Source organism: Methylohalobius crimeensis 10Ki, from assembly GCF_000421465.1.
Classification (GTDB): Bacteria; Pseudomonadota; Gammaproteobacteria; order Methylococcales; family Methylothermaceae; genus Methylohalobius; species Methylohalobius crimeensis.
The window spans coordinates 1,538,638-1,596,308 of sequence record NZ_ATXB01000001.1 but is presented as its reverse complement, the minus strand read 5'-3'; the positions used below and the strand labels follow the sequence as shown (position 1 = coordinate 1,596,308).

Below are 57,671 nucleotides of genomic sequence, written 5' to 3'. Positions count from 1 at the left end.
CCAGAACTTCCAGGATGCGCGCTTTCCGGTGCAATACGTCAATCGCCCCAATCTGGACTTCCGCGGTTTCAGCGGCACCCTTGCCGCAGGCGTGCTGCATCCCGGCGATGAAATCGTCGTACTGCCTTCCGGACAAAAAAGCCGCGTTCGACAAATCGTGACTTTCGACGGCGATGTAGACAAAGCTTTTCCGCCGATGGCGGTCACCTTGACCTTGGAAGACGAAATCGACGTGAGCCGCGGCGATATGATCGCGCGCACCGACGCTCTGCCCCATGTGGCCGACCGTTGCCAGGCGCACATCGTTTGGATGACCGACAAACCCCTGATTCCGGGGCGCCAATACCTGATCAAGCAAGCCACCCGCACCGTCACTGGATCGGTGTCGCGAATTCTGCATCAGATCGACATCAACACCTTGGACAAAGGCAGCGCCGAAGCGCTCCAAATGAACGAGATCGGCCTGTGCGAGATGGCTTTCAATGCGCCGCTGGCGTTCGATCCTTATAAAAAATGCAAGGGCACCGGCGCGTTCATTCTGATCGACCGGCTGACCAATATCACCGTCGGCGCCGGCATGATCACTTCGATCGCCGAAACCGAAGGCGCTCGCCGCCCGGTGACCCCGGAAGAGCGCGCCACCCGTTTCGGCCAAGCGCCCTCGGTGATCGCCTTAACCGGCATCGGCGCGCCGGATTTGGCCTATCAATTGGAGCGCCGTCTGTTCGATACCGGGCATGCCGCGACCGTCCTGGATGGGCGCAGCCTACCGGAAGTCAGCGAAAACGTCGCTCAAGCCCTCACCCACGCCGGCCTGATCGTGCTCTGGCCCCAAACCGACACCGCTCCGGCAACAGCCGAAGGGCTGACCTTGGATGCGGACAATCTCGACTTGGAACAAGCCTTGAATCTTCTCAAGGCGGAACGGATCCTGCGCTAGCCGGCACGGGTTTCCAAGCCCATAGGGGACGGTGGATTTGCCGCCATCCCCTCACATCAACTCCATTCGCGCCGACTCGAACTTGAAGCGCGCCGTCGGTTGCGGTGTTGAATACGTGGGCATGGATCTTCCGGTAACGGTCCACGATTTCCGGCCGCGGGAAATCGAAGCGATTGCGATAACCGCTCGAAATAAACACATAATCCGGCTGAACCTTCCTCAAAAACGGCCAAGAAGACGAAGTGGTGCTGCCATGGTGAGGAGCGATCATGAGCGGTGACTCAAGGGCGGAACCGTACCGGTTCACCAACGCCGTTTCTCCGGCCTGCTCTATGTCGCCGGGGAGCAGAACACTCCCTCCCCCGGCTTCGATTTTCAGCACACAGGAACGATCATTTTCACTTTCCGCACTGCCTGAGTGCTCCGGCCACAGCATGGTGAATCGTACGCCATTCCAAAGCCACTCCTGGCCGGATCGGCATGGCGCCACATTCGGGAGGGAAAACAACTCCTCCGCGCTGGTCAAGGCACGGGCGGGATAATGGCGGAGCAATCCCGCCAGTCCGCCGCTGTGATCGCTATCGCCGTGGCTAACGATGATCTTATCCAAATGGCGCCGACCACGCTGCTGAAGGAAGGGAGCGATAATGTCGGCGCCGGCATCGAAGCGTTCGCTGAAACGGGGACCGGTATCGAATACCAAGGCGTGATCGGCCGTTTCCACCACCACCGACAACCCTTGACCCACCTCTAGAACGGTCAACCAAAGTTCGCCGGTGTCAGGACGAGGCGCCGACACCCATACCAGGGGGAGCAGGAAAACCCCGCCCAGCCAGCGCCCCGGCAGTCCCCGGGGGGCCAAGAGCCATCCCAGCCCCAGCAAGACCAGCGGCAGACTCCAAAGAGGAGGCGCAACCGTGGACCAAACCACGCCGGGCAATTCGGCCAGCCAAGCGAGCCCCCACCAAAGCCAATCCAATACCCGGGCTCCCAGCGCCAACAAGATGGAACCCACATCCGGCAGCCACATACCTCCGATACCACCCAACAACACCCACGGAACCACGCCGAACGTCATTATCGGAACCGCGAACAGATTCGCCAATGGCGCGGCCCAGCCCACCTGCTTGAAGAAAAAAACCAGGAAAGGCGCCAAACCTACCAACAAATATCCTTGCACCCGCAGCAGCGGCCGGCGCGGTCGCCGCAGGCGTCCCGACAGCGCAAACAGAATCCATCCCACCGCCCCGAAAGACAGCCAGAACCCCGGGGTCAACGGGGCCAAAGGATCGATCAGACATACCGTCAGCAACGCCAGTCCCAAGGGTTGCCAAGGACCTGAACGCCGACGCCAAAGCACCGCGCCAAACCCGACCCCCAGCATAATCAAGGCCCGTTGAGTCGGCACCGAAAACCCGGCCAGTGCCGCATAACCGACTGCGCCGGGCAATGCCAGCAATACCCCCGCTTGATCGCTCCCCAGCCGCCAATGTCCTAAGCGGAGCCAGAAGCTACGCCCCAACCAAAACAGGAGGCCGGCCACCAAACCCACATGCAAACCGGAAATCGCCACCAGATGGGCGGTGCCGGTGCGGCGCAAAACCGCCCATTGCTCCTCGTCGATTCCTTCCCGAACGCCCACCGCCAATGCTTTCACAACCCCACGATACGGCGACCCGCCGAGGGTGTCGTCGATATAATCGGCCAAATGTTGGCGCAGACCGGCCAATCCACCGCTTTCGGTCAACAACCGGTTCGGCCCGCGACTTCGAACATAACCGGTGGCGCCGATATGATGGGTGAACAACCAACGTTCGTAATCGAAGCCGCCCGGATTGGCAAAACCGTGCGGACGCTTTAATCGGACTTGAAGTTGCCAGCTTTGACCGGCCTCGAGCCGGGGCCTTCCATACCAACTCAAACGGAGAAGTTCAGGAAACCCCCTTTCCGCGGCTCGATCGTCCACTTTGAAGTTGAAACGCCAGCCCCATGGCCGCTTGACCGGCAGGCCTTCGATGCGTCCGGTAACGATTGAATCCCGCCCTTCCAGCCCCGGTTCTAAAGGGTGCCAATGCCACTGCACATAGGTTGAAACCCAAACGAAACCCGCCAGGATCCATAGCACCGGCCAATTCCGGCGCCAAACCAAGACCATCCCTAGCGTGATCCCCAACGCCGCCAACCATTCCCAGCCGAGCGGCTCGGAGAGCAGGAATATTCCCGCCTCGCCCAACAAAAAGCCGGGACCGGCCCAATGCATCACCGCTGAGGCGACTTAGATCAGCCCCGGAAACAAGCCCATCAAACCGTCGGCGATGATTTGTATGCCGATGGCCGCCAGCAATAAGCCGACGATTTTCATCAAGATTTTGCCTCCGTTCGCCCCGAGATAATCCCCGATGGACTCTCCTTTCCGGAGCACCCACCAGATCAAGCCCGCCAATGTCGCCACCGCCACGGTCAAAATCATTCGCCCCCCGAAATCTCCCGCTTGGTCGGCATAAATCACACCCAAGCTGATGGCGCCCGGACCCGCCATAATGGGAATCGCCAAGGGGACAAAGGCGACGCTTTCCGAACCGCTCTCCTCCTTGGAATCGGCAAGTGGCATGACGTTGCGCCGCGAGTAAATCATGGCAATCGCGGTCATCAAGATCATAATCCCGCCCCCGACCCGAAAAGCCGGCAAACCCACATCGAACAAACCCAAGACCAATTCGCCCAGCCATATCGCCGCCAACAAGATAACCGTCATGGTCAAAGTTGCGGTCCGGGCGATGGCATGGCGCTCCGCAAGCGGACGATCCACGGTCAACGCGACGAAATTGGCCAATACGTCCAAGGGATTGACGATGATCAAAAAACTAAAAAACGCCTTCAGAAAAAACAACATTCCCGTCTCCTATCCGCTGATATGGGGTAACAAACCCGCTTTTACGGGGAACCTACCCCCGTCAAAATCGAACATATGTTTGTAAGCGTTTCAGGATAAAATTATGCGTATTCACCGCCACGATTAACAATCACACTTAGGTAGAATATCCGTACGTTTGATCGAAAAAAATCCCTATGCCGAAAAAATTCTTTCAACGCCTCATGCCGGAACATCACGTCATCAAGGAACATAAACATTTGCAGTTCCTCGGTGAGCATTTGCATAACCCCAATTTATGGCATCTGAATCGCCGTTCGGCGGCACTTGCCGTCGCCGTGGGATTTTTTTGCATGTATCTGCCGATTCCCGGGCAAATGATCGTGGCGGCGTTTCTCGCCTTCTTGATTGGAGCCAACCTACCCTTGTCGGTGGTATTGGTGTGGATCACCAACCCCCTGACGATGCCCCCCATGTTTTACGCCGCCTACAAGATGGGCGCCTGGATTATGGGCGCTCCAAGACAGGTAGAACAAAATATCGATCCGGAAATCTTCACGCTGGGAAAAGCGCTGCATAACCTGGGAGACATCTGGTGGCCCCTGCTGCTGGGAAGCCTGATTTTCGGGACCATTCTGTCCGCGGTCGGTTATGTGGGGGTGCGGCTCCTATGGCGATGGATGATGATTCAACGGTGGCGCAAGCGTCAGCAACGGAGCTAGGTGTTTAGTCGGCGGGGCATAGGCGGCCTTCCTCCAGACGGAGGATTAGATCCATGCGATCGGCCAAATCCCGGTCGTGGGTGACCACCAGAAAGGCGACTCCGTACTCTCGATTCAATTCCAGCATCAAACGGTAGACCCTATCCGCCGTTTTGCTGTCCAGATTGCCCGTGGGTTCGTCCGCCAGGACACAGCGGGGACGGGTTACCAAGGCCCGGGCCACTGCCGCGCGCTGCCGTTCGCCCCCGGATAATTCGCCCGGTTTGTGATACATTCGTTTATCCAATCCCACCCGGGCGAGAATTTCCACCGCTCGATCCCGCCCTTCGTTGATCGCCGCTCCGCCGATCAAAAGCGGCATGGCGACATTCTCCAGCACCGTGAACTCGGGCAACAGGTGATGAAATTGATAAACGAATCCCAGGGTTTGATTGCGCCTGCGGCTCAACGCGCGTTCCCCCAAGCGGGCAATATCGATATTTTCCCATCGCACCGTCCCGGCACTCGGACGCTCCAATCCACCCAGCAGATGAAGCAGGGTACTTTTGCCGGAACCGGAAGCGCCCATGATGGCGATCCGCTGACCCGGCTCCACTTGCAAATCGACCCCGTTGAGCACCGCCACTTCCAATGGCCCCTGCCGATACTGCTTGACCAGTCCTTGGCAAGATAAAACCGGCACTTTCAGGGCGGAAGTTTTCGATTCACTCATAGCGCAATTCCTCGGCCGGTTTCACCTTGGCCGCATGCCAGGCCGGATACAAGGTCGCCATCAAGGTCAGCAGAAAAGCCATCCCGCTGATCCGCCAAACATCCTCCCAATGAAGCTCCGAGGGCAGTTCGCTGATGTAGTACACGTCCGCGGCCAGAAAATGCACGCCGAAAAGACGCTCTATGGCCGGCACCAGCGTCTCCACATTCAGCGCCAGGGCCACCCCGCCGACCACCCCAGCCAGGGTCCCCACCAATCCGATAATCGAGCCCAGCAGGATGAACACCCCCATCACCGCTCCCGGGGTCATGCCTTGGGTGCGCAAAATGGCGATATCGGCACGTTTGTCGGTCACCACCATCACCAGGGTGGAAACGATATTGAATGCCGCCACCGCCACGATCAGGAGCAAGATGATGAACATGACGGTTTTCTCCATCCGAATGGCCTTGAAAAAATTGCTGTGAAGCCGGGTCCAATCGGTCACGAAATAGTTGCGGTCCAACCGACGGGTCAGGGCTTCGGCGACCTTTGGTGCGGCGAACACGTCGTCCAGTTTCAATCGCAAACCGCTGACCGCGTCCTCCAAGCGCAACAACTTGGCCGCATCGGCCAGATGCACTAAAACCATGTTGCGATCGTACTCGTACATCCCCACTTCAAAGAATCCCATTACGGTAAAGCGTTTCAGCCGAGGCAAAATACCGGCCGGGGTTGTGGTCATTCGGGGGGTGATCACCGTGACTTTGTCGCCTCGGGAAACGCCCAGATAACGGCCGAGTTCGGCTCCCAGGATGATTCCGTATTCCCCCGGCTGCAGCGCTTGCAAATTCCCCTCAGCGATATGCTCCACCACCGCCGATACCTGGTGCTCGCGCCCCGGAAACACGCCTCGCAACAGGGTGCCCGAAACCCGGCGCTGAAAGGTGACCATCACCTGGCCCTCGACGAACGGTGCGGTTCCGGTGAGATCCTCCAGGCCTTGCAATCGCTTGGCCAAGCCTTGCCAGTTCCGGAGTTGACCATCGAACCCCGTGACCGTCACGTGGGCGGTCATTCCCAAAATACGCCGACGCAGTTCGGATTCAAATCCGTTCATCACCGACAAAACCGTAATCAGGGCGGTGACCCCCAGGGTGATGCCCAGTACCGAAGTCAGGGTAATAAAAGAGATAAAATGGGTTCGTTTCTTCGCCCGCGTATAACGCAGGGCGAGGAAAAGGGTCAACGGTTTGAACATGGATTGGAATTATTTTTTTTGGCAGGCGGGACAAAGGCCGTAGAGAATCAGGCTGTGATCCTGGAGCTGATAACCCAATTCCGTGGCGATTTTTTTCTGACGCTGCTCGATTTTCTCGTCCGCAAACTCGTCCACCCGACCGCACTTGAGGCAGACGATATGGTCGTGATGGCAACCGCGGTTGAGTTCAAATACGGAGTTGCCGCCTTCGAAATAATGCCGGCGGACCAGTCCCGCCGCCTCGAATTGGGTCAGGACCCGGTATACCGTGGCCAAGCCAATTTTTTCTCCCTCATCCAGGAGGATTTTATAGACATCTTCCGCACTCAAATGATGCTGGGACTCTTGCTGCCGTTCCAGGATTTCCAGTATCCGCATTCGCGGCAGCGTTACCTTGAGACCGACGTTTCTAAGATCTTGTGATTCCACGCTAGCTCCCCTAACGATTTTCGCGGCCGAAAACCACCATGCAAACCCGATGACGATCAAGTATCATTTGACCCTCGCGGGGCAATGAACACAATTCAATGGGAAAGCATCTCATTCTTATTACCTCCTTTGCAAGTCTGGTTTTAACCGGCTGTGCCTATAAAATCGACGTGCAACAAGGCAACGTCATCACCCAGAAGCAGGTCAACCAATTGCGACCGGGGATGACTCCGGACCAGGTACGCTATGTTCTGGGAACCCCGTTGCTCCGGGATCCATTTCATCCCCGACGCTGGGATTACGTCTATAGTCTCCAAGAAGGCGGCGGCAGCCGCCAAATGCAATATCTGACCCTATTGTTCGACGCCGATCAGACGCTCAAGGGGCTACACGGCGATTTTCGCCCCCACCCCAAGGCGGGACTGGAAGCGTCCGAGGTCACCACGGTGGAGGTTCCTCCACGCAAAATCGAAAAGGGCATTTTCGAACTGCTCGGCGATTTGGTGAAAAACCTGTTCAGTTGATCCGGTAGCGACGCGCTTCCTTGGGATCCATGGTTAACGGCCGGTAAATTTCGACTCGATCCCCCGCCTTCAATTTGCGATCCAAACGGCAAGGGCGTCCGAAAACCCCGACCTTCGCCGCAGTCGGATCGATCTCGGGGAACACCTTGAGAATACCGCTTTCTTCCAGCGCTTCGGCTACGGTCATTCCGGTCGCATAGGGAATCTGAATCAAGCGCTGCGTTTCGGGCAAGGCATAGACCACCTCCACCGTGTCAACCATACAACGATCTCGCTCGCTGGGTGAAAGCATCCACCAATGTCTCGCAAATATGGTTGAATACCGGACCGAAAGCCAACCGCCCCAAGCGGGATGCCATTTCAAACTCGAGATCGAGCGTAATCTTGCTGGCATTCTCGCGCAAGGGCTGGAATCGCCAAACGCCCTCCAGGTGAGTAAACGGCCCGCGCAACAAGGTCATATGGATTTGCCGTCCCGGATCGTTGAAATTGCGGGTGGCAAAGGTCTGTTGAAAGCGTCCGCGGGCGATTTCCAATTCCGCTTCCACCATATTCCCCTCCCGCTTCAAAACCCGACTGGCGCGACACCAGGGTAAAAATTTGGAGTAGGACTCGATATCGTCCACCAAGTCGAACAATAGATCCGCCGAATGACGGACCAAAGCGCTTTTGTGTATTTTCCTCATAGAATTCCCATTGCGTGTAGGTAGCCCTATCATTACCCATCACTCCCGAGCACGAAGCAGGCGCATTCCCTTAATTCGCCGCAAATCCCCATTAAATACGCAAAATACGATAAAATAACAAAATTATGGCACGCAAGAAAAACAAAAAGGACATGGGCGGCAACACCATCGCCCTGAATCGGCAAGCCCGGCACGATTTCTTCATCGAAGAAACCTTCGAGGCGGGTCTCGCACTTGAAGGGTGGGAAGTCAAAAGCCTGCGCGCGGGACGGGCCAACCTGAAGGAAAGCTACGTCCTGATCAAGGATGCCGAGGCTTGGTTGTTCGGCGCCCACATTTCGCCCTTGGCCTCGGCGTCCACCCACATCCATCCGGACCCGACCCGCACCCGCAAGCTCCTCCTGCACAAGAAAGAACTGGCCCGATTGATCGGTCAGGTGGAACGGCGCGGATATACCCTGGTCCCCTTAAAGCTTTATTGGAAAAAAAACCGGATCAAACTGGAAATCGGTCTGGCCAAAGGCAAGAAGCTCTACGACAAACGCGCCACCGAAAAGGAGCGGGATTGGCAGCGGGAGAAACGACGCCTCCTGAAAACAGCGGTCTAGCCTTTTCCGCCCTCCCCCTCCTTCCAGCCTTGCAAACGTATAGGCGCCGCACGTCCGGTTTCCCGAAACCTTCGATAATCGGCCAATACCAGGGCATGATCGAACGCCAAAGCAATCGGCGGTTGGTCGGGGCGAAAGATATCCAGATGCTTGGCATCATCGGCCGCCCGGGGCTCGCCTGCCGCTTCCCCTACATAGACCGCCGTTACCGTGTGGCCGCGAGGATCGCGTCCGGGATCGGAATAGATGCCGAGCAATGCCGCCAAGCGTACGTTCAGACCGGTTTCTTCCCGGGCCTCACGTACCGCGGCGCACTCCACCGTTTCTCCCACATCCACGAAGCCGCCCGGAATCGCCCAGCCGTAAGGGGGATACTTGCGCTCGATCAACACGATGGGCCACTCTGGGCGATCGGATAATTCGATGATCAGATCCGCCGCCAGCAAGGGGGTAATGGGTTTGGTCATATCGCTTTTCTCATTTCACCGATGCACTGTAGAAACAAGCGGTCAAAAACACCCCCCAGCGGCATATGGCGAGGATAAGTGGACGAATGCTGCGCTTTTCTTGGGGCGCAGACGGCTGATATATCAAGTTCCGACGCACCAGCCATTTTTCCGTTTCCACCGCCGCCACGATCACGAGAGGCAAGACAAAGCATATTCCCAACAGCCCTGCCGGAAGGGGACGCGTCTTAAAAATATCATTCAGAAAAGGAAGATAAACCACCGCAAGCTGTAACAAAATACCGATCGCAACCGCCCCCAGAAGGGGAAGGTTTGAAAACAAGCCTTGTCGCCACAGGGACTCTCTTTCCGACCGGATCACCAACGCGTGGGCCAATTGACAAAACACCAACAGAGTGAACACGAGGCTCCGCCATGCGGCGACGTCCTCGAAATAGGCCCAATATAAAGCGAGTAGACACACCAAACCGATCAGAAGCCCCACCCAAACCATGTGATATCCCAACCCATGGGCAAAAATACTTTCGTCGGTCCGGCGGGGCGGACGCGCCATCACCCCTTTTTCTTGCGGCTCGAAAGTAAGCGCCAATCCAGGCAGGCCGTCGGTAACCAAATTGACCCAGAGAATTTGCAAGGGCAGCAAGGGCAAAGGCAATCCCACCAATGGCGCCAGTAGCAAGGTCCAGATTTCGCCTGAATTGGAGGTGAGCGTGTATTTAATGAATTTGCGAATGTTATCGAAAATCCGGCGGCCTTCATGCACGGCCGCCACGATCGTGGCGAAATTGTCATCCAACAGCACCATGTCGGCCGCCTCGCGGGCCACGTCGGTCCCGATTTGCCCCATTGCTACCCCGATGTCGGCTTTCTTCAAAGCCGGTGCATCGTTGACCCCATCCCCGGTCATCGCCACGAATTCCCCCCGGGCTTGCAGGGCCTCGACAATGCGGAGCTTTTGCGCCGGATCCACGCGGGCATAGACACGCAAGTTTCCGACCCCGCTCCGGAAACCTTCATCATCCAAGGCGGTCAAAGCAGGCCCGTCGATCAAACTTTGCTCGGAGGCGGTGAAACCCAGTTGACGGGCATAGGCCAAGGCGGTGGCGGGATGGTCGCCGGTGATCATGACCACCTTGATGCCCGCCGAACGACATTGGTCGATGGCGTCGGACACCTCGGGACGCAGCGGATCGCGCAAGGCCACCAGCCCCAAAAACACCAATTCCTTCTCCAAGTCTTCGTCTCGTGGGGGCGCTTCCTCCACTCGCCGAAAGGCGAAGGCGAGCAAACGGTAACCCTCGGTCGCCTTCGCCTCGATCGCCTGTTCGATCCTCTCCGGTTGCAGTGATATTATTGTGTCGTCTTCCCACCGACCACGGCAAAGAGGGAGAACGGATTCGGGCGCCCCCTTGACGAAGATCAAGCAATCCCCGTCGGAAGTTTGGTGAGCGGTGGCCATCCGTTTGCGTCGGGTATCGAAAGGCAACTCCCCGATTCGGGGCAAGGTCGATTCCAATTCAGCTCTCTCCAACCCGGCTTCCAATGCCAGGCGACACAAGGCCACCTCGGTGGGTTCCCCCTCCTTGCAACCCTCCTTGACGTCATTGTTGAGCGCCACCGCCCGGCCGAACAATGCCGCCTCTCCCGGAAAGTTTTCATGCCAATCGCCGGTCCAGATTGCATCGGCGCGCATCCGATTTTCGGTCAAGGTGCCAGTCTTATCGGTGCAGATATAGGTCACCGATCCCAGGGTTTCCACGGCCGGTAAACGCCGAATCAGGGCATGGCAGCGAACCATGGCGCGGGCCCCCAGCGCCAAGGCGATGGTCACCACCACCGGCAACGCTTCCGGTACCGCGGCCACCGCCAAGCTCACCGAAGTCATAAACATCAACAACAAAGGCTCGCCGCGCCACCATCCCAAAGCGAAAATCAACGCGCATATCCCTATCACCCCGGCAGCCAAACGTCCGCTGAAGCGCGCCAAACGTTTCTGGAGGGGCGTCCTTTCCGCCTGGGTTCGACCCAAGAGCGCAGCGATATGGCCCATTTCGGTGGCCATCCCGGTGGTGACCACGACGCCCTTCGCTCTACCGATGGTGACCGAAGTTCCCCGGTAAACCAGGTTGCGCCGCTCGGCCAAAGGGGCATCTTCCGGCACCGAAGCGGCGGGATCTTTGGCGACCGCTACCGACTCTCCGGTGAGGGGCGCTTCGTCCACCTGCAATCCCGCCCCTTCCAACAGCCGGATATCCGCGGGCACTACATCCCCCGCCTCCAACACCACCACATCTCCCGGCACGAGTTCCCGAGCGCGCAAAGATTTCACCTCGCCCCCCCGCACGCCTTTACAAGAAGGTCTCGCCAATCGTCGCAATGCCGCGACTGCCTTTTCAGCCCGGTACTCCTGAAACGTACCGATCAGCGCGTTGAGGAAAAGAATGGCGGAAATCGCCAAGGCGTCCTCACGCTCCCCCAACCAGAAAGAAATGCCGGCGGCCACGATGAGCACGAGGATCATGAAATCGAGGAATTGATCGAGGAGCATCCGCACCAGCGTACGGCGTTTTCCTTCTTCGATTGCGTTGGGGCCGTAGCGAGTGAGACGCGACGTCGCTTCCTTCTCGCCCAGTCCTTGCTCAAGATCGAAGTTTAGACGGGAGACCAATTCCTCGATCGGCAGAATATGCCAAGGAACCCGTCTTTGTTCGGAAACCGGCCCGCTGGCCTTCCTCTGTCTAGACCGAATGCGCAGATAGATCCCGAAGGCGCCCCCTACCACCCCCAGAAACAACAAAACGGCGGCTAGCCAACCATAAGGCCACCCATCGAAGTAGTGCGGCAATTTCACTCCGGGAAAGCCGAATCCGGAAAGAAAGACCGGCTTCACCACTCCATTAGACTAGGAATCGAGGTGTTTTGGGGCCGCTTCAACCAACCGGAACGAGGCATTGCGCAACTGCTTTAAGACCACCATCTCCACTACCTCTGCCCCCGCTTGAGTGAGCACCTTCTCAAAATCTTCCCAATAAGTCACCTGACCGAAGTGAATGGTCGTGATCCGATGCAACAGCGGCTTGATTTTTTCAACCAAGCGGGAACGCCGTTCCTGGAACGTCTGAGTAAAAAAGACCCTACCATCGGGTCTGAGCTGCTGGAGTACATGGGCGAGCGCACCGACCGGATCGGGGAGCAGCATGAAGCTGCCGCTGAAATAAACCGCGTCATAGGGGCCGCCCTGATGATCGTAAATCGACTCCAGTTGAACCTGGACGTGCTCGCTCAGGCCCGCTCGAAGCAACGCTTTATTGCAACGCTCCAGATAATCGGCATCGATGTCCAACCCCAAAATCTTGAGATCTTTGCGGAGGATCAAATCGGCACTGGCGATCACCGCACCGCCGGTTCCGATGCCCACGTCGAGCACTTCGGCATGGTCGGGCAAACGCTCCAAAACCGCACGATACCAATCGATGGTGAGCTTGGCAAAAGTATGGTCGTAAATCATCCCCCGCAAGACGCTGATCAAATTATGGCGGGGAACGGAAATTTCGGCTTGCGTATTGGCGTTCATAACATTCGTTATTTATCGTTGTAGTTATCGGCATGGACTCGGCGAAGTATACTTGTCCTATGCCGGACTGACAAAGGGATTCAGTCAAACCCTATACTCGACCGTCGAACAATAAGTGAAATATCTCCTCGAATTGGGACTCCACCTCCGCCAGCACCTCGGGCAACAGGTGGGCTTTTAGGCCCAGAAAATCCAGCAACGAAGACAACTCCGGCAAGGTCTCCTCCAGCCGCTCGGGCGACGCGATTTCCGCCAGACTCAACCGGCTGGCCAAAGTCATCAAGGCGGTTTCCCGGGGGAAAGCACTTGTCTCGGAGGGGGTTCCATGCCCCTTCAAAGTGGCGACGAACACTTCCGGCAGCCGCCAACGGTGGGCTAATTCAGCCCCCACTTGATAATGGTCGAAGCCATAAGTGGCGCGTTCGGCTTGAATTTCCTCGATGCCCTCGGCCTCGGACAGAAGTATCGCGGCCCGCGCCAATTCGGGAATTTTGGCATAAACGACCAGGCGTCCGATTTCATGCAATAAACCGCAAACGAAGACCGAACGCAAAGTTTTTGCTTGAGGTTGACGCCGACCGAGATATTTGGCCCATAAAGCGCAGCGCACGCTGGCTCGCCAAAACTCCCGCATATCCATCAATTGGTTAGGCAGACGACTGAACCGCTCGACCATCACCGTGGATAAAACCAAGTCACGCAGTTCTTGCAGCCCGATAATGGAAATAGCCCGCGACAGAGAGGCGATCTGTCTGGGAAAACCATAATAAGCACTGTTGGCTAATCGCAACAAACGTGCCGCCAGAGCCGGATCATGAAGGATGATACGCTCGACATCTCGATTGGATTTGGTGGGATCCTCTATAACCTCGCTCACTTGCAGAAAAATCTCCGGCGGAGAGGCTAATTGCACTTCGCCCCTCAACAAAGTGTCCACAGTGAACGCGGTATTCCCACCCAACCCGGCTATCATGATAAAGTTGTAATTACGCTACGATTAAGAGTAATGTTGTCACAGCAACATCCGATTGATGGCTTGTTTTCTAAAAATAGGCTATAAGCCATGAAAAACCAATAAAATGAAATCGGTTTCCCTTGGGCGCCTATGAATACTTCCAATTTTTCCGACAACGCCATCATCGTTGCCGAACCCAATAGCCATCATCGGCACCAAATAGAAACCATTCTTTCTCAACACGATTTCAAACAAATCCACTCCGCTTCCGATGGCGAAAAACTGCGCAGTTTATTGCAACAACTGCAAAAGGATTTTTCCCAAATCGGCTTGACCATTCTCAGCGATCAACTGCCCGATTGCCAGCTCCTGGAACTATGCCAAGCCTTAGCCGACGAACACAGTGAAATCAAGGTACCGATCATCATCCTGCGGAACAGCTCCGCCGGAGACACCAGCCGTTCCGAGACGCTCGAGTCCCTCAAGCCTTTCGGCGTGACCTTGATTGAAAAGCCAATCCGGGCCCAGGACTTTATGCCCTTGGTTCAATTGGCGCTGGTTTTAAAGAAGGAACGCAATCGAACCCATCTGCTTCAGGAGCAGATGTTGACCGAATTGGCGGAGCATAAAATCCTCGAGGCCCGACTCAAATATCTGATTCTTCACGACGAGCTTACCGGCGTCGGCAACCGCCGCAGCCTGGAACAGACCCTGCAGCTGGCCATCCATCACTGCCAGGCATACCAGCAGGAAAGCGCCCTCCTCTACGTAGATATCGACCGATTCAATATCATCAACGATATCGAAGGGCACGATGCCGGCGACCGCCTACTGGTGGAGGTCATCAATCTTATCCGGCATACCGCGAACGGCAAACTCAGCTTATCTAGAATCGGCGCCGACGAATTTTGCATTCATCTACCCGGAGCCGATCGAACAAGCGCGATGGAAACCGCCGAAGCCATCCGCCAGGCGGTGGACGAGTTCCGTTTCCTAACTTCCAACGATTGTTATCACATTTCGATCAGCATCGGAATTACCCTGCTGACTTCCGCCATCCCTTTCAACCACCCCAACGAATTGATCGCGCAGGCCCATCAGGCCTGTTTCGTCGCCAAAAACCGGGGGCGCAATCTGGTCAATCTGTACGATGCCAATGATGTGGCCACCACCCACTTCAACGATGTCCGGTGGGTGCCCCTTCTGCGCGACGCACTCAAACACGAACGATTCCAACTGGTATTCCAACCGATTATCCGGCTCCAGGATGGCCTCGTCAGTCATTACGAAGTGCTGCTCCGGATGCGAGGGGAAAACGGCAAGATTTTCAGCCCCAATATATTCATTCCGGTCGCCGAGCGCATGGGGTTGATTCACAACATCGACATGTGGGTCATCGAACACGCCATCGACTTTCTCGCCCAATTGCCGGCCGATCAAAACCATGTGACTTTCACCATCAACCTATCCGGCCACGCCTTCCAGAACAACCGACTCTTGCCGCTTCTGGAGGAAAAGCTGGAATCCACCTGGGTTTCTCCCAAGCGCTTGATTTTCGAAATAACCGAAACCGCCGCCATCGCCAACTTCGAGCGTACGCGCACCATGATGGCCAAACTGCGGTCGCTGGGATGCGGTTTCGCGCTGGACGATTTCGGTACCGGCTTCAGCTCTTTCGAATATATCAAGAATTTTCCCGCCGACTACATCAAGATCGACGGCCAGTTCATCCAAAATCTCGTCGACGACGAAACCGATCAGGTTTTGGTCAAGGCCACCGTCGAGATCGCCCATAAACTCGGCAAACAAGTCATCGCCGAATACATCGAGACCCCAAAAGTGTTAGAATTGCTGGGCCGCCTAGACGTGGATTACGCCCAGGGGTTTCTATTAGGCAAACCCCATGCGCAACTGCTTCAACTCGCGACCCTTGAACTGACCGACTTTTATCCCAATTCAAACCGGACCGACGATATGCCTTTATTCGGCGACTGATCGCCTATGCCCGAACGCAAATCCGCTAAACGAAAGCCCAAAGCATCCCCCAAGAAAACCGCCCGCAAAAAGCGCTCCCGCGCCACCACCAGACCGAGTAAACGCGCTCCGAAAAACACCCATCCCTTCAAAAGCTGGCTGAAAAAAACCATCTGGTGGGCCATCGGCGGTGCTTTGTTTGTCATGGCGGTGTATCTCGGCTACCTGGATTACACCATCCGCCATCAGTTCGAAGGTCGGCGCTGGGCATTGCCGGCCAGCGTCTATGCGGCACCTTTGGAAATGTATGCCGGCTTGAAGCTTTCACCCGACCGCTTGGAGGGTTTCCTGAAGCAGCTCAATTACCGGTACGACCCGCACCTAAGCAGTCAAGCCAGTTATTACCGCCGTGGTACCCGCTGGTTTTTACGCAGCCGGGCGTTTCATTTTCCCGACGGCCTCGAACCCAGCCACAAAGTCCGCTTGACCCTTCAGGGAAATCGCTTGACCGGGCTTTACGACCTCCAAGGGGAAACCGACTTAGCCTTGCTGCGACTGGATCCCATCCAGATCGGCAGTTTCTATCCCGGCCGCAAGGAAGACCGAATTCTGGTCCAGTCGGATCGAGTCCCGCCGGCATTGATCGAATCCCTAATCACGGTCGAAGATCGGGATTTTTATCGCCACCACGGCGTTTCACCACGAGCCATCGCTCGCGCCTTGTGGGCGGACATCAGAGCCGGCCACATCGTCCAGGGAGGCAGCACCCTCACCCAACAATTGGTGAAAAATTTCTTTCTAACTTCCAAGCGGACCCTCTGGCGCAAGGCCAATGAGGCGCTGATGGCGCTGATTCTGGAGGCTCGCTATGAAAAAGATGAAATTTTGGAAGCCTACTTGAACGAAATCTATCTAGGGCAAGACGGCGCTCGCGCCATTCACGGATTCGGCTTGGCGAGCGAATTTTATTTCAGCCGTCCCTTGGATGACTTGGAGATTCACCACATCGCCCTCTTGGTCGGCTTGGTTCGCGGCCCCAGCTATTACGATCCGCGCCGCCATCCGGAGCGCGCACTCAAACGCCGCAATCTGGTCCTCGACCTCATGGCGCAAGCAGGGGTGATCGATAGCAAAACCCTGCGCCGGGCCAAACGCGAATCGTTGGAAGTCACGCCCCATTTCCACCGCCCCAGTGCCCGTCACCCGGCATTTTTGGATCTGGTCAAACGACATTTGGGCTTGGAATACAAAGAGGAAGACATTACTTCGGAAGGGCTGAAAATTTTCACCACCCTGGAAGTGGCCATTCAGAATACTCTGGAACAAACCGCCCAAACCACCTTGGCGCGGCTGGAAAAAGGCTACCGGCTCGATCCATTGGAAACCGCCAGCTTGGTCACCCGCCGCGACAGCGGGGAAATCGTCGCCTTGATAGGCGGCCGCGACCCTCGCCACGCCGGCTTTAATCGCGCCTTGGACGGCGTGCGTCAAATCGGTTCCCTCATCAAGCCGGCGGTCTATCTCACCGCCTTGGAACAAGCCGATCGTTACACCGTCATCTCGCCTCTCTCCGATACGCCGGTGCGGATCAAAAACCCGGATGGCAGCGCCTGGCGGCCGCAAAATTACGATCGCAAAAGCCACGGCCAGGTGCCGCTGCATCAGGCGCTGGCCCACTCGTACAATCTGGCCACCATCCATCTCGGCATGGATCTGGGCTTGGATCACGTCGCTCAAACCGTTCGACGACTCGGAGTCAGCCGTCCCCTTAAATTGTATCCGTCCATGCTGCTGGGCGCCGCTTCCATGACGCCGCTGGAAGTGACCCAAATGTATCAAACCCTCGCCAATCAAGGATTCGCCACCCCCCTGCGGGTGATTCGCGCCGTCCTTGCCAACGACAATCAACCGCTCCAACGCTACCCCCTGACAATCCGTCAGACGGTCGATGCGGCGCCGGTTTATCTCCTCAATACCATTTTGCAAGAAGTGGTTCGAGAAGGCACCGGCCGCAGCGCTTACCGAATTTTGCCCGACCGCATGCAAGTGGCGGGCAAGACCGGTACCACCGACGATCTGCGCGACAGCTGGTTCGCCGGTTTCAGCGGGGATTATCTGGCCGTGACCTGGATCGGCCGCGACGACAATCTCCCCACCAAACTGACCGGCGCCACGGGAGCCCTCCAGCTTTGGGCCAAATTGATGGGACAAATCTCCGAGCGACCGCTGAGCCTCAACCCGCCTGATACGGTAGAGTGGGTATGGATCGATCCCGATACCGGTTCATTGGCCGATGCGGACTGCCCGGGTGCCGACCGATTTCCCTTCGTCGAAGGCACCGCCCCCAAAGAGAACGCCCCCTGCGTCCGCCAACCGGAACCCGCCTCGATACGAGGCTGGTTTAAGAATTTGTTTTAGAGGAACCCAGAACCAGAATCGATGCGCCCACCACCGCCGCCGTCAACGCGGTTTGCTTGGAAGCGTCGAACAAAAACAACGCCCCAAAGCCGGCGATGGCGGCCCCCAATCCACTGAAAGCCATCGCCCGCATCACCCGGCAAAGGACGCAATCGCGCTGTTTACGCATCGTTTACACTCCGTTTAATGCTCGACCGCCGCTCCGCTCCGCCGGAGCCTGGCCATCAATTGATCGGACGTGAACGGGTCGACCCACCCCAACCGCAAGCCGGCACGCTTCAGTTTATCCGCTAGCCAGCCGTTACACGTATTGAAAATATGAAATCTCCCCCTGGCCGGATAAAACCAACTGTCTCCGTATTGACCTCGACGCAGGGGAAGGGCTTTGTCTCCGTTCATTCTGACGAAACTCCCATGGATATCCCTAACCAAACGCAAGAAGGCATCTCGATTCAGCGTCACACGCAAAACCTCAAGGCCGGCGAAGGCTTCTTGCGGAGTGCCGGGGACGCCGACTACGTGGAGAACGCTGGCGGTGGGCCATAAAGCGGCTTTCAAAGTCAACCAAACCCCCGGATCGTCGGCCTGGTAATAGTCACGCTCCCCCCAGCCGATCTCCAAATATTCGGCACCCGGAAAATCGACCCGCTCCGGAATCTGGTTCGCCGGAATATCGGCGCGCCTGATCATCAGTCCCGCGTGTTTGCCGTGGTTGACCACGTAAATGGCATTTCCCGGCCCGGTCCCTTCCATTTGCTGCCAAGACCCGGCGCTGGTACAGGCGGTGCAAAACAGAAGCAACAGCAGGGGAAGGATATTCAGAAACCAATACCTCCGATGTCAGATTTTCGTTACCGTGGCAACCGCGTCCGGCCATCAGGAAAATTGCAGTCGATCGCGAATCAGTCTCGCGAACATCGCCACGTGCTCATCGTCGTCATTGAGGGCGGGGATATAGCGATATTGTTCTCCACCGGCCTGCAGGAAGATTTCCCGGTTGACGACGGCGATTTCCTCCAGGGTCTCGAGACAATCCACCGCAAAACCGGGACAGACCACATCCACCGCCCGAATACCCTCTTCGGGAAGTGCTTTTAACACTTCCACGCAATAGGGTTTGAGCCATTTGGCCGGTCCGAACCGCGACTGGAACACCACCTGCCATTCCGAATCCCGAAGATTCAGTGCCTCGGCGATCAAACCGGCCGAAGTCAGACACTGGTCGTAATAGGGATCGCCCTGAGCGCGGCTTTTTTCCGGCAGGCCGTGAAAGGACATCAACAATCTTTCCGGGCGGCCACTCGCCCGCCAGAACTCGTCGATTTTGCCGGCCACCGCATCGACGTAAGCCGGCTCGGCGTGATAATCGTTCAAGAAATAACATCCCGGCAGATACGGCCAGCCGGCGAGAATCCGATTGACCCGATCGAACACCGCCGCGGTCGTGGTCCGGGAATATTGGGGATACAGCGGGAGGATGAATATCTGCTCCGCTCCCTGAGCGCGCAAAGCTTTCAATCCCGAGGCCAAATCCGGCCGCCCATAGCACATGCCTACCCTTACCCTACCTTCCCGAACATCCAGCTTTTCAGCCAGGCGCCGGCTGTACACCGCCAAGGGAGAACCCGCCTCCATCCAGATCGATCGATACGAGTGGGCGACCCTTCGGGAACGCAAAGTCGATACCACCCCGTACAAAAAAGGCAGCCACAAAAGGCGCGGCAGGGGCACGACCCGCCGATCGCCGAGAAATTCCCGCAGATACGCCCGTACCGCCTTGGGTGTCGGCGCATCGGGGGTGCCCAAATTGACCAGCAGAACGCCCCACTTCATGAGATTAAATTTGCCGATCGATGAGATTCAAAAACTCGGAGCGGGTATTGATGCGTTCCCGGAACAAGCCCAGCATGGCCGAAGTGGTCATCACCGAATTCTGCTTCTCCACTCCCCGCATCATCATGCATAAATGCTTCGCTTCCACCACCACCGCCACCCCGCGGGGATTGATTGCGATTTGAATGGCATCGGCGATCTGCTTGGTCAAACGCTCCTGAATCTGGAGGCGCCGGGAATACATCTCGACGATTCGGGCGGTTTTGGAAAGCCCGATCACCTTGCCCGCGGGAAGATAGCCTATGTGGCATTTGCCGATGAAAGGCAGTAAATGGTGTTCGCATAAAGAATACAATTCGATATTGCGCACGATCACCATGTCCTCGGTATCCGCCTCGAAGATGGCGTTGTTGAGGACGTTTTCCAAGGTCTGATGATAACCGCTATTGAGATAGCGGAAGGCGGCCGAAGCCCGCCTGGGGGTATCGACCAGCCCTTCGCGGGTGGGGTCTTCCCCAATGGCGTCGATGAGCTCGCTAAAAATTTTTTCCATTTCCTCCCCTCGTACTCGGGAAATTGATGAATCAGGGGTTAGTATACCCGGTTTGATGGCCTCCTTCCCTGTACGCTGTCCTTCGGGCGGCCTGCGGCTGTGCAAAACGGCTCTCCTGCCGTTTTGTCAACGATTGACATTCTTGGCTGAGGTTTTAAGCTAACCCCCTCTCGATAATTCAGAACAAGGAGTCGAATCATGAGTGAACGCATCGTATTTCGCAGCGGTGAATCCCTGGTTGGCGGTGGACCTCCCGGAACCGCGGCTGAACCGGAAGTCATCATCGGCGAACTGGACGGACCGGTGGGAACCGCGCTGGCAACCGTCACCGGCGACCAGGTGGCGGGACACAGCCGGGTTTTCGCGATCCTGAACACCGACATTCAGGTGCGCCCCTTGACTCTGATGGTGAGCAAGGTGACCGTGAAAGGTAAAATGGCCAAGCGCTACACCAACATCCTCATGGGTACCGTGCAAGGCGCGATCGCCAACGGCGTTTTGGATGCGGTGCGGGCCGGCGACATTCCCAAGGAGAAGGCCAACGACCTGGGAATCATCCTCTCGGTATGGCTGAATCCGATGGTGGGTCAGGAGGATTACGAATGCGACCACAAGGCGCTGTTTGAAATCCACCGCAAAGCCACCGCCCAAGCCATCCACAAGGCCATGAACAACCAGCCGGACATCGACTGGTTGCTGGAAAATCAGGACAAAATCGTCCACAAATATTATCAGATGGGGCTGGACGGCAAGATCTAAAGCCCGCCGGCCGTCGTATCTTCCCCGGAAGATACGACGGCTTCCCTGTTCTCAAGCGTCGTACTTGATATATTTAAAGCGCGCATCCTCCGGCGTACCTTCCAGGGCGCTATCTTCGTCCGGACGCCACATCACCACTTCCTCGATCTTTTTCGCCAGCTCGAAGTCCTTGGCGGTGATTCCCTTGGCCGAATGGGTGACCAATTTGACGATCACAAAAGCATAGGAAACGGTCAGATCGGGGTGGTGGAAAGCCGCCTCCGCCAGATGTCCTACGGTGTTGACCACCATTAAGGTGCCTTTCCATCCCGCGGTCTTGTATTTGCGCCGGATCCATCCTTTTTCGTAATACCAATGAGGCAGCTCCTCCTTCAGCCGCGCTTCGATCTCTTCCCCGGTGTATGTTTCTTCAGGTCCCCGTTTACGCCAAGCCATAGAGGGTCTCCTTTATCCGTTTGCCAGGTTAAAACCTACCACTTAAGTCAGAAATAATACAAGAGGCATCCCGTTTTGGCACCGGATGGCGGTTTGCTGGATCGATGGCGGCTAGACAGGGATTACATTATCCGTTCGATGTGAAGCAGGGTTCGACGGTTTGACCCCCTACATCTTAACGTGCCTGGCGGATGGCCCAAGTCACTTCCAACGCCTGACGGTTTTCCTCCACATCGTGAACGCGGAAGATTTTCACGCCCGCCGTCACTCCCAAGGTGGTCGTGGCCACCGTGGCGGCGACCAATTCGCTAGGCTGGCTAACCTCCAGAATCGCTCCCATGAAGCGCTTGCGGCTCGCACCCAACAGCACCGGGAAACCGGTCGCCACGAAGCGGTCCAAATGGGCCAGCAAACGAAGATTGTCGATTTTCCGCTTGCCGAATCCGATACCCGGGTCGATCAAGATGAGCTCTCTGGGCACCCCCGCTTCTTGCGCCGCCAGCGCACGGGCCTGCAAGAAATCCAATACCTCCTCCACCACATCCTCATAGCGGGGATTGTTTTGCATGGTCTTGGGAGTTCCCTGCATATGCATGAGCACGATGGGGACGCGGTATTGGGCGGCAACTCGAAAGATACCGGGATCGTCCCGCCCGGCCGACACGTCGTTGATAAGGCCGGCGCCGGCCGTCAAGGCGGCTTCGGCTACAGGCCCCAAAGTGGTATCGATACTGATGCAGCAGTCGGGCGGCAAGGTTTCGCGCAAGGCTTGGATCACCGGCACCGCCCGCCGAATTTGCGCCTCCGCCGCCACCCGATCGGCCCCGGGGCGGGTGGATTCCCCGCCCACGTCGATGATTTCGGCGCCCGCCGCCGCCATCCGGCCTCCCTCCGCCACCGCGTCGGATGCATCAGCATATCGCCCGCCGTCGGAAAAACTGTCGGGGGTCACATTGAGAATGCCCATGAGCATGGGCTTGTCCTGCCGGAGACGTTCCGTAAAGCGCATTTTTCGTCGAAATCCATCCATATCCAACTCGGGCCGATGATAGCATATAGGGATCTCGCCGTTTCCAAGCTCTTTATCTCATGACTGAAGACAAGCGCGAACACATCCTCTTTCTCACCGGCAAGCTGGCGGAAAAGCAATTGCACCAGATCCTCCAGGCCATCCAACCGGCGTTCGACTACACCGTCCATCAATTGGGCCTGACGGTCGCTGCGCTCATGACCGCCGATATGATCCACCGCCGGCTGAAGGACACCTTCGGCGCCGATCGGATCATGGTTCCCGGACGCTGCCGCGGCGATTTGGAAAAACTGTCTCAGGATCTGGGGATTCCGGTGGAGCGCGGTCCCAACGAACTCAAGGACCTGCCCGCCTTTTTCGGTCACGAAACCGTCGAGCCGGATCTGACTGAATACGACATTCGTATTTTTGCCGAGCTGACCGAAGCCCCCCACATGACACTGGCGTCGATATTGAGCGAGGCGGATTGGCATCGTCGCCACGGGGCGGATGTCATCGACGTGGGTTGTCTGCCCAACACCGAATTCCCCCATCTGGAAGAAACCATTCAAGCGCTCAAGGCCGAAGGCCATCTGGTCAGCATCGACTCGCTCCATCCGGACGACCTCATCCGCGGCGGGAAAGCCGGCGCCGATTATCTGCTCAGCCTACACCAAGACACCCTCTGGATCGCCGAGGAAGTGGCCGGCACGCCCATCCTCATTCCCCAGCCTCCCGCCGATCTGGAAAGCCTGGATGCGGCGGTGGAAACGATGGAAAAACAGGGCAGACCTTATATTCTCGATCCCATTCTGGAACCCATCCACTTCGGTTTCACCGCCTCCATCGCGCGCTACCACGAAACCCGCCGCCGCTATCCGGACGCGGAGATGCTGATGGGCGTGGGCAATCTCACCGAACTGACCCACGCCGATACGGTCGGCATCAACGCCATGCTGCTGGGCATCTGCTCGGAGCTCCACATCCACCACATTTTGACCACGCAAGTCAGCGGCCACTGCCGGCGCGCCGTCCCGGAAGCGGATCTGGCCCGCCGTATCTTCTACTATGCGCGCGAGAACAACACCCTGCCCAAGCACATCCACCCGGGCTTGATGAGTCTGCACGAACCCAAACCTTTCCCTTATAATCTGGACGAAGTGAAGGAACTGGCGGGAATGATCCGCGATCCCAGTTACCGCATCCAGATTACCGACGAAGGCCTCCACATTTTCAACCGCGACGGTTTTCACAGCGCCACCGATCCGTTCAATCTCTTCCCCTCGTTGGGCGTGGAAGACGACGGCGGACATGCTTTTTATTTGGGGGTGGAACTGGGGCGGGCGCAGATCGCTTGGCAGTTGGGCAAACGCTACAACCAGGACGAGACCGTCGACTGGGGCTGCGCGGTGGAACCGAAAACACCCGAACAAACCGATCCCCACGCCTATAAGCCGGCCGGCTCCACCCTACAAGCTCGCAAACCGTCCCAAGATAAAAAGACCAAAACATGATCCTGGAAACCATTGTCACCACTCAAGATACCGATGGCAGTGTCCATATCGCGCCGATGGGTGTCCATCAATGGGGTAACGGTATAATTATCCTTCCCTTCCGTCCATCGCGCACCCTGGATAATCTCTTGGCCTCCCAGGTGGCGGTGGTGAATGCCGTCGACGATGTGCGCATTTTCGCCGGTTGCCTGACCGGGCGCCGGAATTGGCCTTTGGTCCCGGCGGAAAAAGTCGCCGGCAGGCGCCTGCGCGATGCCCTGGCCCATACCGAACTGACCCTGGTCCGGCGCGAGGATGATCCAATCCGCCCCAAGCTGTATTTCCGTCCCGTCCACCAAGTCAACCACGCGCCTTTTGCCGGCTTCAACCGCGCCCAGTTCGCCGTCCTGGAAGCGGCGATTCTGGTCAGCCGCCTCGACCGTCTGCCGTGGGAAAAAATTGAATCCGAACTGGCCTATTTGAAAATCGGCTTGGAGAAAACCGCCGGCCCCAGGGAATACGAAGCTTGGGGCTGGCTGATGGAAAAAATCGAATATTTTAAACAACTACAGGGAGTCACATGACCCGATTGCTCGCCAGCGTCACCGATCTGGAGGAAGCCCGCTCGGCCTATCATGCCGGCGTGGATCTGATCGATCTCAAAAACCCCGCCGACGGCGCCTTGGGAGCTTTGGCGCCCTCAACGATCGAAACAATCAGGAACGTTTTGCCGGACCATCCGATCAGCGCCACCATCGGCGATCTTCCCTTGCATCCGGAAATGATCACCGATGCCGTCGCCCGAATTGCAGCCACCGGAGCGGACTACGTCAAAATCGGGCTGTTTCCGGGCGGGGATCTGGAGGGCACGCTGACGGCGCTGCGACCCTTGGCCCAAAAACATGCCCTGATCGGAGTGCTGTTCGCCGATTATCTGATCTCCCTACAAGTGATCGATGTCCTGGCGGACGCGGGCTTTGCCGGAGTCATGCTGGACACCGCCGGTAAAGACAAGGGATCGCTGACCCGAATGCGCCCGCCGACATTTCTCGACCGTTTCGTTTACTGCGCCCGAAGCGGTGATCTATTAGTCGGTTTAGCCGGTTCCCTGGGATTGGACGATATTCCCCAGCTCTTGGAACTGGACCCGGATTACCTGGGATTCCGCGGTGCTCTGTGCCATCGGAAGCTTCGAACCCATCAACTCGACCCGGAGCGATTGGCCGACATTCGCAAGGCCATTCCCGAACTGCATTCGACTCCGGCCACCGATAACGGTTTGGCATCCGCCAGCCCCTAGGAATCGAGATGGATAGCTACGCTTTGCTCCGTCCCTTGTTATTTCGACTCGACCCGGAAACCGCTCACCGGTGGACGCTCGCCGCCCTGGATCTGACCGTTAAACTGGGTCCTTTCAATCCCTTTAAAAAGCATTTACCAAAACTGGAAACCGAAGTGATGGGGCTGCGTTTCCCCAATCCGGTGGGATTGGCGGCCGGGCTGGATAAAAACGGCGACCATATCGAAGGATTGGCCGGGCTGGGATTCGGGTTTATCGAAGTGGGCACCGTTACCCCTCGTCCCCAGCCCGGCAATTCCAAACCGCGGCTGTTCCGCCTTCCCGAAGCCGAGGCCTTGATCAACCGTATGGGCTTCAACAACAAAGGCTTGGCTCATCTCGCCGGCAATTTGGAGCGACTCGGCAAGCGAGGCTATATCCTCGGTGTCAACCTGGGCAAAAACAAGGACACGCCGCAAGAAAAGGCCGTGGAAGACTACCTCGTCGGCCTGGAAAAGGTTTACCCGCTTGCCGATTATGTCACCCTCAACATTTCCTCCCCCAACACCCCCGGGCTGAGAGACCTGCAACACGGTAAAGCCCTCGATTCCCTGCTTTCCCGTCTGGATGAAACGCGGGAATCCTTGGCCCAAACCCACGGCCGGCGGCTCCCGATCGCGGTCAAGATCGCCCCCGATCTATCTCCGGCACAACTGGAGGAACAAGCCCAAACTTTTCTACGCCACCACATGGATGCGGTCATTGCCACCAATACCACCTTGGATCACAGCGCCGTCCAAAATCTGCCGCACGGCTTGGAAACCGGGGGATTGAGTGGACGGCCGGTATTCGATCAATCGACCTCGGTGGTCCGCCGACTGCATAATCGGTTGGGAAACCGGCTGCCCATCATCGCCTGCGGCGGAATCCTGACCCCCGAAGATGCGATCGCGAAATTCGAAGCCGGCGCCCGCTTGGTGCAACTTTACACCGGATTGATATACCATGGTTCCGGTTTAATCGACCTGACCCTAGATCGGTTGAAAAAGCGGCAAATGCACCCTACCGGAGAGCCTTAAATCATGTCGGCCCCCTCCCCCCGGCAGCTCCCCGAGCAATCGAATTCCTTTTGGCGTTTCGTTTCCGGCGAGGATTTCCAAGCACCGGCACCGAAAGTCACCCAAACCGCCCATACTGGATTGACCGCCCTCTGGCGAAAGTTTCGCCCGCCGGAATCCGAGTCCTACTTAAAACCCATGGAGGATCTCAAATCCCTGAGCGAAAGCCAACTTGCCCGGATCATACCCGAACCGGCCTGGGAAGAAGCGGCCCGAACGTTAGATCGAACCCTCGCCGACTGGAAAGCGCGCCAGCCGCCGGAGCAACCGGTGCTGTTCCTGGTACTGCCTCCCCATAACGGCCACCCTCAGATTCTAACCGACTGGGCGAAGGAACGGGACCTGCCCATCCTGCACCCTCCCCCCCCCGATGCCATCGTCACCGGTCATTCATCCTGGACCGCCGAAGAGGAAACAACTCGAAGCATCTGGGTTCTACCCGCCCTGGAACGGCTTTACCTGCGACACGTGGACGGGCTGGACTTGGTTCGGGATTTTTTTGCTCAAGCCCTATCCGGCCGTCTCGGACACGGGCTAATCGGTTGCGACAGCTGGGCGTGGGCGTTCCTGCGACACGTCTGGGAAACGCCCTTGCCTCCGGTGATGACCCTGCAAGCGCTGGACGGCGGTTCTCTGGCCAATTATTTCCAACACCAGGCTCAAATTTCCGATGGGGCTCCGAAACGATTTCGCAAAGCGGATAACGGGGAGCACCTATTATCGCCGACCGAATCTTCGGATGAACCGGCCGAACCCAACGATTTTTTTCTACATCTGGCGGCATATAGCCGCGGCAACCTCGGCGTGGCCCGGGCCTACTGGCGTGCCGGCCTGCGCTCCGAGCCCGAGCAGCCGGAAGCTGAAAAAAGAGAGCTCGATGCAGGGGATTCCTCCACTCGGGCAAACACGATTTGGGTGGCCGCTTGGGATCAATTCAGACACCCCGGTATTCCGGAGTCCGCCGGATGGGAGGAAGGCTGGGTCTTACATAGCCTCCTTCTCCACAACGGGTTATCCGAGCACTGGTTGAGTCGGCTGCTTCCCTTCCCGTTCCATCGATTGACGGGCATTTTGACGCTGTTGGAGTCTCGGAGCTTGCTGGAACAAAAAGACGATGTATGGCGGGTCTCATCCCGCGGCTATCCGGCGGTTCGTAATTTCATGCAAGCTTCCGGCTATTTAACAGACGCTTTTTGATCATTTTCCATGGACGCCATAGACAAAATCAACGATCACCTCAGAAACGTCGGCGAGATCGCTTTTATCCAAATCGGTCTCATCCTGCTTGGCGCATGGTTGCTGATCCTTCTGGCGCAACGCCTCGTCCCCCTGATCGCCGACCGGGTACCCACCTATGCGCGATACGGGTTGCTGGCAATGGTACCAATCTTGCGATTGGTGATCGTCGTCACGGCCTTCATTCTGATTCTTTTTCGCCTGGTTGAACCAACCATTGAAAATCTGTTGTCGGTATTCGTTGCCTTCGCCTTGGCTTTGGGGTTCGCAGTCAAAGACTATATCAGCAGCTTGACCGCCGGCGTGGTCACCCTGGGTGAAACACCGTATCGTCCCGGCGACTGGATCGAAGTGAACGGTGTTTACGGGGAGGTAAAAGAGATCGGAATGCGGACAATCAAAATTCTAACGCCGGACGACACCGCGGTTTTCATTCCGCATCTGATGGCTTGGAACCACTTGATCCATAACGCCAACGACGGCAGCCGATACCTGCAATGCATCGCCGATTTTTACCTTCACCCCGACCACGACGGCACGCGGGTCAGAAATCTACTCCACGATGTGGCGTTGACCAGCGCCTTCCTAAGCTTCGATCGACCGATCTTGGTCATTGCCCACGAAAAGCCTTGGGGTACCCACTACCGCCTCAAAGCCTATCCCATCGACCCGCGACTACAATTTCGCTTCGTCACCGATCTCACCGAGCGCGGCAAAGCGGCTCTGCTCGAGAATGGATCAAGATTCGCCACCTATCCTTTCCGGCTAACCCCCCGACAGCCTTACACCTAATCACCTCACCATCCGCATCCTGTCTTTCCATTTAGTCGAACGAATTGCCTCCCGACGCCTTAATATTATTGCAACATAGGCCAACTATATTGGTCGCGCCACCGATGCTTTCCGGAGGGTCGAAAACACACTTGGTTGGATGGGCCTACACACTGAGTTCAATAAGGAGATACGGATGGAAACTGGAAAGCCCAAGGGATCCATAAAATGACACTGCGCTTACGACTATCCTTGGCGACCTTGATAATGATGGTCGTAATCGCCGGCACGATCGTCAGTGCCGGAGTGTTGTTCGAACACCAGATGATGGAACGTTACTCTGCGGCTTTGGCTAAAGGAAAAAGTCTCCTCTGGCGACGTGCGGCCCAAAGCGTCATGGAATCGCTCAAACAATCGGCCGCGGACTTGCAAAGCAATTACGGTCTGCGGGCCGCACTGCGCGACGGTGATATCGCAACATTGCGAAGTCAGGCGAGAAATACATTGGATCTGTTAGGTTCCGACCGCTTCAGTGGCCTGCAGATCATCGACTCTAACAGCAACGCCACGCTCTTGGCACTTCCCACCCCAACCATAGATCCGAACGGTTTCGAACTTCTAAAACATGTGGAAAGGGAGAACCGTATCACCACCGGCATCGCCGCCGATACCAGAGGACGACCTGTAGCGGTGGCGGTCTTCCCCTTGGGGTTGGGACGCAGGCTCATCGGGTTCGGCATTTTAGCCACTCCTTTGGAGCATGCGCTGCAAGCCTTCGTGGAAGAAGACGAATCCGTTCTCTACGTCGCGGATTCTTCCGGGAGCACTTTCTATGCCACTTCCAACGTCCCCTTGTCCGATATCGACATCGAACTTCCCGCTCTCGGTGAAATCGGTACCGAAATCGTGCAGCAAGAAGCCGCCACTCAAGTGGTGACGACCATCCCCGTGACTGATTATTCCGACCGACCGATCGCCCATCTGGTCAGCGCCACGGATGAAACCGAAACCGTCGGGGAACAACTGAAATTACGATCCATTACCCTGATCCTGGTCGCCGCCGTCGTTCTGGCCGCCGGAGTTTGGTTGCATTGGTATTTACAGTTTTCCCTACGCCCCTTGCAGGCCCTGGCAGGGGAACTGATGGCCGTGGCCGAAGGTGATTTGGAGATCGAAGCAAGCGTCCATCACCGGGGCGAGATTGGCATTCTAGAACGGGCCTTGGTGCAAATGCTTGGTCAACTGCGCACCGTGCTCAATCGGATACAATCCACGTCAAAATCATTGGCCGATCAAACTCAACGGGTCTCTGACATTGCCGAGGAAACCCGCGAACGCACCGGACTACAACAGGAAGAAACCACGCTTTTAGCCCATTCCGTCGAAGGCATGACGGAAGCTTCCGAGGAAATCGCACGTCTGGTGGTTTCCACCAATGAAGCGGCCGCCGAAGCCTATAGCCAAGCGGAAACGGGACGCGGCGTCGTGAAAGAAAGCCAGAGCGCCATCTCTGACTTAGCCGGAGAAATGCAAAAGACATCGGCGGTGATCGATTCGGTCCACCGTGCGAGCGACGATATCGGCGCCGTCCTCGAAGTCATTCACAACATCTCCGAACAGACCAATCTTCTGGCATTAAACGCCGCTATCGAGGCCGCACGGGCCGGTGAGAGAGGACGGGGATTCGCGGTGGTGGCCGAGGAAGTACGGGGACTTGCCGGTCGAACGAAGCTGTCCATCGAAGAAATACAAACGCTCATCGAACGACTACAGAGCGAGAGCCGCGCCTCCGTGGAGGCAATGCAAAACAGCCAAACCCTGGTGCAAGGGAATGTGGAACATGCCACACGAGTCGGTTCAACCTTCGACACCATCGTCGAGGCGATAAACCGCATCCGGGAGATGAGCGAGCAAATCGCCAGTGCTGTCGAGGAGCAATCCCAAACAGCCGGAAGTATCAACTCAGGCCTCAGCCGTATTACCAAAGTTGGCGAAGATACCGTGGTCAGCGCCAACAATACGGCCGATACAAGCCTTGCCCTGGGCCGACTCTCCGAGGAGTTGGAATCCCTGCTCACGAACTTCAAGGCGGGAAGCCCCTAGAGGGCATTCGTAGAGACTGTTTGTAAAGCTTATCTCAAACTGGGGCAGGGTCCCGGAGGCTTGACCTCCGGGACGCCGTGATCCCGTCCCTGGGGGCTCGAATCGCGAACGCCCTCCGGTCAAGCCGCCGGACCCTTCTTCAGATCAGTTCGGATCAACTTTGTAAACAGCCTCTAGGATCGGAGCTGTCTCGAACAGGAAGCTGTCGTTCAAGATGGCTTTACCGCCTTATACAACAAATGCGGCAGGAGCAGTCTGAGCGGCATACGTAGATAGTGAGATCGCACATACAACAGCCACCGGACCATCGCGTCAATCCCGTTAAAACTTTCGGGATCCTCCGGCAACAACGCCCGACCGACGAGAAAGCCCATTCCTTGCACCGACCATGGCTTGACTGCCTGCAAAGACAAATTGGACGGCACGGGAGTCCCCAGAATCCGGCTAGCGTTATGAAGCGCATAGGTTAACGGCTTCTCCAAACCATGAACCTCGGCCCGCCGAATCAGACTTTCCCAGAAATTCCCTTCCCGGGCGCTAAAAAACCGCAGCATTTCATCGATGTCGATAAGATCCCGCAAGCGGTTGTCGAAATCCGAATCGTAAAACAGATGGACCACCGCGTGGAGGATCATATCTTCGGGTGCCAGCACCTTAAACCGGCTAGCCTCGACGTTCCGCGCCGACGCCCACAAAAGTTCGTTATCGGCGTGCAATCTGGCCGTCAGAGGAAGCAAGGCATGGTGGACGTCCACTTCCACCCCGCGCTGCGGATGGCGTAGCGGTGGAATTTCATGCATCCATTCCCGGTAATAGCGCTGGTCATAGTCGTTCAATTTGACGTCTTGCCATCCTTCGTTCAAGAGCAAGTCTTCCAAGATAGACAAGTGCTCCCGGCGGACTAACACATCCAAATCCGCCGGCAGGCGCCCTTTCGCCAGGGGCAAATCCAGAAGTAAATAGGCCCCTCCTTTCAAAGCGATGACTTCGCAATCCACTTGCCGTAGAACGCGTTGCAAGCGGTTCATTTCCCAGCGGATCCGGCGGTTGCGGAAATCGGCGAAGACGCGACCGGCTTGAAAGTGGTTCCAGACTTTGTCCGGCACCGCTTCGCGCAGACCGCAACGTTCGATCCGGTAACTAATAGTAGCGATCAACCTGGCTCGACCGGCAAGCACGAGCAACGCCTCCCAGTCCGGATTGTCAAATTCCCGCACAATCGCCGGCTCCCGCCAAACCTTGGTCAATAGTCGGGGATCGCTCATGGAACCGGGAGGGAGTCGAAAACGTTCATCGCATCCTCCAGGCGTCCATAGGTGAAATTGTAAAGACGACAATTTCCGACCAAACGCCCCACGCGGCGAAAACCTTCCGCGCCCAAGATTTCATAATTGAACGCGTTGGTCGCCAATTTGAGGACCGCATAGGAAGGCACCACCGGTTTGAGCGATGCCGACGCATCTTTACGAAAACGGGGAAACACGATCCAGGCGGGAATCGCCGATTCCGCGATCTTTTCCACGCTGACGGAAGTCGGCTGCAAATGGGCAACGGTTCCCTTGCGGGTTTTCGGAAACAAGGGACCCAGCACCGCGTCCGGAGCGAATGTCCGGATGACCTCGATCGATTGGTTTTTCAGCGGAATCGGGCGCGGGAGGGGATCCAAGGCACCGTCGGCGCGGAGCAAACCGAATTCGTCCGACAACAATCGCCAGCCATTCAACATCAAGGCCGCGCACAAGGTACTTTTGCCGGCTCCGGGCAGAGCCGGCATGACCACCGCGCGACCCTCCCGTTCCAACACCGCTGCATGGAGCATCAAATATTGATGGGCGCGGGTAGCGATACACCAATTCAACCCCCATTCGAAGAGAGGGGGCGCCAAGTTGAGCGGAAAGGGCTCAAACAGCCTGCGTCCGTCGTGCTTGAAATAAACTTGGGGGCGAAAAAAATAGCGAATCGTGCCCGGCCGCCGCAATTGAATTCTAAAATCGGCCAGGGCATCGCCGGCCAATAAGGAAAAATTCGCATACATACGATGCAAAAAAGGGGCAAAACAACCGACGCTCGATCGTATCCGGACACTGAAAGGGCCGCTTTTCAGCACAATCCCTTGCGGGTTGAGCAAACACTGAGCCAGCTCGGGCTGTCCCAAGTCGGCGACTTTCACGCGCTCGGCTCGATCAATCCCAAACGGTCGAACTCTTCCAACAGTTGCTGAATTTGATGCACAAATCCTTCGACATCATCAAATTCGAATTTTTCTGCCAGTGTTTCCATCAATGTTTTCGTCGACTGAGGCGCCCGTTCGAGTTCCTCCAAAGCCGTGGCGGCGGTATCGTTCAAATGATGGGTCTCTCCCGACAGGGTGTTGAAAACAAGCGCATCCTTGGGCCATTTTTCCCAGAGTAATTCCACTTCTCGAGGCACTCGCCAACAGGAGTAGACATCCACAGCCAATCCGATTTACTTTACATATCCGCCCAGGCGGGATCGATCGAGGCCCAACAGGAACCGGTGATGGGCATGGCATCGGCTTCGGGTTGACCGATTCCCACCCGATTCCCCTCCGCATCGAACAGTACCAAAATTTCGCAAGTTCTCTCACTTATTACGTCATAATTATTGTCGCTTTCGTCCTTGGCATTACGCATCTTTCCCGAACCTCCTTGATCTTCAAAAATTCTAGGTTCGATTAAATCATCCGTTTCCTCTATCCACTGGCCTGAAGAATTGCGATCTTCATAAACCCAAAATGAATCGTCACTTCCTTGTTGTTGCAACTGACGGCACTGCACCGACTCTCGAACCCACATATCCGCCTCTTCCTCAGGCCCCAACAAAACATCCGGCGTCGGCTCATTCTGATTCTTTTCGATACATTGATACGCGCTGGCATTGGCCAGTGCCGCTCCGCTCCGCAAGGTCAACACCACCGGCGCGGCCGCCACCGCCGATTTGACCAAACGTCGCCTCGTTCGGGAAACTTCCGGTCCAGATTTATCACGACCGACTTCTCCCACTGATTTGTGTTCGTTTTCATCCATTGTTATTTCCTCATGGACACCTGTAATGAATAAACCACCCTTCACAAACTAAGGCAATTTCCACACCAAACGAATTAATTCTCTTAAATTCAGTTGGTTATATAATCACAGCCCCGGAGATGTAAAATTTTCTGACAACTCAGTGTCCCAGGACACCGCTTTCCCGAAGCAATTGCTTCGCATATTCGATCGGTACCGCATAACTGATCCCACTAGGCTTGGCAAGGAGATTCTCCTTGCTTTCCTTGACGAATACCTTATTGATGATTCCAATCACCTTCCCCGACTTCGGATCATACAAGGGGCTGCCGCTATTGCCGGGATAGGCGGTGGCATCCAATTGAAACACTCGATAGGGTCGGTGGAGACGGCGCAGCAGCTTGGGGTTCAATTGACCGGCGCGGAGAGCGGGAATCGCAATGGGGGTAATGCTGGCAACGATCCCGCGGTGGGTCACCGGATACAGCCCCAATACCATGCCGATGGGATAACCGGTAAAGGCATAGTTCTCTCCCTCCCGCACTGTGTCGGAATCGCCGAGGGATAGGGCGGGCAGAGGATCGCCGGCGATTTTCAGTACCGCTATGTCGTAGGTCTTATCCATGTCCACGACTTTCGCTCCTCGTAATCGATCCTTGCCATGGAATTTGAAAAACACCGCCAAAACCTCGGAATGCTCCCGGTCGACGGTTTCCGGCAAAACATGGGCGTTGGTCAAAACATGACGGCCGTCGCCGACCACGAAGCCAGTGCCACGAAACACCGCCGAAGGCGTTCGGGTACGTTGATAGGTACCGACAGCCAGTATACTCGACTTGATCCGCGCCACCGTCTCGGGCAAAGCCGCGACAGCGCTTCCCATGCCGGCAAGCCAAAAAGCCCCGAGAAGGAATAGCCGTATCCCTCTATAAGTTGCCATTTTCAGACCGACAACAACGAGTGGGCAACTTCGGTGAATTCGTAATAAACTTGGGTCATCAGTTCAAGTATCTGCTGCTCGCTTACGCCCAACAAATCAAGAATATCTTCTTCTGGCAATTCCGCCAAAACGTCTTCCACCGCATCTCCCTCCATCAACACGTCGGTCAACCGATCCGCCAGGTGAATCAAAGCGGCCTCGAAGACATAGTCGGAGGCGGATTCGGGAAAAAGGTGACAACCGATCGCCTCTTGCAGCCACCGAGGCATACGCCACATCCGGGCTAGCTCCGCCCCCACCTCGGCGTAGGTAAACCCGAGCAGGTCCTTTTCCAGCATCGGCACCAAGGCGCGCTTCCCCTGGCTCGCCAGGAGAATCTCCCGGGCCTCGTCCGAACATTTCATATAAATCGCCAAAGAGCCGATGGAACGCAACAGACCGGCCACGAATAGACGCTCCGGGTGCAAAACCTTGGCTTCCCTGGCGAGCAGGCGGGCAACCACCGCGCAATAGACATTCTGCAGCCAGAATTCCTCCATGTCGATCAGTTGAACGGGAATATTCCGGAAAGCACCCACCGCGCAGGTGGCCAATGCCAGATTGTACAGCGGCTCCATACCGACTAGGGACACTGCCCGGGAAACGGTGTCGATGCGCCCCCCAAAGCCATAAATAGGGCTGTTGGCCAGCTTTAACAAGCGGGCGGTCAACGCGGGATCGCGGGAGATGACGGCACCGACGCTGTCGGCTGTGCTGCGAGGATCGCCGATAGATGCTTGCAGTTGGAAAACCACATCGGGCAGGGAAACCAAATCCCGTTCGCTTTCCAAAAGTTGGGCGGGAGAGCTATATTTGCTCATGAGTCACCGTAAAATTTCAGGACCCGGGCAACGTATTGGCGGGTTTCCAGGTAAGGAGGTACTCGGTTGCCGTATTTGTGCACCGCCGCCTCCCCGGCATTATAAGCCGCCACCGCCAGTTTGACATCCTTGAAGTCCGCCAACAAATCGCGCAAATAATGAGCCCCGGCTTCGATGTTTTTGAGGGGGTCGTAACGATCCTGGATACCGTACCGGGCGGCGGTTTCCGGCATCAGTTGCATCAACCCCACCGCTCCCTTGGGAGAGATCGCTTGAGGATTATAGGCCGATTCGGCACGAATCACGGCGTGCAACAACTGTGGGTCGAGGCGGTACTTTTTCGCCACTTTTTCCACCATGGGCGTATATTTGGCTCGCCGCAAAGTCCATTGGCCCCCGGACCGCCTGGGTCCAGGGGTGCGAATGATCAACCGATAGCCGGCGTGCTTGCGTTCATCGGCGTAATACACTTGGCCATTCGCATCCACATATTTGTAAATATCCGCCGCTGCCGGCATGGCAACCAAAACGATTCCCAACCACAAACTCCGATGCCGCGCCATGACCTCTCATTCAATAAGTTCGTTCAGTGACCATTCAAGTCTAGTTCACTCAAGGCATTGCGGAGTGTGACTTTGGTTGCACCTTGGCCGCGCAAGCTCGGGCTCGGACTCGGGCTTCTTCCACGTCTTTCCCTTCGGCCAGCGCCACCCCCATCCGGCGGCGGTGGAACGCGAGCGGCTTGGAAAATAGACGCAACCGGCTTTCGGGAACGGCCAAAGCCGCTTCTATGCCCTCATAAATAAGACCGCTGCCTTCCATTCCGCCATAAATCACCGCGCTCGCCGCAGGACGCAACAGACGGGTATCCACCGGCAAGCCCAGCAAGGCCCGCACATGCAGTTCGAATTCGCTCTGTCCCTGACCGGCCATGGTCACCATGCCGGTGTCATGGGGGCGGGGACTGACTTCGCTGAACCAAACCCGGTCCCCGCGCACAAACAGTTCCACCCCGAACAACCCTCGTCCACCCAAAGACTCCACCACCGCCGCCGCAATGCGCTGGGCTTCGACCAAGGCTTTGGGCGTCATCGCTTGGGGTTGCCAGCTTTCCACGTAATCGCCGTTCTCCTGGCGGTGGCCGACGGGTTGGCAAAAATAAGTTTCGGTTTGTCCTTGAAGATTCAAGGCGCGCACCGTGAGCAAGGTAATCTCGAAATCGAAATCCACTTTCGACTCCACGATCACTCGCTTCCGGTCCACGCGGCCGCCGGCACGCGCTTTCTCCCACGCCGCAGCCAGTTCCTCCCGCCCATGGACTTGGGATTGCCCCTTTCCCGAGGAGGACATGGTGGGTTTGACGAAACAGGGATAACCCACTTTCTCGGCCGTCTCGATCAACGCTTCCAGGGAGCCGGCAAACCCATAGCCGGAAGTGGGCAATCCCAACGTTTCGGCCGCCAAGCGCCGGATCCCTTCCCGGTCCATGGTCAGCTGCACCGCTTGGGCGGAGGGAACCACCTGTGCCAGACCGTCTCTTTCGATTTCCAGTAAAGTGTCGGTGGCCAAAGCCTCGATTTCCGGCACGATCCAATCCGGTTGTTCCCGCTCCACCAGCGCTCGAAGCTGAACCCCGTCGGTCATGTCGATCACATGCCGAACTTGTGCGACGTGGTGGGCCGGGGCGTTTTCGTACCGATCCACCGCAATCACTTCGATCCCGTAGCGCTGCAGGCAGATCGCCACCTCCTTGCCCAATTCTCCTGCCCCCAGCAACATCACCTTGGTGGCGCTGGCCGTCAGAGCGGTTCCGATTTGCATAAACGACTCCTTTACTTTGAGTTGCCATTGACTGAAACACTACTATACGAAGTAGATCAGGTCGCTTCCAAAGCATCCCTAAAGAAATGGTAGGCGATCACAAGGATCGCCCCTACAACCGTCATGTCAATAAAATCCACGGTATCAGGGATCAACACCCCAAGAACAACGAGAGGCTTGCCGGACCGTTGGCGCCCCGGACTGGCACCATCGAGCCCCCAGGGAAGGGTCTACGGCGTGTCCGGCAAGCCGCCGCTACCCGGCGCGCCCCTCTAAGCCGCCCGATATTGCTCCCACGCCTTGGCCAGGCGTTTTTCCGAAATCGGATAGGCGGTCTTGATCTGCTGGGCGAACAAGGACACCCGAAATTCCTCCAGGCTCCAACGAAACGGATCGCTATCGGGAGATGGGATATCCCCGGTTTCGACTTGTTTCCAATAAGGCTCCCAGAAATCCCTGAGCCGAGCCAGCCGGGCTTCGTCCTTGGCCAATTCAAACGCCGCCTTGTCCAATCGGTATTGCAAGGCCTTGAGATAGCGGGGAAATTCACGCAAGTAGGACCAGGACACATGGCCCACGAACCCCCGGTAACAGAGCAAATTCAACTGAGCGTCCATATCGATGCCGCTGGGGGATCGGTCCAGATGCTTCATCCCGCTGCGACGCTTCCGGCATTCCTGGACCAATTGCAGGATTTCCCGAATCCTGTCGCCCATTTCCTGCGCGCGCCGAAGCAATGAATTGCGGTGGGTTTCCAAGCAGGTCTCGAACGCCTCGCGGGTGCGGATTTCATCCGCGCCTTCTTTCAGAAAAACCTCCTCCACCAGCCGATCGGCCACATCATCCACAAGCTGCCGCCCGGTTTCATCTTGATACAACCACAAATGTCGCGGCAGACGAGCATAAACCAATTCGTCGGCGGTACTGAAGGGCAACTGCTTCTTGAGATACTTGATATCCTTGGCCAGAACCAATTGAATCAGGCGATTGAGGCCGCGGCGATGGGCGGCGCGGGCCTCCTCGGTGGTGGCGAACAATTGGACCCCGCAGCTTTGGCCCTCGTCCACCAAGGCCGGAAATCCCACCACCACCTGGCCTTTTTGACGCATCTTGCAAGACCGCGGCAATTCGTCGAATTCCCAGCGGCGCAGGCCCGAGCGGGTCAGCTCGGGGCGATCCTCCACCGACCGTTCGAATCCCTGTCGGGCCGAAATCGCCAATTTCGCTTTGAGTCTCTCCAAATCCCGCCCCTGGGCGACCAGACGGCGGCGATCGTCGATTACCTGAAAGTTCATTTTCAGATGGTCGGGCAAATCCACCGCCTGGAGCTGGTCGGAGCTCACCTCTAATCCCGAAACCCGAAGCACCGCCCGCGCCAATGCCGGCCAAAACGGACCCTGGGCGAAATCCAATTCGGTCAAAGCGCGGCCGGCGGTGTCGGGAATCGGTACCAAGTGGCGCCGCACGCTTCGCGGCAAACCCTTGAGAATAAAGATGAGTTTTTCTTCGAGAAAGCCCGGCACCAGCCAATCGAAGGCGGCCTGATCCAATTGGGGCAGCACCGCCAGGGGCACCTGCAGGGAAACCCCGTCGGCCTCGTTTCCCGGCTGGAATTGATAACGCAGCGCCAGCTCCATTCCCTCCACTTCCCAGGAATCGGGAAAATCGGCGACTTTCATCCCCTGCAAGTTTCGGGCGATCATTTCCCGCGTCAGCTTGAGGGCGTCGGGCTGCCGCCGGACGATCTGCCGGTACCAGCGCTCGAAGTCGTCGGCATTGCAAATAGCTTCCGGCACGCGTTTATCGTAAAAATCGAACAACCAAGCCTCGTCCACCATCAGGTCCAGGCGCCGGGCTTTTTGCTGCAATACCCCGAATTCCTCGAGCAGTGCCTGATTATGGCGGAAAAACGCCAGCTTGCAGTCGTAATCCTGTCCCGCCAGAGCGGAGCGGATAAAGATTTCCCGCGACTGGGTGGGATTGATCCGCTCGTAGGCAACCTTGCGCCTTTCCACCAAGGTCAGACCGAACAAGGTCACCCGTTCGAACGCGGCCACCCGTCGGCCCTTGCGTTCCCAATGAGGATCGTAGTGATGGCGTTTGACCAGATGGTCCGCGCATTGCTCGATCCACTGGGGTTCCACGTGGGCGTTGATGCGCGCGTAAACCTTGCTGGTTTCCACCTGTTCGGCGCTGATCAACCACTTGGGGCGGGTTTTGAACAAGCCGGAACCGGGAAAAATGAAAAATTTGAGGCCGCGGGCCCCCTCGTATTCGAATTTATCCTTGCGAAACCCCACCTGCGACAGCAGACCGCTCAATATCGCCCGGTGAATCTCCGCATAGTCTGCCGGTTGCTGATTGGGGCGCCAGCCCAATTCCCCCTTGATCACCTCCATGAGCTGGGCGTGGATATCCTGCCACTCGCGCATCCGGAGATAAGAAAGGAAATGCGCCTTGCAGTATTTGCGCAACTGGGTCTTGGACAGATGTTTCTGCTGCTCGGTATACAACTGCCAAAGTTTGAGAAAACTGAGAAAATCGGATTTTTCATCGCGCCACAGGGCGTGTTTGGCATCGGCGGCATCGGCCTGATCGGCGGGCCGTTCCCGGGGATCCTGAACACTCAAACCGGCGGCGATCACCGCCATCTCGGTAAGGCAATTTCCGCCTTTGGCCGCCGCAACCATTCTGCCCAGGCGGGGGTCGATGGGGAATTTGATCAATTGGCGGCCGATCTCGGTCAAGCGGCCCGCCGCGTCCAAAGCTTGCAGCTCCTGGAGCAATTTGACGCCGGCGCGGACCTGCTTACTGTCCGGCATGTCGACGAAGGGAAAACGCTCGATATCGCCGAGCCGCAGGGCCTTCATTTGGAGAATCACCGCAGCCAGATTGGTGCGCCGGATCTCCGGGTCGGTGAAGGTCGGGCGGGCGCTGAGATCCTCTTCCGCATAAAGTCGGATGCAAACCCCGGGCGCGACCCGGCCGCAACGTCCGGCGCGCTGCTTGGCCGAGGCCTGGGAAATGGGTTCGATCGGTAAGCGCTGCAACTTGCTGCGCGGACTAAAGCGGCTGATACGGGCGATCCCCGTATCGATCACCGCCCGGATGCCGGGGACGGTGAGCGAGGTCTCGGCCACGTTGGTGGCCAGGATGATCCGCGGACGGCCTCCTATCTGAAACGCCTTCTGCTGCTCGCGGGCGCTCAGGCGGGCATAGAGGGGCAAGACCTCATAGCGCTCCGGATGATGTTTGCGCAGCGCTTCGGTGGTGTCGCGAATATCTCGTTCGCCGCTGAGGAACACCAAGATATCGGAAAGCCTCTCGCGCGCCAGTTCGTCCACCCTCTCCAGAATCGCCTGGATCATGTCCTGGTCGGCGTTTTCTCCTTCTCCCGGCGGGCGGTAACGCAACTCAACCGGGAAGCTTCGCCCCGATACTTCCACGATGGGCGCACCGCCGAAATGCTCGGAAAAGCGCTTGGGGTCGATGGTGGCGGAGGTGATGATGAGCTTCAAATCGGGGCGCCTGGGAAGCAGCCACTTGAGATAGCCCAACAGAAAATCGATGTTGAGGCTGCGTTCGTGAGCCTCGTCGATGATGAGGGTGTCGTATTGGGTCAGGTAACGGTCCGCCTGGGTTTCGGCCAGAAGAATACCGTCGGTCATCAGCTTGATCGCGCTTTGGGGCCGGGTCTGGTCCTGGAAGCGGATTTTATAACCCACCAGATCGCCCAGGGGCTGCCCCAGTTCCTCGGCGATCCGGGCGGCGACGCTGCGGGCGGCGATCCGCCGCGGCTGGGTGTGACCGATCATTCCCCGAGTGCCGCGCCCGGACTCCAAACAGATTTTGGGCAACTGGGTGGTCTTTCCCGAACCGGTCTCGCCGCAGACCACGACCACCTGATGGTCGCGCAAGGCCCGGGCGATTTCGTCCTTTTTCTCGGCCACCGGCAAGGTTGGATAGGCAAGGGCGGGAATTTTGGCCTTCCGGGCCTCCACCTGGGACACCGAACGTTCGACGGCGACCGCCAGCTTTTCCAGGGATGCTTTTTCGGGCCGGTCGCCCAGACGCGCCAGGCGTTTGGCCAAACCGTAACGGTCTCGACTCAGACAATGATCCAGTTGGATTTTCAATCGCTCTATTTGGGTTCGCATTCCTACAGATGAATTTGAATATTCAAAAAAATAACGCGGGAATATCGGTCGCCTAATTCCGCACTATGCTATGCTTCACGCACAAAAAGAACAAAATATTCCAAGAGAGCGCGGAAATTTTAGCATGGGCGTCTCATTGGCAAATTTGAATCGCTGGCCGGTCTTGTTCGCCCTTTACCTGGGCGGTTTCCTGTCCGTCTCTTCGGCAACCGCCCTGGAACGACGCACCGCCTTGGTGCTGGGTAACGGCGACTACCGCATCGCTCCCCTCGACAATCCGGTTAACGACGCCCGGGATATGGCCGCCACTCTCGAACGTTTGGGCTTTGAAGTCGATCTTCGACTCAATCTGGACCGCAAGGGCATACGCGCAGCCATGCGGGAGTTCGGAGAAAAACTGGCGCAGGGCGGCGTGGGCCTATTCTATTACGCCGGTCACGGCGTTCAAATCGCCGGACGCAATTATCTGGTCCCCTTGGGGACGGAAATCCACGCCGCCGACGAAGTGATCGACGAGGCCGTCGACGCCGGCCTGGTCATGCGCAAGATGGAATCGGCCGGCAACCCGGTGAACATTGTTATCTTGGACGCCTGCCGCGACAATCCGTTCGTGCGAAGTTACCGCTCCTTGGAGCGGGGGCTGGCGAAAATGGAGGGGCCGCTGGGTTCGCTGATCGCCTACGCCACCGCCCCCGGCGACACCGCCCTGGACGGCGAAGGCCGCAACGGCGTGTATACCCAACACTTGCTGGAAGCGATGACCCGTCCCGGCCTCACCTTGGAGCAAGTCTTCAAGCGGGTACGCAACGGGGTTCGCCGACAAACCGACGGGCGCCAAATCCCGTGGGAAGAGTCGTCCCTCACCGGCGATTTCTATTTTATCCCACCCGACGGGAAAACCTCGCCCGATTCGCCTCCCCCCTCGCCTACCGGACTCGTGCCGGCCGTTTCCGGTCGCCTCGATGCTCTCCCGCCTTCCCACGAACCTTCGTCGGGACGCTCCTCGAACAATTCGTCCGCTGCAAAATGCCCGCTTGACGGTAGCGGGCTGTTGCTGGTGGAAGGCCATGCCAGCGGCGGCGAACAGGACCGTCGCAAGGCTTTCGTCAATCCGCCTCAATTGACTTCAACCTTACGGGCGGTGTTCGCCGAACTGGGACTTTCTCTTGCGGATCCCGGGCCGGAACGCGGCGCAAAGATTTTGCGGCATTTGCAAAACCGGCGCGAACAATTGATGCGGGTCGCCCGGGAGGAGGAGATCGGCTATCTGGTATTGATCCGGCTCGCCGCGCGTCAGATGCCCATCGAGATCATCGCCACGCGCATGCAAAAAATCGATATCTCCGCAACCTTGGAAATGGTCGATATGGGCAGTAAACGCGGCAGCCTGGCCATCCGCCATCAAGGCTTTATCCTGCCCGGTCTTTCCTTTCAGCAGGTGATGCACGAAACCTTCCCGCGCAAGCTGCGCCCGGTGGCGCAGGAACTGATCGGGGCCGCTTCCACCGCCTGTGTCGATCAACGCTGATCCCAGAATTTTCGAGACAGACTGAAGACGATTTCCCGCACCCCGCGGTTGATTTCCTCCAAGCGATAAGGAATGGTGCGGGACTCGGCGCTCAACACGTAAGCGCTTTCGATGTCGATGATGCGGGCGTTCATTTGCAATTGCCCCGCCAACAAGGCGACGCTCCCGGTGATGATGGCGTCGGCATTCAGCATCTTCCCGATCTCCACCGCGTGGGTGGTGTCGATGAATCCCGTCTGACTGAGCTCTATCTCCTTCACCACCTTATTCAATTGGTCCCGTTCGATGATTTTGAATGCGCGGGAATTGACCAAAGCAGTGGTGAAGGACTCGGACACCAAGTCCCCTAGCTTGAGTTCCTGAGCTTCCCGGTTCAGGGTCTTGAATTGGATGACGGCAATGGTGGCCTTGGGTTTGGAAACCGGCGGCGACTGCGATTCGCCGGCACTTCGATTTTCGGATCCGGGCGGGGACGATTGCCGTTCGACCAATTTGGCGTAAATCCAGGCTGGGTCACCCGATGCTTCGACCAGCAACCATTTACCATCCCGGCCCCGGACTGCAAGCTCATCCCCCGCTTTCAAGAAACCCACTTTGGCGCAATGAATGCCGGGACCGCTCCTGAGGTTCGCCCCCTTGACCTTGATCACTCCGCGCCCGGCAAGGCTTTCGGGATGGGGGGCGGGACAGGGAGATGCGGACGGCTTGGGGCGTGGGGAGGACCGAGCATTTGACGAAACAGTGTAACGGCTTTTTTTGACTTCGGTTAAAATGGCGCTTTCCAGAGCGGCCACCCACTGGTTGTAAACCTTATGAATGGTCGGCCGCTTCCGTTCCGAGACACCGGGCAAATCGGACAACCCCATGGTTGCATCCGCCGCGCCGGCTTCGGCCGGGCGATACTTGAGATTCAAGCTATGATCGTAGCGGATACTAAAAGTGGTTGGGGTGTAGTCGATCTCCACGACCGCCACATGCTTGTTTTTGGGAGTGCGGAACTCTCCCATCATCCGCCCTTGACGCACTTTTCGGATGCGCCAACCGCTGCGCCGCCCGGCTTGAATGATCGCCTTCTCCAACGACCGCGAAGCAATCGATTCGACTCCGAATGGAGATTCGCTCACTTCATAGACGGGCGCGGTATTGCATCCGCCGAGCAACAAAAATAAGCCAATTAGAACAGTGGGAAAAAACAAGGAATTCATCGCCGGCCTTTTAGGGTTGTCTTTTTTTAATAGTAACTAATTTCAATAGTAACCAAGCCGGTGAATTTTTCCAGGCGGGGAGGGTCAAGAAAGCATTGGGCGGTGGGTTTTTTATTTCCCCGAGATCCGGTTTAATAGCTTATTTTACATGGAGGACTTTTCAACATGGCCCTGGAAATCGAGCGCAAATTCCTGATTCGAAACGATTCCTGGCAGGCTGACGTGAGCCGATCGATGTCGATTCGCCAAGGGTATCTGAATCAAGAAGCCAAGGCGTGTTCGGTTCGAGTCCGTTCCGCGGACGGACAGGGCTGGTTGAACGTCAAGAGCGTCACCATCGGCGCCCGGCGTCACGAATACGAGTACGAGATCCCCTATCGAGACGCCGAGGAAATGCTGGATACCTTATGCCGCAAACCGCTGATCGAAAAAGTGCGCCACTTCGTTCCCGCCGGTGATCACCTTTGGGAAATCGACGTCTTCGAAGGCGACAACGCGGGACTGATCGTCGCCGAGATCGAACTGACCCACCCCGATGACGCGTTTTCCAAACCCCAATGGGTAGGACAGGAGGTAACCGATGATCCCCGTTATTACAATACCCAACTCGCGCAAAATCCCTTCAAAGCCTGGTAAACAACACTTTTAGAAATCGATCCAACTAGAGATGCAAACCATACTGATCGTCGTCCTCATCGCGAGCGGCCTTTTAGGCGTCACCCTTATGGTGGGCAGCCGCCTCCCCAAAACCCATGTAGCGGCCAGCCGCATTCGCCTCAAAGCCAAGCCGGAAGAGGTCTGGCATATTCTCACCGATTTCCGTTCCTACCCCAGTTGGCGAATGGGCTTGAAGCGGGTGGAAGTGGGCTCCACCCCGGACAACCGCCCCATGTGGACCGAGATCTGCGCCGAAGCCAGCAAAATCCCGTTTCAGGTGGTGGAAGCCGAGCCGCCGGTCTGGCTGGTGACCCAAATGGCCAATGAATCGCTTCCCCTGCGCGGTCGGTGGAGTTATCGGCTGGAGGAGGACAGCGGAGAGACGATCCTCACCGTTACCGAGGTCGACCGCATCCATTCCCCCCTCTTCCGGTTTTGCGTCCGCTATTTGCTTTCCTACTACAGCGCCATGGACGTGTTTTTGGCTGAACTGGCGCTCAAGCTGGGGCAACCCCCCGCGATCGAACATCTGCAGCTCAAATCCGAATCATAAAAACAGGCCGAACAAAGCGGCGGCCCCATGGGGCCGCCCTGCCCTCCATCAAAGTTCGTCCGGCAAATAGCTGAGCCAATCCCGCGAATCGTCTCCATACACCAGAAAATAGGGGTTGAGCACCGAATCCTTGGTGTTGTAACGCAGCGGTTTTCCCGACACGTCGATCACTTGCCCGCCGGCTTCCACCACCACGCAATGGGCGGCCGCGGTATCCCATTCGGAAGTGGGGCCCAGGCGGGGATAGAGGTCGGCCCGCCCCTCGGCAACCAAACAAAGCTTGAGGGAACTGCCGATGGAAATCAATCGATACGCACCGTTCAACTTATCCAGGTAAACCTGAAAAGCCGGCGACCGATGAGAACGACTGCCCACGACGACCAATTCCTCCGACGCGGGTTTACGTACCCTAATCGCTTCCGGCGTCCGGTCTTCCTCCTGCCTGAAGGCACCCAACCCCGCCGCGGCGTAATAAGTGGTCTTTTGAACCGGTACATGGACAACCCCCAGCACCGGTTCATGACCGTGAATCAACGCCACGTTGACGGTGAATTCGCCGTTCCGGTTGACGAATTCCTTGGTGCCGTCGAGCGGATCCACCAGCCAATATGTCGGCCATTGCTTCCGTTCTTGATAGGACAGAGCGCTGTCCTCTTCCGACAGGACGGGAAATCCCCCGGGCAATCCCGGCAACACATCCCCCAGATAACGATGGGCGGCGGTATCCGCCGCGGTCAAGGGGGAACTGTCGCTCTTGTGTCCCACCTGGAAATCGGAGGCATATATTTTGAGGATTTTTTGACCCGCCCGGCGGGTGGCGACGATGACCGCTTCTTGCAAATCGGCCAAATCGAGTTGAGACATGTGATGACTCCTCAATATCCAAAGATACAATCAACAAAGCAGATTTATTATAATTGGTTAAGCCGTCATTCCCCCAACCGATCATTCGCCACAAAAAACTTGAAATTCAGGATCGATTAAGCTGAAATGTCCCACAGACTGAAGCCTGCTTCTTCATTTCTTCTTCATGCTTTCGCAACAAACTTTTGGAGACGCGCGTGAGTGACGTAATCGTGCATGTAACCGACGACAATTTCGATCAGGAAGTGGTACAATCCGATCGGCCGGTACTGGTGGATTTCTGGGCGGAATGGTGCGGCCCGTGCAAAATGATCGCTCCCGTCCTGGATCAAATCGCCGAAGATTATCGGGAGCGCCTGAAAATCGCCAAACTGAATATCGATGAAAATCCGAAAACGCCGCAGAATTTCGGCGTTCGTGGCATTCCCACGCTGATGCTTTTCAAGGACGGCGAAGTGGAAGCCACCAAGGTCGGCGCGTTGAGCAAATCCCAGCTAGAGGCTTTTCTGGAACAAAACCTGTAACGACATTCTAGCCCGACCCGTCTTACCCATTGAATAGGAAGAAAAGGACGGGCCATTCATAAAACACCTCACCACCCCTTCCCCGGATCGTCCACCCTCCAGGGCGATCCGGACTAGAATATTCTGAAACAAAGCTAATCTCATCATACATGAACCTAACCGAACTGAAAGGCAAGTCTGCCACGGAACTTTTGGAAATCGCGGAATCGCTAGGGATCGAAGGCGTCTCCCGAAGCCGTAAACAGGACCTGATTTTCGCTATTCTCAAAAAGTCTGCGAAAAACGGCGGAGATATTTACGGTGACGGCGTCTTGGAAATTCTCCAGGACGGCTTCGGCTTTCTTCGCTCGGCCGATTGCTCCTATTTGGCCGGCCCCGATGACATCTACGTCTCTCCCAGCCAAATCCGACGCTTCAGCCTGCGTACCGGGGACACCATCTCCGGTAAGATCCGACCGCCCAAGGAAGGAGAACGGTATTTTGCGATGCTCAAGGTGGAGAAGATCAACTTCGAGCCGCCCGAGGTCGCCAAGCACAAAGTCGACTTTTCCAACCTGACCCCGCTTTTCCCGCAAAAACGCTTCGTCCTGGAGCTGGGCAACGGCAGCACCGAAGACCTGACCGCACGCGTGATCGACCTGGTGGCCCCGGTGGGCAAAGGGCAACGCGGGCTGATCGTGTCGCCGCCGAAAGCGGGCAAGACCATGATCCTGCAAAACATTGCCCACTCCATTGCCATTCAGAACCCGGAGTGTTACCTGATCGTCCTGCTCATCGACGAACGCCCCGAGGAAGTCACGGAAATGGAGCGCAGCGTTCGCGGAGAAGTCATATCCAGCACTTTCGACGAGCCGCCCACCCGTCACGTGCAAGTCTCCGAAATGGTGATCGAGAAAGCCAAGCGCCTGGTGGAGCACAAACGCGATGTGGTCATATTGCTCGACTCCATCACCCGGCTCGCGCGCGCCTACAACACCGTGGTTCCGTCCTCCGGCAAGCTCCTGACCGGTGGCGTGGACGCCAACGCCCTGGAAAAACCCAAACGCTTCTTTGGCGCCGCGCGCAATATCGAGGAAGGAGGCAGCCTGACCATCATCGCGACGGCTTTGGTGGAAACCGGATCACGCATGGACGACGTGATTTTCGAGGAATTCAAGGGCACCGGCAACATGGAACTGCATTTGGAGCGAAAAATCGCGGAAAAGCGAATCTATCCGGCGATCAACATCAATCGCTCCGGTACTCGCCGCGAGGAATACGTGGTCCCGCCCGACGAACTTCAGAAGGCTTGGATCCTGCGCAAAATTCTTCATCCCATGGATGAAATAGCGGCCATCGAATTCCTGCTGGACAAATTGCGCCAAACCAAGACCAATTCGGAATTCTTCGAATCCATGAAACGGGCTTGATCGGCGGCAGTTTGCCGCTGGATGCGCCAAGGAACAAAGCCCATCTCTATCGATGCGGAATTTATTACAATCGCCGGAACACTCGCTCGGCCGCCGCCAAGGTGGCGGTGAGGGTATCATCGTCGTGAACGGCGGAAACGAAGCCGGCTTCGAAAGCCGAAGGCGCCAGATACACCCCCTCTTCCAGCATTCCGTGAAAGAATCGTTTGAAGGTGGCCAGATCGCAAGCCATCACCTCATCGAAGCAGCTCACTTCTTCCGCAGCGGTGAAAAACAGGCCGAACATGCTGCCGACTTGATTGGTGCGAAGACGGATGCCGTGAGCCTCGGCCCGCTCTTTCAGACCTTGCGTCAAGGCCTCGGTCTTTTCGGCCAGCCGATCGTAGAAGCCGGATTCCGAAAGCAGCTCCACCGTTTTGAGCCCGGCCGCCATCGCCACCGGATTGCCGGATAGGGTTCCGGCCTGATAGACCGGCCCGGTCGGAGCCAGATGCTCCATGATTTCGCGCCGTCCCCCGAAGGCACCCACCGGCATCCCACCTCCGATAATCTTACCCAACGTGGTCAAATCGGGGTGGACGTCATAAAGCGCCTGAGCGCCGCCAAAGGCCACCCGAAACCCGGTCATCACCTCGTCGAAGATGAGCACGCTGGCATAGCGGGTACAAACTTCGCGCAAGGTTTGCAGAAAACCCGGTTGAGGCGGAATGCAGTTCATGTTTCCGGCCACCGGCTCGACGATGACGCACGCGATCTTGCTCCCCAACTGCTGGAACAACTCCCGAACCGCGTCGCTATCGTTGAAGGGCAAGGTCAGGGTGTGCTCCGCCAAACCGGCCGGCACGCCCGGGGAACTAGGGACGCCCAGAGTCAACGCGCCGGAACCGGCTTTGACCAACAAGCTGTCGGCATGTCCGTGGTAGCAGCCTTCGAACTTGACGATTTTTTCCCGTCCGGTGAAGCCCCGCGCCAGACGAATGGCGCTCATGGTCGCCTCGGTCCCCGAATTGACCATCCGGACCGTATCCATGGAAGGGACTCGCTCGCACAGCGCGCGCGCCATCTGCACCTCGATCTCGGTGGGCGCGCCGAAACTGAGGCCTTTTTCCGCCACCGCCATGACCGTCGCCAACACTTCCGGATGGGCATGGCCCAGGATCATCGGCCCCCAGGAGCCCACGTAATCGATATAGCGCCGCCCCTCCACATCGTACATGTAAGATCCCTTGGCGCGGTCGATAAACAAAGGCGTCCCGTCCACGCCCTTGAATGCGCGCACCGGGGAATTGACGCCGCCGGGAATATACTGCTGGGCCACATCGAACAATTGCCGGGAAGATTTCATCGCATCACCTCCGTGGTCAAAAAAAGACGCCGTCCAAGGGCGAGGAAGCCGAAGCGTAACGCCGCCGGGGCATTCTTCCGGCGAGATAGGCCTTGCGCCCGGCCTCCACCCCCAGTTTCATGGCTTCGGCCATTCGAATCGGGTGGCGGGCTTCGGCGATGGCGGTATTCATCAAAACCCCGTCGCACCCCAACTCCATCGCCACGGACGCGTCCGAAGCGGTGCCCACGCCGGCATCCACCAGCACCGGCACGGAAGCGTTCTCCACGATGGTGCGGATATTGTAGGGATTGCGCACCCCCAGGCCGGAACCGATCGGCGCCGCCAGAGGCATCACCGCGATGCAGCCGAGCTCCTCCAGTTTGCGGGCGACGATCGGGTCGTCGTTGGTGTAGACCATCACCTCGAAACCGTCGCCGACCAGAATTTTGGCCGCCTCCAGCGTGCCGACCACATCCGGATACAGGGTTTTCTCGTCGCCCAGCACTTCCAGCTTGACCAGCTTGTGTCCCCCCAGCAATTCGCGCGCCAGGTGGCAGGTGCGGACCGCGTCCTCCACGGTGTAGCAGCCGGCGGTGTTGGGCAGAAGGCAATACTTCTCGGGCGGCACTACGTCTAGCAAGTTGGGTTCGTCGGCGTGCTGGCCGATGTTGGTGCGGCGAATGGCCACGGTCACGATTTCCGCGCCGCTGGCTTCGATGGCCGCGCGGGTTTCGGCCAAATCCTTGTACTTTCCCGTTCCCACCAACAAGCGGGAATGAAACCGCCGTCCGGCGATGGACAAAGGATCCTCCTCGCCGCGCCCCTCTCCACCGCCGATGGCGCGGACGATTTCGATCCGGTCGCCGTCCCGGAGCGGGGCCTCGGCGTAACGCCCGTAAGGCACGATGCGCCGGTTCAATTCCACCGCGATCCGCTGCTCCGCCATGCCCAGGCCCCTCACCAAATCGGCGAGGGTATCGCCCTGAGCCGCTCGGCGAGTCTCGCCGTTGACGATAACTTCCAAGGTCCGATCTTCCGTCATAGCTACGCTCATGCCATCACCGATCCGAATTGCCGCGGCGTTTCCGCACCGCCTGGGCCAACATTTCCAGAACTCTTTCGCTGTCTCCCCACCCCAGGCACGCATCGGTGATGCTCTTGCCGTATTCCAAGGGTTGGCCGGGCTTCAGATCCTGACGTCCTTCCTTCAAGTGGCTTTCCACCATCACGCCGATGATACGCTCGTCGCCGGCGTTGATTTGTTGACTCACGTCTTCGGCCACCAACATTTGCCGCTTGAACTGCTTGAAGCTGTTGCCGTGACTGAAATCGATCATCAGCCGCCCCGGCAGGCCCGCTTGTTCCAGGGTCTCGGCGGCTTGATTGACGCTTTCCGCATCGTAATTGGGACGCCGTCCGCCCCGCAGAATCAGATGGCAATCCTCGTTGCCGCGGGTCGCGAAAATCGCCGAGTGGCCCGCCTTGGTCAACGATAGGAAATGATGGGGACGCTGGGCCGAAGCGATGGCGTCCACCGCCACCTGAACGGTACCGTCGGTGGCGTTTTTGAACCCCACCGGACAAGACAAGCCGGAAGCCAGTTCTCTATGCACCTGACTTTCAGTGGTCCGGGCTCCGATGGCCCCCCAGGAAATCAAGTCGGAAACGTATTGCGGGGTGATCAGATCCAGATATTCGGTCGCCGCCGGCAAGCCCATTTCGTTGATGTCCGAAAGCAGCTTGCGGGCGACTCTAAGCCCCTTGTTGATGTTGAAGCTTTCGTCCAAGCCGGGATCGTTGATCAGTCCTTTCCAACCCACCCGAGTACGGGGTTTCTCGAAATACACCCGCATGACGATGACCAGGTCCTCGGCCAAGGACTCCTTCCACTTCACCAAGCGGGAAGCGTAGTCGCGGGCCGCATCCGGATCGTGGATCGAACAGGGCCCCATGATCACCAACAAACGCTTGTCATCGCCGTTGAGTATGTTATGAATCGTCTGACGCGCTTCGAAAGTGGAACGCGACGCTCGATCGGTCAAAGGCAATTCGTCGTGCAGCTGCTGGGGCGGACTGACTTCCTGGATTTCCTGAATTCTCAAATTATCGGTACGGTAACGGTTGGACATAGCCAGAACACCTTAACAATTGGATGGTCAGCAAAAGAAATTGACTTATTTTACACCGCGAAGGGGGTTCGGATCAGCGGTTTTCCATTAAAATGGGCCAGGCCGCGCGCAGATAGTTGATCATCGACCACAGGGTCATGAAGGCTGCCAGAACGAGAAATCCGTAACCCAAGGGCTGCAAAACCTCGGTCCACCAATCCACCGCGAACAACAGCAAAGTGATCGCGCTCATCTGCAGCGTGGTCTTGGCTTTCCCCAGCCAGGAGACTTCCACTTTTCTGCGCTGGCCGATTTCGGCCATCCATTCCCGCAGCGAAGCGATGGTAATCTCGCGGCCGATAATGATCACCGCCGCCAGCGCCAGCCAGGGCTCCGGGTCGTTCTGGACCAAAAGCACCAGCGCCACCGCCACCATCAACTTGTCCGCCACCGGATCCAGGAAGGCGCCGAAAGCCGTGGACTGGTTCAATTTGCGCGCCAGATAGCCGTCCAACCAATCGGTCAGGGAGGCCAAAAGAAACACCAGCGCGCACATGACGCGCGCGCCCGGCCAGGGCAGATAAAACAGACCGATCAACACCGGAATCAGTGCGATGCGGAGTAAGGTCAGCCAAGTAGCGATATTCAATGCAGAGGTACTCAAGCGTTTTGCTCGTGTAAAGTTTCGTAGATTTTCCGCGCCATCCGACGACTGATGCCATCCACCGAACTCAAGGCGTCCACGCTGGCTTTTTTAATCGCCTGAAGTCCGCCGAATTGCTGTAGCAGACGCTGCCGGCGGCGCGGCCCCAGGCCGGCGATGGTTTCCAAGACCGATTGGCGCTTGGCCCGGCCGCGGCTTTGCCGATGCCCCGCCACGGCGAAGCGATGGGCTTCGTCGCGAAGATGGCGAATCAGCAGCAGGCCCGCATGTTCTCCCGGATGCAGCCACGCGTCCCGCCACGCCAGATAGAGATCCTCATCCCCGTCCCGCCGCTCGGGTCCCTTGGCGACCCCCACGAGGGGAATTCCCGTCACCTCCAGTTCCATCAACACCTCGGCAACCCCCCTGACCTGCCCCTTGCCGCCGTCGATCAAGAGCAAATCGGGCAAGCGCCGCCCTTCCTTGCGGAGACGTTGGTAGCGGCGTCGAACCGCCTGGGCCAAGGCGGCATAGTCGTCGCCCGGCGTGACATCGCGGATATTGAAACGTCGATACGCGGATTTGACCGGCCCTTCGCGATCGAACACCACACAGGAGGCGACCGTCTGGTCCCCCCGGATATGGCTGATATCGAAGCATTCCAAGCGTTCGGGAGGCGTGTTCAGCCCCAACAACTGATTGAGCGCGGCCAAGCGGGCCCCGGCGTCCTGCTGTTTGGCCAAGCGCAAGGAGAGCGCAGTCTCCGCATTGGCCCGGGCCATTTCCAGCCATTCGCGGCGTTGTCCCCGGGGCCGATGAATCAAATGGACGCCGCGTCCGGATTGCCGGCTCAACATGTCGGCCAACAATTCCCCCGCCGAGTTTTGCGAATCCGGATCCTCGGGATCGTGATTGAGAAGGATCTCGGGGGGGATCGGTTTTTCCAGATAATACTGACCGAGAAAGGCGGTCAATATCCGGGCCGGGGCATGGGCTTCCACCTGGGCCGGAAAATAGGTCTTATCTCCCAGGTAACGACCGCCCCTAAACCAAGCCACCTGCACACACGCCACCCCGCCCTTCACGGCGATGGCGATCACATCCAGGTCGCCCCGCTCGCCCGCCACGCATTGGGTTTCCAGGATCTCGCGGAGGGTCGCGATCTGATCCCGGTAGCGCGCCGCCTGTTCGAATTCAAGCCGCTCGGCGGCACGTTCCATGCGCCGGACCCAATCGGCCACCACCTGGTCGCCCTCTCCCGCCAAAAAACGCAGGATATCGGCCACGTCCTGGCGATAGCGGACCTGATCCACGTAGCCCACACAGGGGGCGGTGCAGCGCTTGATCTGATACTGCAGACAAGGCCGGCTGCGGTGGTTGTAATAGCTGTCCCGGCACTGGCGGACCGGAAACACTTTCTGGAGCAGCTTCAGGGTGCGACGCACCGCGCCGGCGCTGGGATACGGCCCGAAATAGCGTCCCGGCAGCTTGCGCGCGCCCCGATGAAAAGTCACCCGCGGAAAGGGGTGCTCGGTGGAGACGTAAATGTACGGATAGCTCTTGTCGTCCTTGAGGCAGATGTTATAGCGCGGCTGATAGCGCTTGACCAACTGGCTTTCCAAAAGCAGCGCTTCGCCCTCGGTCCGGGTGACGGTCACCTCGATCCGTTGCAGTTTGGAGAGCATCGCCCGCTGCTTGGGCCCTGCCCCGCCCCGGAAATAGCTGGAGACCCGGTGCTTGAGATTGGCGGCCTTGCCGATGTATATGGGGTTGCCATCGGCACCCAGCATCTTGTAGACCCCGGGAAGGGTGGTCAAGGTCTTCAAAAACGTCTCGATATCGAAGGCCGGCGCGCTGCTCATTGAATTCCTCAAGCGCTTGCGGCCTCGCCGGTCAACATGTTTCTCAGGACCGTCTGCAAAATACCGCCGTTCCGGTAATATTCCAATTCCGCCGCGCTATTCAAGCGCACATCCGCCGGAAAGGAGATTTTCGTCCCGTCGTCGGCCTCGGCGGTCACCGTCAGTTCCGCGCCCACCGCCAGGGTCTCGTCCGCCGGGATCCGATAACGCTCGCGACCGGTCAGCCCCAAGCTCCTCGCACTGTCGCCCGGTTTGAAGGTCAACGGAAGAATCCCCATTCCCACCAAATTGCTGCGGTGAATGCGCTCGAAGCTCTCGGCGATCACCGCCTTGACGCCCAACAACCGCGGTCCCTTGGCGGCCCAATCGCGGGAACTGCCCATGCCGTAATCCTTGCCGGCGAGCACGATCAGCGGCACCTCTTCCGCTTGATAACGCATGGCGGCGTCGAAAATCCAGGTTTCCTCGCCCCCGGGGAAATGGATCGTCACGCCGCCTTCCTTACCCGGCACCAACAAGTTCTTGAGACGGATATTGGCGAAAGTGCCGCGCATCATGACCTCGTGATTGCCGCGCCGGGCGCCGAAGGTATTGAAATCCTTCTCGCCCACTCCCTTGGAGCGCAGGTATTCGGCCGCCGGTCCTTCCGGAATCACGCCCGCGGGCGAAATGTGGTCGGTGGTCACCGAATCCCCCATCATGGCCAACACGCGCGCGCCCTCGATGGGTTGAATGGGCTCGGGCTGCGGCTGCATTTTCTGGAAGAAAGGCGGTTCCTGAATATAGGTGGACTCGGGCGGCCAGTCGTAAAGGACGCTGGCCGGCACCTGAATGGCGTTCCATTCGGGATTGAAATCGTCCAGATGCGTATAGACCCGGTTGAATTTTTCCGGATCGGAGGCCGTCTTGAGGACCGCCTCCAATTCTTCCCGAGTGGGCCAAATATCGCGCAAATAGACCGGTCGGCCTTCCTTGTCGGTACCCAGGGGCTCGCGGGTCAGATCGATGTCCACGGTGCCGGCCAGGGCGTAGGCCACCACCAGAGGGGGCGAGGCCAAATAGTTGGCCCGGGTCAAAGGATGCACCCGCCCTTCGAAATTGCGGTTGCCGGACAACACCGCGGCCGCCACCAAGCGCCCCGACTGGATGCCCTTGGCGACCGCCTCGGGCAACGGCCCGCTGTTGCCGATGCAGGTGGTGCAACCGTAACCGACCGTATAGAAACCGATTGCTTCCAGATACGGCAATAGACCGGATTCTTGCAAGTAATCGGTCACCACCCGCGATCCCGGCGCCAGGCTGGTCTTGACGGACACCGACGGTTTAAGACCTTTTTCCGCCGCCTTTTTCGCCACCAAGCCGGCGCTCAGCATCACCGAGGGATTACTGGTATTGGTGCAACTGGTGATCGCGGCGATCACCACCGAGCCGTGCTTCAGTTCGGCCTTCCGTCCGTCGACCGACACCGATACGGCGGCGTCCTTCTCCGCCGGCGGGACCCCGAATCCGGCCTCCGAGGCCGGCCGGGTCAAAGCCTGCCGGAAGGCGTCGCGAAGCGCCCCCACCGCCACCCGGTCCTGGGGCCGCCGAGGACCGGCCAGACTGGGTTCGACAGTGCTCAAATCGAGCCGCAGAACCTCGCTGAAACGGGGCGCCGGGGTGTCGTCGGTGCGGAACAGCCCTTGGGCTTTGTAGTAGGTTTCGATCAGCTCGACCCGATCCTGCGGACGACCGGTGGCGCGCATGTATTCCAGTACCGCCGCATCCACCGGGAAAAAGCCCACGGTGGCGCCGTATTCGGGCGCCATATTGGCCACCGTGGCCCGATCCGGCACGCTGATGGTGCTCAGCCCCGGCCCGAAAAATTCCACGAATTTTCCCACCACCCCGTGCGCGCGCAGCATTTCCGTGATACGAAGCACCAGATCGGTGGCGGTCGCTCCCTCGGGAAGCGCTCCGGTGAGTTCGAAGCCGATGACCTCCGGCGGCAGCATGTAGAGCGGTTGCCCCAGCATGCCGGCCTCCGCTTCGATGCCGCCGACCCCCCAGCCCAGGATGCCCAGGCCGTTGATCATGGTGGTATGGGAATCGGTTCCCACCAGGCTGTCCGGGTAGACGATACCGTCCTGGCAAAACACCCCCCGCGCCAGATATTCCAAATTGACCTGATGCACGATTCCGACCCCGGGCGGCACGACTTTGAACGACTCGAAGGCCTGTTGTCCCCACTTCAGGAACTGATACCGCTCCAAGTTGCGTTCGAACTCCAAGGCCATATTCTGCTTGAGCGCCTCCGGAGATCCGAATGCATCCACCTGAATGGAATGGTCCACCACCAAATCCGCCGGAATCAGGGGCTCCACCTGCGCCGGTTGTTTTCCCAGACGCTGGACCGCCTGGCGCATCGCCGCCAAATCGACCAGCGCCGGCACGCCGGTGAAATCCTGGAGCAAAACCCGCGCCGGCATGAAGGGAACTTCGGCCCGGTTGTCGCCGGTCGGATTCCAGCCGGCAAGGGCGGCCACGTCCTGTTCCCGGATCAGTTTGCCGTCGCAATGACGCAAAATCGACTCCAACAGGACCTTGATGGTGAAAGGCAAGGCGGTGACCTCTCCCAGATTTTCCGCCTCCAGCCGCGCCAAGTTGAAATAACCAAGCTTACCCGCCGCCGTATTCAACTCGGCCCGACTGCCGAAAGGATCGAAATCATGCATCCAAACAACTCCATGCTCGATTGAATTGAAAAGTTCAGTAAATCTTCACCAATGCCCGCAATATATCCACCCGGCTGATCAAGCCCACCAAACGGTCATCGTCCAAGACCAGGAAATGGCGCAGCTTGCTTTTCTGAAACCGCTCGGCCACTTCGATGACGCTGGTATCGGGAGCGACGGTTTCCACGTCGGCATTCATGTATTCGCCGACCTTGCCCGCCATCTCTTCGTGATAGGCGGCGTCCAATGCCACGTGCAGGCAATCGCCTTCCGAAAAGGTACCCTTGAGCCGGCCGTTTTCGTCCAGCACCGGGGCGCCGGTGATTTTGTGTTTGAGCAATTGACGAATCGCCTCGAAGACTTCCGTCTCCGGCGTGAAAGTCACCAAATTGGTCGCCATGTACTCGCGTACGCTGATATCCCGCAACATAGGGTTACCCTCCCGCAAAAATATTTTTTCTAATTTTCCTCCGCGGGACTTATCCCGGCGGAGCTGGCCGCGCGGCTCGGATTCGCGTTCGACGGTTTTGCCCCCTCCCTAGCCCTCCCCCCGCCGGGGGGAGGGTTGGGTGGGGGGACAACCCTTCATCACAGCCTTTCTTACCTTGCGCACACAAACACTCACTACCTCCGACACCGCCGCAACTGCCCTTGATGGCCGGCCGACCGAACATCACACCGATCGACATGATACCCACGATCACGAGAATGACGGCAAAAGTTACGAGAAAAACGGTCATGTTGCACCTCCACCCGTCTGCTT

55 protein-coding genes (2 of these 55 only partly in view) are annotated in these 57,671 nt (G+C 57.7%); 19 read left to right on the top strand and 36 right to left on the bottom strand.

Annotated features, from left to right (window positions below; genetic code table 11):
- Positions 1–940, top strand: the 3' portion of a protein-coding gene (gene cysN, locus H035_RS0107975) for a sulfate adenylyltransferase subunit CysN (protein WP_022948466.1). Its footprint begins 725 nt before the window's first position; the window shows 940 of its 1,665 coding nt (coding positions 726–1,665); the start codon falls outside the window, past its left edge; its stop codon occupies positions 938–940.
- Here cysN and H035_RS18795 read toward each other — a convergent pair.
- Both H035_RS18795 and H035_RS0107965 read right to left on the bottom strand, forming a co-directional pair.
- The gene (locus H035_RS18795) at positions 915–3,200 is read right to left on the bottom strand and encodes a DNA internalization-related competence protein ComEC/Rec2 (RefSeq protein ID WP_022948465.1); all 2,286 of its coding nucleotides are present in this window, start codon (positions 3,198–3,200) and stop codon (positions 915–917) included. The genes cysN and H035_RS18795 overlap by 26 nt on opposite strands.
- Before the next feature lie 15 nt (positions 3,201–3,215).
- Positions 3,216–3,833, bottom strand: a complete 618-nt coding sequence (locus tag H035_RS0107965; protein WP_022948464.1) for a MarC family protein — start codon at positions 3,831–3,833, stop codon at positions 3,216–3,218.
- Between the two features lie 176 nt (positions 3,834–4,009).
- Between H035_RS0107965 and H035_RS0107960 the strand changes: the two genes are divergently transcribed.
- Positions 4,010–4,534: a DUF2062 domain-containing protein gene (locus H035_RS0107960; protein ID WP_022948463.1), complete on the top strand. Its 525-nt coding sequence runs from the start codon at positions 4,010–4,012 to the stop codon at positions 4,532–4,534.
- A 4-nt stretch (positions 4,535–4,538) separates the two neighbouring features.
- Here the strand turns inward: H035_RS0107960 and lolD are convergent, their stop codons facing one another.
- From lolD to fur, 3 genes are read right to left on the bottom strand one after another with little or no spacing between them, the layout of a single operon-like run.
- Positions 4,539–5,222 carry a lipoprotein-releasing ABC transporter ATP-binding protein LolD gene (gene lolD / locus H035_RS0107955; RefSeq protein WP_152486055.1) on the bottom strand — a complete coding sequence of 228 codons (684 nt, stop codon included), beginning with the start codon at positions 5,220–5,222 and terminating at the stop codon, positions 4,539–4,541.
- A gap of 16 nt (positions 5,223–5,238) precedes the next feature.
- Positions 5,239–6,486: a lipoprotein-releasing ABC transporter permease subunit gene (locus H035_RS0107950; RefSeq protein WP_022948461.1), complete on the bottom strand. Its 1,248-nt coding sequence runs from the start codon at positions 6,484–6,486 to the stop codon at positions 5,239–5,241.
- Positions 6,487–6,495: 9 nt separating this feature from the next.
- A complete protein-coding gene (fur, locus tag H035_RS0107945) occupies positions 6,496–6,915 on the bottom strand; it encodes a ferric iron uptake transcriptional regulator (RefSeq protein ID WP_022948460.1) in 420 nt (139 codons plus the stop codon).
- A 98-nt stretch (positions 6,916–7,013) separates the two neighbouring features.
- Here fur and H035_RS18790 point away from each other — a divergent pair, with 98 nt between their 5' ends.
- Positions 7,014–7,439, top strand: a complete 426-nt coding sequence (locus H035_RS18790) for an outer membrane protein assembly factor BamE (protein WP_022948459.1) — start codon at positions 7,014–7,016, stop codon at positions 7,437–7,439.
- Here H035_RS18790 and H035_RS0107935 read toward each other — a convergent pair.
- Together H035_RS0107935 and H035_RS0107930 are read right to left on the bottom strand one after the other, a co-directional pair.
- Positions 7,432–7,701 carry an RnfH family protein gene (locus H035_RS0107935; RefSeq protein WP_022948458.1) on the bottom strand — a complete coding sequence of 90 codons (270 nt, stop codon included), beginning with the start codon at positions 7,699–7,701 and terminating at the stop codon, positions 7,432–7,434. The two genes, H035_RS18790 and H035_RS0107935, sit on opposite strands and share 8 nt — an antisense overlap.
- Complete coding sequence (locus H035_RS0107930) at positions 7,694–8,125, bottom strand: type II toxin-antitoxin system RatA family toxin (RefSeq protein WP_022948457.1); 432 nt, start codon at positions 8,123–8,125, stop codon at positions 7,694–7,696. The genes H035_RS0107935 and H035_RS0107930 overlap by 8 nt, the downstream gene beginning before the upstream one ends.
- Positions 8,126–8,250: 125 nt before the next feature.
- On the opposite strand from H035_RS0107930, the gene smpB reads away from it, so the two are divergent.
- A complete protein-coding gene (gene smpB / locus H035_RS0107925; protein WP_022948456.1) occupies positions 8,251–8,733 on the top strand; it encodes an SsrA-binding protein SmpB in 483 nt (160 codons plus the stop codon).
- On the opposite strand, the gene H035_RS18785 is transcribed toward smpB, so the two are convergent.
- From H035_RS18785 to H035_RS18775, 4 genes are all read right to left on the bottom strand, one after another.
- Positions 8,730–9,200, bottom strand: coding sequence for an NUDIX domain-containing protein (locus tag H035_RS18785; protein WP_022948455.1), 471 nt, complete (start codon positions 9,198–9,200; stop codon positions 8,730–8,732). The two genes, smpB and H035_RS18785, sit on opposite strands and share 4 nt — an antisense overlap.
- Before the next feature lie 10 nt (positions 9,201–9,210).
- A complete protein-coding gene (locus tag H035_RS18780; RefSeq protein WP_235044558.1) occupies positions 9,211–12,051 on the bottom strand; it encodes a cation-translocating P-type ATPase in 2,841 nt (946 codons plus the stop codon).
- 51 nt (positions 12,052–12,102) lie between these two features.
- Complete coding sequence (locus H035_RS0107910) at positions 12,103–12,774, bottom strand: class I SAM-dependent methyltransferase (RefSeq protein WP_022948453.1); 672 nt, start codon at positions 12,772–12,774, stop codon at positions 12,103–12,105.
- 91 nt (positions 12,775–12,865) lie between these two features.
- Positions 12,866–13,687 (bottom strand): HDOD domain-containing protein, encoded by an 822-nt coding sequence (locus tag H035_RS18775; protein WP_235044557.1) that lies wholly within the window; start codon positions 13,685–13,687, stop codon positions 12,866–12,868.
- 192 nt (positions 13,688–13,879) lie between these two features.
- Between H035_RS18775 and H035_RS18770 the strand changes: the two genes are divergently transcribed.
- Together H035_RS18770 and mrcB are read left to right on the top strand one after the other, a co-directional pair.
- Entirely contained in the window at positions 13,880–15,724 is a 1,845-nt protein-coding gene (locus H035_RS18770; RefSeq protein WP_022948451.1) for a GGDEF domain-containing response regulator, read from the top strand.
- A 6-nt stretch (positions 15,725–15,730) separates the two neighbouring features.
- Entirely contained in the window at positions 15,731–18,121 is a 2,391-nt protein-coding gene (mrcB, locus tag H035_RS0107895; protein WP_022948450.1) for a penicillin-binding protein 1B, read from the top strand.
- Here mrcB and H035_RS0107890 read toward each other — a convergent pair.
- The 4 genes from H035_RS0107890 to folE all read right to left on the bottom strand — a co-directional run bounded on the left by H035_RS0107890 (position 18,105) and on the right by folE (position 20,507).
- Positions 18,105–18,290, bottom strand: a complete 186-nt coding sequence (locus tag H035_RS0107890) for a hypothetical protein (RefSeq protein WP_022948449.1) — start codon at positions 18,288–18,290, stop codon at positions 18,105–18,107. The two genes, mrcB and H035_RS0107890, sit on opposite strands and share 17 nt — an antisense overlap.
- A gap of 14 nt (positions 18,291–18,304) precedes the next feature.
- Positions 18,305–18,874, bottom strand: a complete 570-nt coding sequence (locus tag H035_RS18765; RefSeq protein ID WP_152485989.1) for a DUF2459 domain-containing protein — start codon at positions 18,872–18,874, stop codon at positions 18,305–18,307.
- Between the two features lie 123 nt (positions 18,875–18,997).
- Entirely contained in the window at positions 18,998–19,954 is a 957-nt protein-coding gene (gene hemH, locus H035_RS0107880; protein WP_022948447.1) for a ferrochelatase, read from the bottom strand.
- Between the two features lie 4 nt (positions 19,955–19,958).
- Positions 19,959–20,507, bottom strand: a complete 549-nt coding sequence (gene folE, locus H035_RS0107875) for a GTP cyclohydrolase I FolE (RefSeq protein ID WP_022948446.1) — start codon at positions 20,505–20,507, stop codon at positions 19,959–19,961.
- A 198-nt stretch (positions 20,508–20,705) separates the two neighbouring features.
- Here folE and H035_RS0107870 point away from each other — a divergent pair, with 198 nt between their 5' ends.
- On the top strand, positions 20,706–21,266 hold the full coding sequence (locus tag H035_RS0107870) for a formaldehyde-activating enzyme (protein ID WP_022948445.1): 561 nt from the start codon (positions 20,706–20,708) through the stop codon (positions 21,264–21,266).
- 51 nt (positions 21,267–21,317) lie between these two features.
- On the opposite strand, the gene H035_RS0107865 is transcribed toward H035_RS0107870, so the two are convergent.
- Both H035_RS0107865 and folP read right to left on the bottom strand, forming a co-directional pair.
- Positions 21,318–21,701 (bottom strand): 4a-hydroxytetrahydrobiopterin dehydratase, encoded by a 384-nt coding sequence (locus tag H035_RS0107865; RefSeq protein ID WP_022948444.1) that lies wholly within the window; start codon positions 21,699–21,701, stop codon positions 21,318–21,320.
- Between the two features lie 175 nt (positions 21,702–21,876).
- Positions 21,877–22,710: a dihydropteroate synthase gene (gene folP, locus H035_RS0107860; protein WP_022948443.1), complete on the bottom strand. Its 834-nt coding sequence runs from the start codon at positions 22,708–22,710 to the stop codon at positions 21,877–21,879.
- Positions 22,711–22,790: 80 nt separating this feature from the next.
- Here folP and H035_RS0107855 point away from each other — a divergent pair, with 80 nt between their 5' ends.
- The 7 genes from H035_RS0107855 (at position 22,791) to H035_RS20765 (ending at position 30,710) form a co-directional block, all read left to right on the top strand.
- Positions 22,791–24,224, top strand: a complete 1,434-nt coding sequence (locus H035_RS0107855) for a DUF6513 domain-containing protein (RefSeq protein ID WP_022948442.1) — start codon at positions 22,791–22,793, stop codon at positions 24,222–24,224.
- Positions 24,221–24,787 (top strand): DUF447 domain-containing protein, encoded by a 567-nt coding sequence (locus H035_RS0107850; RefSeq protein WP_022948441.1) that lies wholly within the window; start codon positions 24,221–24,223, stop codon positions 24,785–24,787. The genes H035_RS0107855 and H035_RS0107850 overlap by 4 nt, the downstream gene beginning before the upstream one ends.
- Positions 24,784–25,503, top strand: coding sequence for a (5-formylfuran-3-yl)methyl phosphate synthase (locus H035_RS18760; protein WP_022948440.1), 720 nt, complete (start codon positions 24,784–24,786; stop codon positions 25,501–25,503). Before H035_RS0107850 ends, H035_RS18760 begins: the two co-directional genes overlap by 4 nt.
- Before the next feature lie 8 nt (positions 25,504–25,511).
- The gene (locus tag H035_RS0107840) at positions 25,512–26,561 is read left to right on the top strand and encodes a quinone-dependent dihydroorotate dehydrogenase (protein WP_022948439.1); all 1,050 of its coding nucleotides are present in this window, start codon (positions 25,512–25,514) and stop codon (positions 26,559–26,561) included.
- Positions 26,562–26,564: 3 nt separating this feature from the next.
- Entirely contained in the window at positions 26,565–27,797 is a 1,233-nt protein-coding gene (locus H035_RS0107835) for a hypothetical protein (protein ID WP_022948438.1), read from the top strand.
- Positions 27,798–27,806: 9 nt separating this feature from the next.
- Entirely contained in the window at positions 27,807–28,628 is an 822-nt protein-coding gene (locus H035_RS0107830; RefSeq protein WP_022948437.1) for a mechanosensitive ion channel family protein, read from the top strand.
- Positions 28,629–28,835: 207 nt separating this feature from the next.
- Complete coding sequence (locus H035_RS20765; protein ID WP_084684858.1) at positions 28,836–30,710, top strand: methyl-accepting chemotaxis protein; 1,875 nt, start codon at positions 28,836–28,838, stop codon at positions 30,708–30,710.
- Between the two features lie 209 nt (positions 30,711–30,919).
- On the opposite strand, the gene H035_RS0107820 is transcribed toward H035_RS20765, so the two are convergent.
- The 9 genes from H035_RS0107820 to hrpA all read right to left on the bottom strand — a co-directional run bounded on the left by H035_RS0107820 (position 30,920) and on the right by hrpA (position 41,514).
- Entirely contained in the window at positions 30,920–31,975 is a 1,056-nt protein-coding gene (locus tag H035_RS0107820; protein WP_022948435.1) for a nucleotidyltransferase domain-containing protein, read from the bottom strand.
- Positions 31,972–32,880 (bottom strand): HprK-related kinase A, encoded by a 909-nt coding sequence (locus H035_RS0107815; protein ID WP_022948434.1) that lies wholly within the window; start codon positions 32,878–32,880, stop codon positions 31,972–31,974. The genes H035_RS0107820 and H035_RS0107815 overlap by 4 nt, the downstream gene beginning before the upstream one ends.
- The gene (locus H035_RS0107810; protein WP_161624011.1) at positions 32,877–33,164 is read right to left on the bottom strand and encodes an HPr-rel-A system PqqD family peptide chaperone; all 288 of its coding nucleotides are present in this window, start codon (positions 33,162–33,164) and stop codon (positions 32,877–32,879) included. Before H035_RS0107810 ends, H035_RS0107815 begins: the two co-directional genes overlap by 4 nt.
- A 17-nt stretch (positions 33,165–33,181) precedes the next feature.
- Entirely contained in the window at positions 33,182–33,757 is a 576-nt protein-coding gene (locus H035_RS0107805) for a hypothetical protein (RefSeq protein WP_022948432.1), read from the bottom strand.
- 139 nt (positions 33,758–33,896) lie between these two features.
- Positions 33,897–34,619: a S1C family serine protease gene (locus H035_RS0107800; RefSeq protein ID WP_022948431.1), complete on the bottom strand. Its 723-nt coding sequence runs from the start codon at positions 34,617–34,619 to the stop codon at positions 33,897–33,899.
- Positions 34,620–34,678: 59 nt separating this feature from the next.
- The gene (locus H035_RS18750; RefSeq protein WP_022948430.1) at positions 34,679–35,536 is read right to left on the bottom strand and encodes an HDOD domain-containing protein; all 858 of its coding nucleotides are present in this window, start codon (positions 35,534–35,536) and stop codon (positions 34,679–34,681) included.
- Positions 35,533–36,099, bottom strand: a complete 567-nt coding sequence (locus H035_RS0107790) for a transglycosylase SLT domain-containing protein (RefSeq protein WP_022948429.1) — start codon at positions 36,097–36,099, stop codon at positions 35,533–35,535. Before H035_RS0107790 ends, H035_RS18750 begins: the two co-directional genes overlap by 4 nt.
- A 49-nt stretch (positions 36,100–36,148) precedes the next feature.
- Positions 36,149–37,357: a formate-dependent phosphoribosylglycinamide formyltransferase gene (gene purT / locus H035_RS0107785; RefSeq protein WP_022948428.1), complete on the bottom strand. Its 1,209-nt coding sequence runs from the start codon at positions 37,355–37,357 to the stop codon at positions 36,149–36,151.
- A 272-nt stretch (positions 37,358–37,629) separates the two neighbouring features.
- A complete protein-coding gene (hrpA, locus tag H035_RS0107780) occupies positions 37,630–41,514 on the bottom strand; it encodes an ATP-dependent RNA helicase HrpA (protein ID WP_022948427.1) in 3,885 nt (1,294 codons plus the stop codon).
- 124 nt (positions 41,515–41,638) lie between these two features.
- Between hrpA and H035_RS20760 the strand changes: the two genes are divergently transcribed.
- Entirely contained in the window at positions 41,639–43,042 is a 1,404-nt protein-coding gene (locus H035_RS20760; RefSeq protein ID WP_022948426.1) for a caspase family protein, read from the top strand.
- On the opposite strand, the gene H035_RS0107770 is transcribed toward H035_RS20760, so the two are convergent.
- Entirely contained in the window at positions 43,033–44,247 is a 1,215-nt protein-coding gene (locus H035_RS0107770; protein WP_022948425.1) for a FlgO family outer membrane protein, read from the bottom strand. The two genes, H035_RS20760 and H035_RS0107770, sit on opposite strands and share 10 nt — an antisense overlap.
- 165 nt (positions 44,248–44,412) lie before the next feature.
- Here H035_RS0107770 and H035_RS0107765 point away from each other — a divergent pair, with 165 nt between their 5' ends.
- A complete protein-coding gene (locus H035_RS0107765; RefSeq protein ID WP_022948424.1) occupies positions 44,413–44,883 on the top strand; it encodes a CYTH domain-containing protein in 471 nt (156 codons plus the stop codon).
- Between the two features lie 31 nt (positions 44,884–44,914).
- Complete coding sequence (locus tag H035_RS0107760; RefSeq protein WP_022948423.1) at positions 44,915–45,457, top strand: SRPBCC family protein; 543 nt, start codon at positions 44,915–44,917, stop codon at positions 45,455–45,457.
- A 48-nt stretch (positions 45,458–45,505) separates the two neighbouring features.
- Here H035_RS0107760 and cysQ read toward each other — a convergent pair whose 3' ends face one another.
- Positions 45,506–46,321 carry a 3'(2'),5'-bisphosphate nucleotidase CysQ gene (gene cysQ / locus H035_RS0107755; protein WP_022948422.1) on the bottom strand — a complete coding sequence of 272 codons (816 nt, stop codon included), beginning with the start codon at positions 46,319–46,321 and terminating at the stop codon, positions 45,506–45,508.
- A gap of 197 nt (positions 46,322–46,518) precedes the next feature.
- Between cysQ and trxA the strand changes: the two genes are divergently transcribed.
- On the top strand, positions 46,519–46,845 hold the full coding sequence (trxA, locus tag H035_RS0107750; RefSeq protein ID WP_026596388.1) for a thioredoxin TrxA: 327 nt from the start codon (positions 46,519–46,521) through the stop codon (positions 46,843–46,845).
- A gap of 149 nt (positions 46,846–46,994) precedes the next feature.
- Positions 46,995–48,254 carry a transcription termination factor Rho gene (gene rho / locus H035_RS0107745; RefSeq protein ID WP_022948420.1) on the top strand — a complete coding sequence of 420 codons (1,260 nt, stop codon included), beginning with the start codon at positions 46,995–46,997 and terminating at the stop codon, positions 48,252–48,254.
- Positions 48,255–48,318: 64 nt separating this feature from the next.
- On the opposite strand, the gene hemL is transcribed toward rho, so the two are convergent.
- The 8 genes from hemL to H035_RS0107705 form a co-directional block, all read right to left on the bottom strand.
- Positions 48,319–49,599 (bottom strand): glutamate-1-semialdehyde 2,1-aminomutase, encoded by a 1,281-nt coding sequence (gene hemL, locus H035_RS0107740; RefSeq protein WP_022948419.1) that lies wholly within the window; start codon positions 49,597–49,599, stop codon positions 48,319–48,321.
- Between the two features lie 16 nt (positions 49,600–49,615).
- Entirely contained in the window at positions 49,616–50,605 is a 990-nt protein-coding gene (gene thiS, locus H035_RS0107735; RefSeq protein ID WP_026596387.1) for a sulfur carrier protein ThiS, read from the bottom strand.
- Positions 50,606–50,639: 34 nt separating this feature from the next.
- Entirely contained in the window at positions 50,640–51,710 is a 1,071-nt protein-coding gene (gene aroG, locus H035_RS0107730; protein ID WP_022948417.1) for a 3-deoxy-7-phosphoheptulonate synthase AroG, read from the bottom strand.
- A gap of 73 nt (positions 51,711–51,783) precedes the next feature.
- Positions 51,784–52,353: a CDP-diacylglycerol--glycerol-3-phosphate 3-phosphatidyltransferase gene (gene pgsA / locus H035_RS0107725; protein WP_235044556.1), complete on the bottom strand. Its 570-nt coding sequence runs from the start codon at positions 52,351–52,353 to the stop codon at positions 51,784–51,786.
- Complete coding sequence (gene uvrC, locus H035_RS0107720) at positions 52,350–54,194, bottom strand: excinuclease ABC subunit UvrC (protein ID WP_022948415.1); 1,845 nt, start codon at positions 54,192–54,194, stop codon at positions 52,350–52,352. Before uvrC ends, pgsA begins: the two co-directional genes overlap by 4 nt.
- A gap of 8 nt (positions 54,195–54,202) precedes the next feature.
- Complete coding sequence (gene acnA / locus H035_RS0107715) at positions 54,203–56,908, bottom strand: aconitate hydratase AcnA (RefSeq protein ID WP_022948414.1); 2,706 nt, start codon at positions 56,906–56,908, stop codon at positions 54,203–54,205.
- 34 nt (positions 56,909–56,942) lie between these two features.
- Complete coding sequence (locus tag H035_RS0107710; protein WP_022948413.1) at positions 56,943–57,338, bottom strand: CBS domain-containing protein; 396 nt, start codon at positions 57,336–57,338, stop codon at positions 56,943–56,945.
- Positions 57,339–57,644: 306 nt separating this feature from the next.
- On the bottom strand, positions 57,645–57,671 hold the 3' portion of the coding sequence (locus tag H035_RS0107705; RefSeq protein ID WP_152485988.1) for an FAD:protein FMN transferase. Its footprint extends 978 nt past the window's final position; the window shows 27 of its 1,005 coding nt (coding positions 979–1,005); its start codon lies beyond the right edge, outside the window — the gene reads right to left on this strand; its stop codon occupies positions 57,645–57,647.

What these genes read in the sequence shown, in the direction of transcription:
- H035_RS20765 (WP_084684858.1), top strand. Translation starts at nt 28,836, where the DNA reads ATGACACTGCGCTTACGACTATCCTTGGCGACCTTGATAATGATGGTC.
- H035_RS0107710 (WP_022948413.1), bottom strand. Translation starts at nt 57,338, where the DNA reads ATGTTGCGGGATATCAGCGTACGCGAGTACATGGCGACCAATTTGGTG.
- smpB (WP_022948456.1), top strand. Translation starts at nt 8,251, where the DNA reads ATGGCACGCAAGAAAAACAAAAAGGACATGGGCGGCAACACCATCGCC.
- H035_RS0107850 (WP_022948441.1), top strand. Translation starts at nt 24,221, where the DNA reads ATGATCCTGGAAACCATTGTCACCACTCAAGATACCGATGGCAGTGTC.
- hrpA (WP_022948427.1), bottom strand. Translation starts at nt 41,514, where the DNA reads ATGCGAACCCAAATAGAGCGATTGAAAATCCAACTGGATCATTGTCTG.
- H035_RS0107830 (WP_022948437.1), top strand. Translation starts at nt 27,807, where the DNA reads ATGGACGCCATAGACAAAATCAACGATCACCTCAGAAACGTCGGCGAG.
- aroG (WP_022948417.1), bottom strand. Translation starts at nt 51,710, where the DNA reads ATGTCCAACCGTTACCGTACCGATAATTTGAGAATTCAGGAAATCCAG.
- H035_RS0107865 (WP_022948444.1), bottom strand. Translation starts at nt 21,701, where the DNA reads ATGGCTTGGCGTAAACGGGGACCTGAAGAAACATACACCGGGGAAGAG.
- H035_RS0107855 (WP_022948442.1), top strand. Translation starts at nt 22,791, where the DNA reads ATGACTGAAGACAAGCGCGAACACATCCTCTTTCTCACCGGCAAGCTG.
- H035_RS0107835 (WP_022948438.1), top strand. Translation starts at nt 26,565, where the DNA reads ATGTCGGCCCCCTCCCCCCGGCAGCTCCCCGAGCAATCGAATTCCTTT.
- folE (WP_022948446.1), bottom strand. Translation starts at nt 20,507, where the DNA reads ATGGAAAAAATTTTTAGCGAGCTCATCGACGCCATTGGGGAAGACCCC.
- mrcB (WP_022948450.1), top strand. Translation starts at nt 15,731, where the DNA reads ATGCCCGAACGCAAATCCGCTAAACGAAAGCCCAAAGCATCCCCCAAG.
- H035_RS20760 (WP_022948426.1), top strand. Translation starts at nt 41,639, where the DNA reads ATGGGCGTCTCATTGGCAAATTTGAATCGCTGGCCGGTCTTGTTCGCC.
- H035_RS0107820 (WP_022948435.1), bottom strand. Translation starts at nt 31,975, where the DNA reads ATGAGCGATCCCCGACTATTGACCAAGGTTTGGCGGGAGCCGGCGATT.
- H035_RS0107965 (WP_022948464.1), bottom strand. Translation starts at nt 3,833, where the DNA reads ATGTTGTTTTTTCTGAAGGCGTTTTTTAGTTTTTTGATCATCGTCAAT.
- H035_RS0107930 (WP_022948457.1), bottom strand. Translation starts at nt 8,125, where the DNA reads ATGAGGAAAATACACAAAAGCGCTTTGGTCCGTCATTCGGCGGATCTA.
- H035_RS0107910 (WP_022948453.1), bottom strand. Translation starts at nt 12,774, where the DNA reads ATGAACGCCAATACGCAAGCCGAAATTTCCGTTCCCCGCCATAATTTG.
- hemL (WP_022948419.1), bottom strand. Translation starts at nt 49,599, where the DNA reads ATGAAATCTTCCCGGCAATTGTTCGATGTGGCCCAGCAGTATATTCCC.
- H035_RS0107765 (WP_022948424.1), top strand. Translation starts at nt 44,413, where the DNA reads ATGGCCCTGGAAATCGAGCGCAAATTCCTGATTCGAAACGATTCCTGG.
- H035_RS0107800 (WP_022948431.1), bottom strand. Translation starts at nt 34,619, where the DNA reads ATGGGAAGCGCTGTCGCGGCTTTGCCCGAGACGGTGGCGCGGATCAAG.
- uvrC (WP_022948415.1), bottom strand. Translation starts at nt 54,194, where the DNA reads ATGAGCAGCGCGCCGGCCTTCGATATCGAGACGTTTTTGAAGACCTTG.
- H035_RS18770 (WP_022948451.1), top strand. Translation starts at nt 13,880, where the DNA reads ATGAATACTTCCAATTTTTCCGACAACGCCATCATCGTTGCCGAACCC.
- cysQ (WP_022948422.1), bottom strand. Translation starts at nt 46,321, where the DNA reads ATGTCTCAACTCGATTTGGCCGATTTGCAAGAAGCGGTCATCGTCGCC.
- H035_RS18765 (WP_152485989.1), bottom strand. Translation starts at nt 18,874, where the DNA reads ATGGAAGGGACCGGGCCGGGAAATGCCATTTACGTGGTCAACCACGGC.
- hemH (WP_022948447.1), bottom strand. Translation starts at nt 19,954, where the DNA reads ATGAAGTGGGGCGTTCTGCTGGTCAATTTGGGCACCCCCGATGCGCCG.
- H035_RS18750 (WP_022948430.1), bottom strand. Translation starts at nt 35,536, where the DNA reads ATGAGCAAATATAGCTCTCCCGCCCAACTTTTGGAAAGCGAACGGGAT.
- H035_RS0107870 (WP_022948445.1), top strand. Translation starts at nt 20,706, where the DNA reads ATGAGTGAACGCATCGTATTTCGCAGCGGTGAATCCCTGGTTGGCGGT.
- H035_RS0107935 (WP_022948458.1), bottom strand. Translation starts at nt 7,701, where the DNA reads ATGGTTGACACGGTGGAGGTGGTCTATGCCTTGCCCGAAACGCAGCGC.
- H035_RS0107770 (WP_022948425.1), bottom strand. Translation starts at nt 44,247, where the DNA reads ATGAATTCCTTGTTTTTTCCCACTGTTCTAATTGGCTTATTTTTGTTG.
- H035_RS0107840 (WP_022948439.1), top strand. Translation starts at nt 25,512, where the DNA reads ATGGATAGCTACGCTTTGCTCCGTCCCTTGTTATTTCGACTCGACCCG.
- H035_RS0107790 (WP_022948429.1), bottom strand. Translation starts at nt 36,099, where the DNA reads ATGGCGCGGCATCGGAGTTTGTGGTTGGGAATCGTTTTGGTTGCCATG.
- H035_RS18785 (WP_022948455.1), bottom strand. Translation starts at nt 9,200, where the DNA reads ATGACCAAACCCATTACCCCCTTGCTGGCGGCGGATCTGATCATCGAA.
- H035_RS0107950 (WP_022948461.1), bottom strand. Translation starts at nt 6,486, where the DNA reads ATGTTCAAACCGTTGACCCTTTTCCTCGCCCTGCGTTATACGCGGGCG.
- rho (WP_022948420.1), top strand. Translation starts at nt 46,995, where the DNA reads ATGAACCTAACCGAACTGAAAGGCAAGTCTGCCACGGAACTTTTGGAA.
- H035_RS18790 (WP_022948459.1), top strand. Translation starts at nt 7,014, where the DNA reads ATGGGAAAGCATCTCATTCTTATTACCTCCTTTGCAAGTCTGGTTTTA.
- H035_RS0107805 (WP_022948432.1), bottom strand. Translation starts at nt 33,757, where the DNA reads ATGGATGAAAACGAACACAAATCAGTGGGAGAAGTCGGTCGTGATAAA.
- H035_RS0107760 (WP_022948423.1), top strand. Translation starts at nt 44,915, where the DNA reads ATGCAAACCATACTGATCGTCGTCCTCATCGCGAGCGGCCTTTTAGGC.
- H035_RS0107890 (WP_022948449.1), bottom strand. Translation starts at nt 18,290, where the DNA reads ATGCGTAAACAGCGCGATTGCGTCCTTTGCCGGGTGATGCGGGCGATG.
- H035_RS18760 (WP_022948440.1), top strand. Translation starts at nt 24,784, where the DNA reads ATGACCCGATTGCTCGCCAGCGTCACCGATCTGGAGGAAGCCCGCTCG.
- folP (WP_022948443.1), bottom strand. Translation starts at nt 22,710, where the DNA reads ATGCGCTTTACGGAACGTCTCCGGCAGGACAAGCCCATGCTCATGGGC.
- H035_RS0107960 (WP_022948463.1), top strand. Translation starts at nt 4,010, where the DNA reads ATGCCGAAAAAATTCTTTCAACGCCTCATGCCGGAACATCACGTCATC.
- H035_RS18795 (WP_022948465.1), bottom strand. Translation starts at nt 3,200, where the DNA reads ATGCATTGGGCCGGTCCCGGCTTTTTGTTGGGCGAGGCGGGAATATTC.
- purT (WP_022948428.1), bottom strand. Translation starts at nt 37,357, where the DNA reads ATGCAAATCGGAACCGCTCTGACGGCCAGCGCCACCAAGGTGATGTTG.
- acnA (WP_022948414.1), bottom strand. Translation starts at nt 56,908, where the DNA reads ATGCATGATTTCGATCCTTTCGGCAGTCGGGCCGAGTTGAATACGGCG.